At 54.3% G+C, this 57,135-nt stretch carries 59 protein-coding genes and 4 pseudogenes (1 of these 63 only partly in view); 25 read left to right on the top strand and 38 right to left on the bottom strand.

Annotated features, from left to right (window positions below; all coding sequences use genetic code 11):
* Nucleotides 1-317: 317 nt before the first annotated feature.
* Complete coding sequence (locus SD70_RS12810; RefSeq protein ID WP_052487368.1) at nt 318-893, top strand: hypothetical protein; 576 nt, start codon at nt 318-320, stop codon at nt 891-893.
* Between the two features lie 489 nt (nt 894-1,382).
* Here SD70_RS12810 and SD70_RS39230 read toward each other — a convergent pair whose 3' ends face one another.
* The 5 genes from SD70_RS39230 to erm all read right to left on the bottom strand — a co-directional run bounded on the left by SD70_RS39230 (nt 1,383) and on the right by erm (nt 4,511).
* Complete coding sequence (locus tag SD70_RS39230; protein ID WP_269432462.1) at nt 1,383-1,631, bottom strand: CpsB/CapC family capsule biosynthesis tyrosine phosphatase; 249 nt, start codon at nt 1,629-1,631, stop codon at nt 1,383-1,385.
* Entirely contained in the window at nt 1,535-2,080 is a 546-nt protein-coding gene (locus SD70_RS12815; RefSeq protein ID WP_052487369.1) for a CpsB/CapC family capsule biosynthesis tyrosine phosphatase, read from the bottom strand. The genes SD70_RS39230 and SD70_RS12815 overlap by 97 nt, the downstream gene beginning before the upstream one ends.
* A 69-nt stretch (nt 2,081-2,149) precedes the next feature.
* Nucleotides 2,150-2,401, bottom strand: coding sequence for a YqzE family protein (locus tag SD70_RS12820; protein ID WP_052487370.1), 252 nt, complete (start codon nt 2,399-2,401; stop codon nt 2,150-2,152).
* A 181-nt stretch (nt 2,402-2,582) separates the two neighbouring features.
* Nucleotides 2,583-3,236: a Bax inhibitor-1/YccA family protein gene (locus tag SD70_RS12825; protein ID WP_041047967.1), complete on the bottom strand. Its 654-nt coding sequence runs from the start codon at nt 3,234-3,236 to the stop codon at nt 2,583-2,585.
* A gap of 453 nt (nt 3,237-3,689) precedes the next feature.
* Nucleotides 3,690-4,511, bottom strand: a complete 822-nt coding sequence (gene erm / locus SD70_RS12830; RefSeq protein WP_041047968.1) for a 23S ribosomal RNA methyltransferase Erm — start codon at nt 4,509-4,511, stop codon at nt 3,690-3,692.
* A gap of 442 nt (nt 4,512-4,953) precedes the next feature.
* Here erm and SD70_RS36905 point away from each other — a divergent pair, with 442 nt between their 5' ends.
* The gene (locus tag SD70_RS36905) at nt 4,954-5,424 is read left to right on the top strand and encodes a MarR family winged helix-turn-helix transcriptional regulator (RefSeq protein WP_052487371.1); all 471 of its coding nucleotides are present in this window, start codon (nt 4,954-4,956) and stop codon (nt 5,422-5,424) included.
* Nucleotides 5,425-5,487: 63 nt separating this feature from the next.
* On the opposite strand, the gene SD70_RS12840 is transcribed toward SD70_RS36905, so the two are convergent.
* On the bottom strand, nt 5,488-6,351 hold the full coding sequence (locus tag SD70_RS12840; RefSeq protein WP_041047969.1) for an SDR family oxidoreductase: 864 nt from the start codon (nt 6,349-6,351) through the stop codon (nt 5,488-5,490).
* 330 nt (nt 6,352-6,681) lie between these two features.
* On the opposite strand from SD70_RS12840, the gene SD70_RS12845 reads away from it, so the two are divergent.
* Complete coding sequence (locus tag SD70_RS12845) at nt 6,682-7,155, top strand: hypothetical protein (RefSeq protein ID WP_052487372.1); 474 nt, start codon at nt 6,682-6,684, stop codon at nt 7,153-7,155.
* Here the strand turns inward: SD70_RS12845 and SD70_RS12850 are convergent.
* From SD70_RS12850 to SD70_RS12870, 6 genes are read right to left on the bottom strand one after another with little or no spacing between them, the layout of a single operon-like run.
* Nucleotides 7,130-7,990 (bottom strand): amidohydrolase family protein, encoded by an 861-nt coding sequence (locus SD70_RS12850; protein WP_041047970.1) that lies wholly within the window; start codon nt 7,988-7,990, stop codon nt 7,130-7,132. The genes SD70_RS12845 and SD70_RS12850 overlap by 26 nt on opposite strands.
* Nucleotides 7,987-8,415, bottom strand: coding sequence for an L-fucose mutarotase (gene fucU / locus SD70_RS12855; protein ID WP_041047971.1), 429 nt, complete (start codon nt 8,413-8,415; stop codon nt 7,987-7,989). The genes SD70_RS12850 and fucU overlap by 4 nt, the downstream gene beginning before the upstream one ends.
* 6 nt (nt 8,416-8,421) lie before the next feature.
* Nucleotides 8,422-9,432: a Gfo/Idh/MocA family protein gene (locus SD70_RS12860; RefSeq protein ID WP_231571190.1), complete on the bottom strand. Its 1,011-nt coding sequence runs from the start codon at nt 9,430-9,432 to the stop codon at nt 8,422-8,424.
* Nucleotides 9,405-9,545, bottom strand: a complete 141-nt coding sequence (locus tag SD70_RS37980) for a hypothetical protein (protein WP_231571191.1) — start codon at nt 9,543-9,545, stop codon at nt 9,405-9,407. Before SD70_RS37980 ends, SD70_RS12860 begins: the two co-directional genes overlap by 28 nt.
* A 34-nt stretch (nt 9,546-9,579) precedes the next feature.
* Nucleotides 9,580-10,761, bottom strand: a complete 1,182-nt coding sequence (locus tag SD70_RS12865) for a UxaA family hydrolase (RefSeq protein WP_041047972.1) — start codon at nt 10,759-10,761, stop codon at nt 9,580-9,582.
* Nucleotides 10,758-11,093: a UxaA family hydrolase gene (locus SD70_RS12870; protein ID WP_041048028.1), complete on the bottom strand. Its 336-nt coding sequence runs from the start codon at nt 11,091-11,093 to the stop codon at nt 10,758-10,760. Before SD70_RS12870 ends, SD70_RS12865 begins: the two co-directional genes overlap by 4 nt.
* 141 nt (nt 11,094-11,234) lie before the next feature.
* Here SD70_RS12870 and SD70_RS39775 point away from each other — a divergent pair, with 141 nt between their 5' ends.
* Nucleotides 11,235-11,783, top strand: a complete 549-nt coding sequence (locus SD70_RS39775; protein ID WP_331436773.1) for a LacI family DNA-binding transcriptional regulator — start codon at nt 11,235-11,237, stop codon at nt 11,781-11,783.
* Nucleotides 11,780-12,244, top strand: coding sequence for a substrate-binding domain-containing protein (locus tag SD70_RS39780; protein ID WP_331436774.1), 465 nt, complete (start codon nt 11,780-11,782; stop codon nt 12,242-12,244). The genes SD70_RS39775 and SD70_RS39780 overlap by 4 nt, the downstream gene beginning before the upstream one ends.
* A gap of 210 nt (nt 12,245-12,454) precedes the next feature.
* On the opposite strand, the gene SD70_RS12880 is transcribed toward SD70_RS39780, so the two are convergent.
* Nucleotides 12,455-13,699: a S1C family serine protease gene (locus SD70_RS12880; RefSeq protein WP_231571192.1), complete on the bottom strand. Its 1,245-nt coding sequence runs from the start codon at nt 13,697-13,699 to the stop codon at nt 12,455-12,457.
* A gap of 233 nt (nt 13,700-13,932) precedes the next feature.
* Between SD70_RS12880 and SD70_RS12885 the strand changes: the two genes are divergently transcribed.
* The 3 genes from SD70_RS12885 to SD70_RS12895 are packed head-to-tail and all read left to right on the top strand — an operon-like array spanning nt 13,933 to nt 17,420.
* Nucleotides 13,933-14,319: a hypothetical protein gene (locus SD70_RS12885; RefSeq protein ID WP_156158003.1), complete on the top strand. Its 387-nt coding sequence runs from the start codon at nt 13,933-13,935 to the stop codon at nt 14,317-14,319.
* A gap of 19 nt (nt 14,320-14,338) precedes the next feature.
* A complete protein-coding gene (locus SD70_RS34840) occupies nt 14,339-15,865 on the top strand; it encodes a sensor histidine kinase (protein ID WP_156158004.1) in 1,527 nt (508 codons plus the stop codon).
* Entirely contained in the window at nt 15,858-17,420 is a 1,563-nt protein-coding gene (locus SD70_RS12895; RefSeq protein ID WP_041047974.1) for a DUF3369 domain-containing protein, read from the top strand. Before SD70_RS34840 ends, SD70_RS12895 begins: the two co-directional genes overlap by 8 nt.
* Nucleotides 17,421-17,524: 104 nt before the next feature.
* Here the strand turns inward: SD70_RS12895 and SD70_RS12900 are convergent, their stop codons facing one another.
* A complete protein-coding gene (locus SD70_RS12900; protein WP_041047975.1) occupies nt 17,525-17,995 on the bottom strand; it encodes a hypothetical protein in 471 nt (156 codons plus the stop codon).
* The gene (locus SD70_RS12905; RefSeq protein ID WP_041047976.1) at nt 17,992-19,245 is read right to left on the bottom strand and encodes a DNA polymerase IV; all 1,254 of its coding nucleotides are present in this window, start codon (nt 19,243-19,245) and stop codon (nt 17,992-17,994) included. Before SD70_RS12905 ends, SD70_RS12900 begins: the two co-directional genes overlap by 4 nt.
* Before the next feature lie 204 nt (nt 19,246-19,449).
* Here SD70_RS12905 and SD70_RS36005 point away from each other — a divergent pair, with 204 nt between their 5' ends.
* From SD70_RS36005 to SD70_RS12920, 4 genes and pseudogenes are all read left to right on the top strand, one after another.
* Nucleotides 19,450-19,740 carry a hypothetical protein gene (locus SD70_RS36005; protein WP_156158005.1) on the top strand — a complete coding sequence of 97 codons (291 nt, stop codon included), beginning with the start codon at nt 19,450-19,452 and terminating at the stop codon, nt 19,738-19,740.
* Between the two features lie 327 nt (nt 19,741-20,067).
* Nucleotides 20,068-21,368, top strand: a pseudogene (locus SD70_RS12910) (spore germination protein).
* Between the two features lie 32 nt (nt 21,369-21,400).
* Nucleotides 21,401-22,456: a GerAB/ArcD/ProY family transporter gene (locus SD70_RS12915; RefSeq protein ID WP_269432463.1), complete on the top strand. Its 1,056-nt coding sequence runs from the start codon at nt 21,401-21,403 to the stop codon at nt 22,454-22,456.
* Nucleotides 22,453-23,547 (top strand): Ger(x)C family spore germination protein, encoded by a 1,095-nt coding sequence (locus tag SD70_RS12920; RefSeq protein ID WP_041047978.1) that lies wholly within the window; start codon nt 22,453-22,455, stop codon nt 23,545-23,547. Before SD70_RS12915 ends, SD70_RS12920 begins: the two co-directional genes overlap by 4 nt.
* A 305-nt stretch (nt 23,548-23,852) precedes the next feature.
* On the opposite strand, the gene SD70_RS39235 is transcribed toward SD70_RS12920, so the two are convergent.
* The 8 genes and pseudogenes from SD70_RS39235 to SD70_RS37990 all read right to left on the bottom strand — a co-directional run bounded on the left by SD70_RS39235 (nt 23,853) and on the right by SD70_RS37990 (nt 29,347).
* Nucleotides 23,853-24,401 (bottom strand): CBS domain-containing protein, encoded by a 549-nt coding sequence (locus SD70_RS39235; RefSeq protein ID WP_394297963.1) that lies wholly within the window; start codon nt 24,399-24,401, stop codon nt 23,853-23,855.
* Nucleotides 24,384-24,718: pseudogene (locus SD70_RS40340) on the bottom strand (chloride channel protein); the annotation flags it as partial. The pseudogene SD70_RS40340 and the gene SD70_RS39235, both read right to left, overlap by 18 nt.
* Nucleotides 24,619-25,560 carry a chloride channel protein gene (locus SD70_RS33285; RefSeq protein ID WP_052487377.1) on the bottom strand — a complete coding sequence of 314 codons (942 nt, stop codon included), beginning with the start codon at nt 25,558-25,560 and terminating at the stop codon, nt 24,619-24,621. The gene SD70_RS33285 and the pseudogene SD70_RS40340, both read right to left, overlap by 100 nt.
* Before the next feature lie 258 nt (nt 25,561-25,818).
* Nucleotides 25,819-26,712 (bottom strand): glycine betaine ABC transporter substrate-binding protein, encoded by an 894-nt coding sequence (locus SD70_RS12930; RefSeq protein WP_041047979.1) that lies wholly within the window; start codon nt 26,710-26,712, stop codon nt 25,819-25,821.
* A 27-nt stretch (nt 26,713-26,739) separates the two neighbouring features.
* Complete coding sequence (locus tag SD70_RS12935; RefSeq protein WP_041047980.1) at nt 26,740-27,393, bottom strand: ABC transporter permease; 654 nt, start codon at nt 27,391-27,393, stop codon at nt 26,740-26,742.
* Nucleotides 27,393-28,520, bottom strand: coding sequence for a betaine/proline/choline family ABC transporter ATP-binding protein (locus SD70_RS12940; protein WP_041047981.1), 1,128 nt, complete (start codon nt 28,518-28,520; stop codon nt 27,393-27,395). Before SD70_RS12940 ends, SD70_RS12935 begins: the two co-directional genes overlap by 1 nt.
* A gap of 211 nt (nt 28,521-28,731) precedes the next feature.
* On the bottom strand, nt 28,732-28,962 hold the full coding sequence (locus SD70_RS37985) for a cation:proton antiporter regulatory subunit (protein WP_231571193.1): 231 nt from the start codon (nt 28,960-28,962) through the stop codon (nt 28,732-28,734).
* A 22-nt stretch (nt 28,963-28,984) separates the two neighbouring features.
* Nucleotides 28,985-29,347, bottom strand: a complete 363-nt coding sequence (locus SD70_RS37990) for a GntR family transcriptional regulator (protein WP_231571203.1) — start codon at nt 29,345-29,347, stop codon at nt 28,985-28,987.
* Between the two features lie 314 nt (nt 29,348-29,661).
* On the opposite strand from SD70_RS37990, the gene SD70_RS12950 reads away from it, so the two are divergent.
* From SD70_RS12950 to SD70_RS12970, 5 genes and pseudogenes are all read left to right on the top strand, one after another.
* Nucleotides 29,662-29,850, top strand: a complete 189-nt coding sequence (locus SD70_RS12950; RefSeq protein ID WP_041047982.1) for a hypothetical protein — start codon at nt 29,662-29,664, stop codon at nt 29,848-29,850.
* A 205-nt stretch (nt 29,851-30,055) separates the two neighbouring features.
* Nucleotides 30,056-30,730 (top strand): SOS response-associated peptidase, encoded by a 675-nt coding sequence (locus tag SD70_RS12955; RefSeq protein WP_041048031.1) that lies wholly within the window; start codon nt 30,056-30,058, stop codon nt 30,728-30,730.
* 118 nt (nt 30,731-30,848) lie between these two features.
* Nucleotides 30,849-32,407 (top strand): annotated as a pseudogene (locus SD70_RS12960) (spore germination protein).
* Complete coding sequence (locus tag SD70_RS12965) at nt 32,404-33,504, top strand: GerAB/ArcD/ProY family transporter (RefSeq protein WP_041047983.1); 1,101 nt, start codon at nt 32,404-32,406, stop codon at nt 33,502-33,504. Before SD70_RS12960 ends, SD70_RS12965 begins: the two are co-directional and overlap by 4 nt.
* 103 nt (nt 33,505-33,607) lie before the next feature.
* The gene (locus SD70_RS12970) at nt 33,608-34,612 is read left to right on the top strand and encodes a Ger(x)C family spore germination protein (protein ID WP_231571194.1); all 1,005 of its coding nucleotides are present in this window, start codon (nt 33,608-33,610) and stop codon (nt 34,610-34,612) included.
* A 61-nt stretch (nt 34,613-34,673) separates the two neighbouring features.
* Here the strand turns inward: SD70_RS12970 and SD70_RS12975 are convergent, their stop codons facing one another.
* The 5 genes from SD70_RS12975 to SD70_RS12995 all read right to left on the bottom strand — a co-directional run bounded on the left by SD70_RS12975 (nt 34,674) and on the right by SD70_RS12995 (nt 40,487).
* Complete coding sequence (locus SD70_RS12975) at nt 34,674-37,265, bottom strand: GH116 family glycosyl-hydrolase (protein ID WP_052487378.1); 2,592 nt, start codon at nt 37,263-37,265, stop codon at nt 34,674-34,676.
* Between the two features lie 56 nt (nt 37,266-37,321).
* A complete protein-coding gene (locus SD70_RS12980) occupies nt 37,322-38,194 on the bottom strand; it encodes a carbohydrate ABC transporter permease (protein ID WP_052487379.1) in 873 nt (290 codons plus the stop codon).
* A 20-nt stretch (nt 38,195-38,214) separates the two neighbouring features.
* A complete protein-coding gene (locus SD70_RS12985; protein WP_052487380.1) occupies nt 38,215-39,108 on the bottom strand; it encodes a carbohydrate ABC transporter permease in 894 nt (297 codons plus the stop codon).
* 72 nt (nt 39,109-39,180) lie between these two features.
* Nucleotides 39,181-39,726 carry an extracellular solute-binding protein gene (locus tag SD70_RS12990; protein WP_156158007.1) on the bottom strand — a complete coding sequence of 182 codons (546 nt, stop codon included), beginning with the start codon at nt 39,724-39,726 and terminating at the stop codon, nt 39,181-39,183.
* Entirely contained in the window at nt 39,711-40,487 is a 777-nt protein-coding gene (locus SD70_RS12995) for an extracellular solute-binding protein (RefSeq protein WP_041047985.1), read from the bottom strand. The genes SD70_RS12990 and SD70_RS12995 overlap by 16 nt, the downstream gene beginning before the upstream one ends.
* A 424-nt stretch (nt 40,488-40,911) precedes the next feature.
* Between SD70_RS12995 and SD70_RS13000 the strand changes: the two genes are divergently transcribed.
* The 4 genes from SD70_RS13000 to SD70_RS13015 all read left to right on the top strand — a co-directional run bounded on the left by SD70_RS13000 (nt 40,912) and on the right by SD70_RS13015 (nt 43,363).
* A complete protein-coding gene (locus SD70_RS13000) occupies nt 40,912-41,904 on the top strand; it encodes a LacI family DNA-binding transcriptional regulator (RefSeq protein ID WP_041047986.1) in 993 nt (330 codons plus the stop codon).
* Between the two features lie 174 nt (nt 41,905-42,078).
* Nucleotides 42,079-42,507, top strand: a complete 429-nt coding sequence (locus SD70_RS13005; protein WP_041048035.1) for an SRPBCC family protein — start codon at nt 42,079-42,081, stop codon at nt 42,505-42,507.
* Nucleotide 42,508: 1 nt separating this feature from the next.
* Entirely contained in the window at nt 42,509-42,862 is a 354-nt protein-coding gene (locus tag SD70_RS13010; protein WP_041047987.1) for an ArsR/SmtB family transcription factor, read from the top strand.
* A gap of 60 nt (nt 42,863-42,922) precedes the next feature.
* Nucleotides 42,923-43,363 (top strand): hypothetical protein, encoded by a 441-nt coding sequence (locus tag SD70_RS13015; protein ID WP_052487381.1) that lies wholly within the window; start codon nt 42,923-42,925, stop codon nt 43,361-43,363.
* Between the two features lie 471 nt (nt 43,364-43,834).
* Here the strand turns inward: SD70_RS13015 and SD70_RS13020 are convergent, their stop codons facing one another.
* The 9 genes and pseudogenes from SD70_RS13020 to SD70_RS13060 all read right to left on the bottom strand — a co-directional run bounded on the left by SD70_RS13020 (nt 43,835) and on the right by SD70_RS13060 (nt 53,062).
* Nucleotides 43,835-45,052: an MFS transporter gene (locus SD70_RS13020; protein WP_052487382.1), complete on the bottom strand. Its 1,218-nt coding sequence runs from the start codon at nt 45,050-45,052 to the stop codon at nt 43,835-43,837.
* A 77-nt stretch (nt 45,053-45,129) separates the two neighbouring features.
* Nucleotides 45,130-46,392, bottom strand: a complete 1,263-nt coding sequence (locus tag SD70_RS13025; RefSeq protein WP_041047988.1) for a Gfo/Idh/MocA family protein — start codon at nt 46,390-46,392, stop codon at nt 45,130-45,132.
* Nucleotides 46,393-46,425: 33 nt separating this feature from the next.
* Nucleotides 46,426-47,265, bottom strand: coding sequence for a carbohydrate ABC transporter permease (locus SD70_RS13030; RefSeq protein WP_041047989.1), 840 nt, complete (start codon nt 47,263-47,265; stop codon nt 46,426-46,428).
* A gap of 12 nt (nt 47,266-47,277) precedes the next feature.
* Nucleotides 47,278-48,191 (bottom strand): annotated as a pseudogene (locus SD70_RS13035) (carbohydrate ABC transporter permease).
* Nucleotides 48,192-48,255: 64 nt separating this feature from the next.
* Nucleotides 48,256-49,377: an ABC transporter substrate-binding protein gene (locus SD70_RS13040; protein WP_052487383.1), complete on the bottom strand. Its 1,122-nt coding sequence runs from the start codon at nt 49,375-49,377 to the stop codon at nt 48,256-48,258.
* A gap of 126 nt (nt 49,378-49,503) precedes the next feature.
* A complete protein-coding gene (locus SD70_RS13045) occupies nt 49,504-50,550 on the bottom strand; it encodes a LacI family DNA-binding transcriptional regulator (RefSeq protein ID WP_041047990.1) in 1,047 nt (348 codons plus the stop codon).
* A gap of 238 nt (nt 50,551-50,788) precedes the next feature.
* Entirely contained in the window at nt 50,789-51,268 is a 480-nt protein-coding gene (locus SD70_RS13050; protein ID WP_041047991.1) for a 2,4'-dihydroxyacetophenone dioxygenase family protein, read from the bottom strand.
* A 1-nt stretch (nt 51,269) separates the two neighbouring features.
* The gene (locus SD70_RS13055; RefSeq protein ID WP_052487391.1) at nt 51,270-52,091 is read right to left on the bottom strand and encodes an SDR family NAD(P)-dependent oxidoreductase; all 822 of its coding nucleotides are present in this window, start codon (nt 52,089-52,091) and stop codon (nt 51,270-51,272) included.
* An 11-nt stretch (nt 52,092-52,102) separates the two neighbouring features.
* Nucleotides 52,103-53,062: a sugar kinase gene (locus SD70_RS13060; protein WP_041047992.1), complete on the bottom strand. Its 960-nt coding sequence runs from the start codon at nt 53,060-53,062 to the stop codon at nt 52,103-52,105.
* A gap of 253 nt (nt 53,063-53,315) precedes the next feature.
* Here SD70_RS13060 and SD70_RS39785 point away from each other — a divergent pair, with 253 nt between their 5' ends.
* The 3 genes from SD70_RS39785 (at nt 53,316) to SD70_RS13070 (ending at nt 55,175) form a co-directional block, all read left to right on the top strand.
* Nucleotides 53,316-53,876 carry an RraA family protein gene (locus tag SD70_RS39785; RefSeq protein WP_331436775.1) on the top strand — a complete coding sequence of 187 codons (561 nt, stop codon included), beginning with the start codon at nt 53,316-53,318 and terminating at the stop codon, nt 53,874-53,876.
* Nucleotides 53,851-54,219, top strand: coding sequence for a hypothetical protein (locus SD70_RS39790; protein WP_331436776.1), 369 nt, complete (start codon nt 53,851-53,853; stop codon nt 54,217-54,219). The genes SD70_RS39785 and SD70_RS39790 overlap by 26 nt, the downstream gene beginning before the upstream one ends.
* Nucleotides 54,220-54,470: 251 nt before the next feature.
* Entirely contained in the window at nt 54,471-55,175 is a 705-nt protein-coding gene (locus SD70_RS13070; protein ID WP_041047993.1) for a DUF421 domain-containing protein, read from the top strand.
* A gap of 236 nt (nt 55,176-55,411) precedes the next feature.
* Here the strand turns inward: SD70_RS13070 and SD70_RS13075 are convergent, their stop codons facing one another.
* Nucleotides 55,412-56,257 (bottom strand): aldo/keto reductase, encoded by an 846-nt coding sequence (locus tag SD70_RS13075; RefSeq protein ID WP_041047994.1) that lies wholly within the window; start codon nt 56,255-56,257, stop codon nt 55,412-55,414.
* 245 nt (nt 56,258-56,502) lie between these two features.
* On the opposite strand from SD70_RS13075, the gene SD70_RS13080 reads away from it, so the two are divergent.
* Nucleotides 56,503-57,135: the 5' portion of an SDR family NAD(P)-dependent oxidoreductase gene (locus SD70_RS13080; protein WP_041047995.1), read on the top strand. Its footprint extends 159 nt past the window's final position; 633 of the gene's 792 nt are visible here — the first part of the coding sequence; its start codon is at nt 56,503-56,505; the stop codon falls past the right edge of the window.

The following is a 57,135-nucleotide window of genomic DNA, read 5'->3' on the forward strand; positions in this document are numbered from 1 at the left end:
GGCGCGGCCCTGCCGCCGCGCCGCTGTGCCCGGCGGCGGCACGGCCGCGCGCCGGCTTTGGCGCCGCCGCAGCTGAACGCGGCGGCTAAGCGGCGAGCTCGATGCGGCTATCGAGCGCTGGCGCCAGATTCTCGCCCGCGAGAGCGGCTTCGAGGCGTGGCGCGGCGCGAGCTGGACGAGCTATCCGCTCGGGCCGGGGCTCCACGGCTACGTCGTGCTGCTTACCCGGGACGGCAAAGAAGTCGGCTATATGATAGTCACGGCCGGCCCCCGACGGCACGTTCAAACTGACCGAATACGGCACCGGCCCGCATCCTTTGTTCAGCCTTGCCACCCTGTACCGCTCAGCGGTACAGCAGGAACTTATTCCCTCTTCCTTATCTTTCGCGGATTTTATAAACGAGCATGCCGGCCGCGCGGAACGGCTGTATGCCGGGCCGCTGCACGCGCTATGGAAGCTGAACACCGGCGCTGCGACGGCATATCTCGACGCCAAAACCGGCGAGGCTCTGCCGCTAAGCGAGCTTCTGCTGAAGCAGGAGCATAGCGGGGCCGATTCCGCCCAGTCCGCCGCCTCTAACGGCTCCGAAGCGCCGGCTGTCGCTGCCAAGCTGCAGCTCCCCGCCTTCGATCCGTACGAGCGCATCTCGTGGGTAACGGGCAAGCCGCTGCAGTTGGCCGCGTTCGACGAAGTGAGTCAGGCGCTGACAGGCGGCAAACAACGGCTCGTCTACGTTGCCGAACTGTACGGCGGCAAAGTGACCGTACCGCTTGCCGTGACCGGCTACCACGTTTGGAGCGGCCCGGCCGAATCGTATTTGGCTGTCGACCAGGACGGACCGCGCTACATCCGTTACGCCGAACTGAAAGGCGCCGGACGATTTTACCCCTAAGTTTGTTCTCCTCTTCCTCATAGATTGGAAAAGCTTCCGGCGTATGCCCGCCGTCGGCGAGCGTACGCTCGGAAGCTTTTCCGCTTTTTTATGGGGGGGCTAACAATAATTGCGTATCCTTGATTGGGGATTCTCGCGGCGCCGCTTTTCTCGTTGGCCTTAAAGGAACGGTGTTCCGCTATTCCGCGGATAGAGGGGCACCGGCCCAATCTTAAAGGAACGCAGTTCAGTTATACGTACCGAAAAAGAAAGATTGTCGCATAAAATAGGCAAATAACGCTCTCTCGTTCCGCTAAATTTGGTAAATACTCGGGAAATAGAGCAATAACGGAACATATTTCCGCTAACCGTTTATAGCGCTTTATCGAAGCTTTATCGATGCTTTATCGTCCAACCCCAATATCGCGTTCCGTAGCTCCCCGTCCGCTTTCGCTGTATTTTTGGCGGCGAGATCACCGTAATGCTCTGCGCAGTGCGCTAAAATTCGCTTCAAATCTCCGCCATCCGCCCCGCAATCGCGTCCGCCCGCGCCGCTCCGGCGTGCTCGCGAACGAAGCGAAAGCCTTCCGCCAAATTCGGCTTGCGCCGCACGTTATGGGCGTCGGTGGCCAGCGTATGCAGCCGGTCGTCCTGCAGCAGCTTCAGAGCGAACGCTCGCGCCTCTTCCCCGTTTTTGCCCAGCAGGCTGTCGACCGATACTTGCGTCCAGGCGCCGAGGTCGGTAAGCGCCGCAAGCAGCGACGGATCGTCGCGGAAAAGGCATGCCGCTCCGGATGTGCGATAATCGGCGTCGTGCCGCGCCCCTTGAACCACTTAACCAGCTTCGATGACGCCGGCTCGTACTCTACCCAGCGCTGTTCGAGCAGCACGAATCGTTTTCCCTCGTCCAAATAGCCGAATTGCTCCCGCTCGGCATGGCGGGTGACGAAATCTTCGCTCTCGAGCCGCACCTCGTTGCCTGCCCGGACCGTCACGGCAATGCCGGCTTCGTCAAGCGCCCGCTGCAGCTCCCGCACTTTCCGCTCAACGACGTCCCGCACATTGAGCCAATCGTTCGTAAAATGAGGCGTCGCCACAATACAGCGCACTCCGTCCGCATAAGCGATGCGCGCCATCTCCAGCGCTTCGGCCATATCGGCCGCGCCGTCGTCCAATCCCCATAAAATGTGGCAGTGTATATCGATCATGTCGGCAGCTCCTCTCCCGTGTCAAAGCCGATATGATCATACTACCAGATTGTGGTGCAAGCGAACATCCTATCGGATAGATTCGTCGTCGTGTCCGCCGCTGCCTGCGGCACGAAGACGGCGCAGGCTGCGCCATATGCCGCGCAAGCCGCGCAGCCACATCGCCGCCGCCAGCGGCAGCATGCCGAACCAGCGCACGTCCCAGCGGCCGCGCCGCACTTTGACGCTCTCCCTGGTGCGGCGCCGCTCGTCGGGCGGCGTGTCCATATACGTGACGACGCGCTGCGTAATGTATTTGATCAGTTCATCGCTTTTGGCCATGCCGCGGGCCCCCTTCCCTCCCCCATTGTTGCCGCCCGAACATGGTTTTAAACGCAACCGTTCCGTTGCCGGCCTCCGTCCTGCTTGAGCTGCAACACCGCAAAAACGCACGCCAAAGTGCCCTTCAGCAAAATGACCCCGGCGCCAATGTGCGCCGGGGTCATTTTGCCGTATTCCGCGCTTAGTTGCGGTTCGCTCCGAGAATCGAAGCGATGAAGCGCAAAATGTACAGGAACAGGTTGATGAAATCGAGGTAAATGTTCAGCGCCGCAAGCGGCACGTCGGCCGGATCGACGCCGTCGCGGTATTGAGCGACGTCGTACAATACCCAGCCGCTGAAGACGAGAACGCCAACCGCCGACCAGACGAACGAAACCGCCGAGCCGAAATGCAGGAACAAATTGAGCAGCCCCATCAGCAAAAGGCCGAGCGTCGCGGCGACGAGAAAACCGCCGAGGAAGCTGAAGTCGCGCTGCGAGCGGTGGGCGTAAAAGGCCAGCCCGCCGAAAATGACGGCGGTCGCCAGAAACGCGCCGGAGACGACGTTCGCCCCCAATTGGCTGCCGTACGCCATAATGACGGGATACAGCGTCACGCCGGAAACCGCCGTGAACGCGTACAGGAACGTGTACCCGATGCTTCGGCCGCGCAGCCGGATGACGACCGCCGCGATCAGCATCACCACTTCGGCGACGATGAACAGCGGCACGAGCGAAGCCGGCACGATCATGGCCCCGACCAGCATGCCGAGGAACGAGACGAGCAGCGACAGCGCGAACGTCTGCAGCACGTGTGCGAACGTGCCCGCCCCCGAAACCGTAATCGTTCTTTGCATAATCACTTTCACTCCTTATGCCATAGTAGGGTCTGTATGTGATGATTTTTTTTGCTTCTTGCTTATCCTCATTGTACCCCATTCTCTGCAACGCTTTCAACGATAGCTTATCGGAAACGGCGAAACTCCCTCCCGCTATCGTAATAAATGCGGAGCGAAGGGCGGAAATGAACCGGAAGACGCAGGCTGCCTTAGAAAGTATGGATGCACTGCGGATTGGAAATGCGGGTCTCCGGCATCGCCCACACTGGTGTTCCAATGAACTCGAATGTGGGGTTGAAACACGATTTCAAAGGCGGCGCTACGCTCTGACCCACATTTCCACCCTCCGCTCCGCCTTTCTTGGGCAACCGGAAAGGCTGCTTTTCATGCCGCGCTCCATCCGCCTGGGATGATGAAAGGAACGCGGCTTTAACGGAGGCCGGAGGTTCATTTCCAACCCGTTGCGCAGCCCTATTTTCCGGATGCGGGCCAGCGGTGCGGTTCTACGTACCGGATCATCGTATGAAACACGTCCGCCCATTGGCGTTCCTGCAAAGTGCCGATAGGCGTCAGCCGATCAACGCCCAGATTTCTGGCCAAATGTTTGATTTGCGGAGGGGTGAAAACGGCTCTTAACGCTTCGGCCATCGGCCGTACCGGATACTGCAAGCCGAACTCAGCCAACGCTCTAAACCTGTAATAATCCGCATTCCGAATTGCGGGGCTTGCTTTCCTCCTGATGCGAACCAGAGCCGAGTCTACGCGGGGCGGCGTGGCGAAATGATTTCTGGACACGCCGGCTACGAACTCCAGCTCGTGCCACATCTTCCAGGCCAAAATGCGCGGATCGGCTGTTGGACGAGCCGTAAATCGTTTAGCCGCGCCTTTTTCGATCATCAGCACCCCTTTTTGAAAACCGTTCGCTACCGGGCAAAGCAGCTTTTCCAAAATGGGCGTGGTGATAGCGTACGGGATGTTGGCTACGACGCAAAACGGTTCTCTCGGCATACGGGTTTGTAGAAAGTCTTTTTGAATAATGACGACGTTCGGATAACAATCCGACTTCGCTCTAAGCACATCCGCAAATTGCCGGTCGTTCTCGATGGCCACAACTTTGCCGGCAATTTCCGCCAGAGGCATGGTGATCGCCCCTTTGCCGGCTCCGATATCGAGAACCGTGTCCGCGCCAGTTACCTCGGCGATGGCAATCATGTCTCTGATGATTCGTTTATTGTGCAGCAAATGCTGGCCGGAAAAAGGCGCCTTCTCCGCCCGCTGATGCCGTCTTTGCATAGGAATCCCTCCGTTGCTTGGCAAATAAAAAAACACAGGCCGCAGCCTGTGTTGCCAGCAATCGGTAGGGATGAATGCCCATGGCTACATAGGGTTATCGCCAAATGGGCAAACCGCTCCCGATTGCCTTGCACACAGGCAGCGCAACTCAGCGCTAACCATGTTGTGGCGCAAGCGTACAAATCGGGTATTGCGATTTACTACACCCATACGTAACCCTCCGTTCCTATCATTCACAGGGGATTTTTCCCATTACTGTAAACATGTTTATTTTACTGCTTGCGGCAGCTTTTTACAATCAAAGCATAGACACGGGCGACGCTGCGGCAGCCCCTCTTCGTTGACACTGCCGGCGACGGTGGCTATACTCATGATGAACATATCGCGCACGATAGCGAGCGCGCGACCATCCATGACTACCTTTAAAGCGAGGCGACTTCGAATGGCTTCTTTCGGCGACCATCGCGATCACGTCGGAACCGTCCGCGAATTCATTATATTGATGACCAAACGAATGAAGCAGTGCGCCGACACGAACCGGCTGCGCTGCTCCGAACAGCTTGACGCGGGCAAAATGTCGGCGCAAGATTTCGCGCTCGTGCTTGCCTTGGCGGAGCACGGCACGATGCCGGTAAAGGACATCGCCGCGCGCTTGCCGGGCATTTCGCTCAGCACGCTGACGCGCGTGCTCGACAAGCTCGAGGAGCACGGCTTCATAACGCGCACGCTCGACGCGGGCGACCGGCGCAGCTTTCTGATCTCCGCTACGGACAAGTCGCTGGAAGCGGCAACGAATTATTTTCGGCAAGTGGACGGCGTCGCGGAATCGATGCTCGGCGTCTTGACCGATTCCGAGCGGCAAACGCTTGCGGAGCTGCTTGGCAAAGTGCGCCACCGTTTGAAAGAGGAATAACCGCAACCGGATGAGCAAAATGGCTCCGGCCGCTTACTAGCTGCGGCCGGAGCCATTTTTGCGCTATTTCAGCAGTTTGCTGACGGCCAGCTCGATCCAGCTCCACGGCAGCAGCGCTTTCAGCGCCATATTGCGCCGCACGCCGCGGCCGACCGGATAGCGCAGCTTTGGCGGTTTTTTCGACGTGGCGATCCGTACGATCCGCTGCACCACTTCGTCCGGATCGCCGGCAGTGTCGGCCGTCCGCCTCATTTCCCGCAGCATCGCCTGCGCTTGCCGCCCGTAAGGCGAATCCGGCGGCATCGAGAAGCTGCCGGTGTTCCAAATGTTCGTCTTGTACGCCCCCGGCTCGATCAGCGATACGTATACGCCGAACGGCAGCAGTTCCAGCCGCAGCGATTCGCTGAAGCCTTCGAGCGCAAATTTGGAAGCGGCATACGGCCCCATCGCCGGGAAGCCGAACCGGCCGCTAACGCTGCCGATGTTGATGATGCGCCCGCTTCTCCTTGCGCGCATAGCCGGGAGCACCGCCTTCGTCATGGCGACCGCGCCGAACAAATTCGTCTCGAACTGCCGCCGCCATGCGTCCATGCCGATGTCCTCGACGAACCCGGCGACGGCGAAGCCCGCGTTGTTGAGCAGCACATCGATGCGCCCGTAGCCCTCGGCAGCTTGCGCCGCGAGACTGGTGGCGCGCGCTTCGTTCGTCACGTCCAGCTCGCAGCACACGACCCTTTCGGCGATGCCGAGCCGCTCGGACTGCTCGAGCAGCGGCCCCTTTTTCCCCGTATCGCGCATCGTGGCGATTACGAGATACCCGTGCCGCGCCAAAGCGATGCTGGCGCCTAGGCCGAAGCCGCTTGACGCGCCGGTCACGATCGCGACGGGCCGCTCAGTAGCCATCGCGGATGCTATCCCCTGCTGCATGCGACTCATGTCCACCTTTCTCCACTCGCCCACGAAATGCGGCGACGTGAGCTTTGCTTGTTTCATTATACAGTTTTGCAGCGCCGGAGAGACAGGCCTGCAGGCAAATCGTTGCCGCCGCAAGCTTAGGCATGATGGACACCGCTTTCGGGAAATAGGCAAAAAGACCTATATCAACCTGCTGCCTTCAGCTGAACTGGCACCCTAATTTTTCTTAAAACAGGTGCTAAACACTTTCTTATCGGTTCGCCGCATAGTACAATAGGACTAATAAGGTGGTCGGACGTTCATCGTAGAACCCGATCGAGCGGACAAAGGCGGGGGATTACGATGATGCCAGGCTTGACAGTGGACAATTGCCCGAGATGCGGGGCGATTTTCAATAAAAATTTGCGGAATTTGTGCCCGAACTGCATGAAACAGATGGACGACATGCTGGAGGTGTGCGAAAGCTACTTGCTGAGGCATGACAAGGCGACGACCGAACAGCTGCAGCAAGCGACGGGCGTGCCGATGGACGTAATTATGAAGTTTATCAAGGAAGAGCGCAAGCTGTCGACGAAGTTCTATCCGAACTTGACTTATCCGTGCGAAAAATGCGGGCGCGGCATTCGCGAAGCGCGCATTTGCGCCAAGTGCGGCACCGAGCTGCTGGAAGCGTTCCGCCCGGCGAGGCCGGCGGAGCCGATCCCGCAGCCGAGCGCGGATTCCGTATCCGGGATCGTTTTCACGAATAACGGTGACTGCCCCCTGCAAAGAGGCAGCTTTTCATGCCGAATCAGGAGGCAACTTCAGGAAGTTTAGAGTTGCCAATCCGGTAAAAGGCAGCCGCATTCGCGCCGAATACGGCCGCCCTATCCGCCTCTGTCCACTCCGGCGGCAGCGACGCCTCGAGCGCTGCCGCCACTTCGTCGTACGAGGCGGCGAGCAGGCAGACGGGCCAATCGCTGCCGAACATGACGCGCTGCGGCCCGAACAGCCGGCATACTTCGCGGATATAAGGCTCGAGATGCTCGCGCCGCCACGCGCGGTGATCGGCTTCCGTCACCATTCCGGACAGCTTGCAATACACGTTCGGATAAGCGGCGACGGCGGCCAGGTCCGAGCGCCACGGCTCGGTTATGCCGGCGGCGATATCGGGCTTGGCGATATGGTCGACGACGGCGCGCAGGCCGGGCACCGCGGCGAGCATCGCGGCCGCATGCGGAAGCTGGCGCGGGCGGACGAGCAGATCGAGCGCCAAGTCGTGGCGGACGAGCGTGCGCAGCGATTCGAGCACTTTCGGACGCACGATATAGGCGTCGTCTTCGAGATCTTGCAGCATCGGCCGGATGCCGAGAAAATACGGCGACCGCTTCAAGCGGACAAGCGTCGCCTCGAAGTCGTCCGCTTCCGGATCGACCCAGCCGACGACGCCGGCGAGCGTAGGCTCGCCGGCGCAAAGCGTCAGCAAGTATTCGGTCTCCGCAACCGTCGGCGCCGCCTGCACGGCGACCGTAGCGCCGATGCCGCGGCTGCGCAAATGCGGCGCGAGGTCGGACGGGCCGTAATCGCGGTACAATATGCCGGCGTCCGGCGTCAGCCAGCCGTAATCGCCGCGGTCGAGCCGCCAATAATGCTGGTGGGCGTCGATCCTCACTTGATAACTCCTTTCGTGAGGATAACGTTGGCGTACGTTGCCGTCTCGCCTGTAGCCACGACCGCATAGGCTCGTTTCGCCCGCTCGTAGAACTCGAATCGCTCGATCATTTCGATGCCCGCGCCCTCTCCTTCGTGGCGCGCGATGACGGCTCTGTACTCGTCCCAGATCGTCGGCACCGTCGGATCGCCCGGCACGACTTGCATGAGGCCCACGGGCTCGGCGACATAGGTGTCAAGCGGAAACAGCTCCAGAATGGCGTCCAGCAAAGCCGTGACACCATGACCGTCAGCGCGGACGAGCCGCCGCGCGCACGAGGCAGCCGGGAAGTTGCCGTCGGCGAGCACGATCGTATCGCCGTGGCCCATCTCCATCAACGTTTTTAGCAGCTCGGGGGAAATGATCGTCGGAATCCCTTTTAACATCGTACGTTATGCTCCTTTCACAGCGACGGCTCCGGACGCGATTTCCTGCAACGCGACCGGACGATTTTCGCTCATCGACAAGTAGGCTCCGAACACGATTTGCAGCGTCTTCAGGTTGTCGGCGACGCTGTTCTCCGGCTCCCGCTCCTCCTCGATCGCCCGCAGCAGCTCGCCCATCGTGCCCATGAAAGCGTGCGGAAACCATTTGCCGTGCAATCGCGGCGTAAACCAGTAATCGGGATCGATCCGTTTCGAGTAATAGCTGAGCGTATCTTCGCGCCCGGTCGGATAGTTGTACAGCGAGCCGTTCGTCCCTTTGACGATGCCCTCGGTCCCTTCGAACCGGAACGTCGCGTACCAGTCGTCCTCGCCGGCGATATGGTTATGGTTGTCGTGGATGAGCCCGCGCGCTTCGCCGGGAAACCTCATATGCAGCAGCGTCCGCGTTTCGCCGACGCACTGCTGGCCGGGGAAGCGCGCCCCGTCGGCGTATATGTATTCCGGATCGCCGAACAGGAAGCGGATCGCGTCGATGTAATGAATGCTGTGGTACATGAACTCGAGCGTCGGCATGTCGCGCAGCCACGTCCAGTTCGCAAATTCCTGCTTCACGTTCACGGCAATCGTCGCCTGCAGCAGCTCGCCGAGCCAGCCGCGCCGGATGATCGTATGGCTGGCGCGAATGCCCGGCGACCAGCGCATCTGCTGGTTGACGGCGGCTTTCACGCCCGCCTCCGCGCACGCCTCCGCGATCCGGACCGCATCCTCATAATGTTCGGCCAGCGGCTTCTGGCACAGCATGTGCTTGCCCGCCGCGGCCGCCTGGACCGCCAGCTGCGGCTGCACTTTCGCCGGCACGGCGAAATCGGCGACGCGCACGGCTGGATCGGCAAGCAGCTCGTCAAACGAGCCGTACACTTTGCCGATGCCGAATTTGGCGGCGAGCGCCGCCGCCTTCTCTCGGTTCACGTCATAAATGCCGACGACGTTCAGGCCGCCCATCCGGTACGCCGGCAAGTGGCACGCCTCGACGATTTCGCCGGCGCGACGATGCCGATGCCGATCGTCCGGTCTTGCGGCAGCGCCGGCCGGTAGTCGAGGTCGAGCCAGTTCGCTCCGTTATGCTCCATGGTGCTGCTCCCCTCCTTCTCGGTTTTCGTCCGGTTACAGGCTCGGTCCGATGCGGTTGATGCTGAATTCCTGATGGCCGAGAAACTCCGCCTTCGTCAGCTTGCCTTCCGCCACCTCGCGAATTTCTTGCCAGATGCGGTCCCCCGCTTCCTCGAGACTAAGCGTTCCGGTCAGCATGTCGCTGACGTCGACGTCCATATTGTCTTCCATGTTCGTGTACGTGCGTTTGTTGGCCGTGATCTTAATAACCGGGATGACGGCCGAACCGGTCGGCGTTCCCCGCCCCGTCGTGAAGCAGACGATGTGCGCGCCGCCCGCCGCCATGCCGGAGACGCACTCGATATCGTTGCCCGGGGAATCCATAAAATAGAGCCCGCCTTCCGGAATCGGCTCGGCGTATTCGATGACGCCGCGAATCGGCGCGGTGCCGCACTTGCTAATGCAGCCGAGCGACTTTTCCTCGATCGTCGACAGGCCGCCGGCGATGTTGCCCGGGCTCGGATTGCCGCCGCGCATATCGGCGCCCATCCGTTCGACTTCTTTCTCGAAGCGGTCGACGATGTGGTACAGCTGCGCCTTCGTTTCCGGCGTCACGCACCGCTCGGCCAGCACGTGCTCGGCGCCGATAATTTCCGTCGTCTCGCCGATGACGATGCCGCCGCCTGCGCCGATGAGAGCGTCGGCCGCCGCGCCGAGCGCCGGGTTCGAGGCGAGCCCGCTCGTTGCGTCCGAGCCGCCGCATTTGACGCCGACTTTCAGCTTGCTGAGCGGGACCGGCACTTTCGGCTCGCGCTCCAGCTCGGCCTGCATCTTTTTTGCCAGCTCCACGCCGTGCTGGATCGCCTTCACGGAGCCGCCGACGCTCTGAATGTCGAAAGCGACGACAGGTTTACCGGTAACCTTGATCGCTTCCGCGAGCGCCGCCGGATCGACGACCTCGCAGCCGAGCGAAACGATAATGACGCCGCCGACGTTCGGATTGCGGCCGGTGCCGGCCAGCACATCGAACGTGCGGTCTTTGTCGGCGCCGATCTGGGAGCAGCCGTGCTGGTGCGGAATCGGCACCGTGCCCGGCACGAGCTGGGCGATGCGGGAGACGACCTGATTGGCGCAAATGACGGTAGGAATAAGCAGCAAATGATTGCGGATGCCGATATCGCCGTTAGGCCGTTGATAGCCGAGGAACGTAGTTCCGGTTGCGGTAGCTGTGGTCATGCGGATGCACCTTCCTTTTTCGTTTGCGCCATGTCGCCGCGGCCGCGGATGCCTTCGATGTTGTGCACATGCACGTGCCGTCCGCGCTCGATAGCGGCGGTCGAGCGGCCGATCACTTCGCCGTATTTGCGGACTTCGGAGCCGGCGTCGATCGCCGCGATAGAGACCTTGTGCCCGAACGGAACCGGGTCCAGAAGTGTAACCGTTTCCAACGATCCGCCGCGCAAGTAGCGGATCGTTTCGCCGGCGGCGATGTCGCGCAGCGCCGTCGCCACGTGGTCGCGCGCGTCCATGACGAGCGCGTCGGCCCCCGCCTCGAATTGATGTGCCATAACGTTCAAAAGCTCCCTTCCTGAATCGAACTGAGTAAAATTGTGTTATCGGTAACCTTACCTTATCAAGGAAGCCACTTGCTGTCAATCGGTTTGTTTCCTACAATAGACATAACGATTTTCGGGAAAAGGTGACAGCCGTTGATCACGATCTACGACATTGCGAAAAGGGCGAACGTGTCCGCCATGACCGTCTCCAGGGTTATCAATAACACGGGCAAAATCAGCGAGGCGACGCGCAAGCGCGTGAAGCAGGTGATGGCCGAGCTGCACTATGTTCCCAATTCGACGGCGCGCAGTCTCGTGCTGCAGAAGACGATGACGCTGTCGCTGCTCATTACCGACATCACGAACCCGTTCTACACGACGCTCGCCCGCGGCGCGGAAGACACCGCCCACAAGTACGGCTACAAAATGCTGCTGGGCAACAGCGATGAAGATTACGACAAGGAAAACGACTACGTCGAGACGATCGTCGCGACGCGCGTCGACGGCGTGCTGTTCGCCCCCGCGGGCGACGGCTCGCTTGCGCATTTGCAGCGGCTGCGCCAGCACCGCATTCCGTTCGTCGCGCTCGACCGCGAGGTGCCGGGCATCGAATCCGATCTCGTCCTCGGCGACAGCAGGAAGGGGCGCGCCGCCTCGTCGATCACCTGCTCGCGCTCGGACACCGCCGCATCGCGCTCGTGAACGGCTCGCCGGACGTCTCCACGGCGCGGCTGCGCCAGCAAGGCTACAGCGAAGCGCTCAGGCTGGCCGGCGTGCCGGTCGACGAAGAGCTTATGCTTCACGTCAATTATCGCGACTTTCATGACGACGAAGCGCTTGACCGCTTGCTGCACCTGGACTCGCCGCCGACAGCCGTGTTCGCCGCCAACAACTTTCTCGCCGTCGGCATCATCCGCACCCTCAGGCGCCGCGGTTTGCGCGTGCCGGACGACATATCCGTCGTCTGCTTCGACGACCTCGGGCTCGCCTCGGAGCTCGATCCGTTCCTTACCGTCGCCGCCCAGCCGGCTTACCAGTTCGGGGCGCTCGGCGTGCAGCTGCTCGTCGAACGGATCGCAGCCGGCCCGGATGCGGAGCGGCGCACGGTCATTTTGCCGTCCGAGCTCATCGTGCGCAGCTCGGCGAAGGCTCTTGTGCGGTAGCGGCTTCGGCTTTGCCGCGGAACGCACCGCGACCTCCGCCCCCGCTGCCTTGCCTCGCGCCCGATCCGCTCGCTTCGCCGCCAAGGGCAACTGGCTGCCGTGCTGCGAAGTCACCGGCATCTAAGGCGTTCCCGCAAGCGGCACGTTGACGCAGACGAGGCCCCCTTCGCAAATCGGAAGGGGGCCTCGTTTTTGCCTCGTATCATGTTGTCAGTTCGATGCTGCGTTCTTATCCCCGACCTTGACGCTGACATTTTGCGTCTGGCCGCCCCGCGAAATCGTAATCGTCAGCTCGTCTCCGACTTTGGCCGCCTGAATTTGTTTCGTCAGCTCGTCCGCGCTTGCGACCTGCTTGCCGTTCACGGCGGTAATGACGTCATATTGGCGGATGCCTGCCGCAAAAGCGGGCGTTTGCCGCTGCACGGCGGCGACGAGGGCGCCGTCCGTGCTTTTCAGCTGCAAATCGCCAAGCATATCGGAGGTAACGTCTTGTACGCTTACGCCGATATACGGCGCCGGTTCCTTCGGAATCGTCTTGCCCGTTTTCAAATTGTCCAGAACGGAGCTGATCGTGCTCGTCGGAATCGCGAAGCCGATACCCTGCGCTTCCGCGTTGACGGCCGTATTAATGCCGATCACTTCGCCGTTCATGTTCAGCAGCGGACCTCCGGAGTTGCCCGGGTTGATCGCCGTATCGGTTTGGAGCAAATGCTTGTAGTTGCGGGTGCCCTCAGTGTCGTCGATGCTGATCGGGCGGTCTTTGGCGCTCAGCACGCCGGCCGTCACCGTATAATCGAAATCGTACGGATTGCCGATCGCCACGACCCAGTCGCCGACCTGGGCGTCGTCCGAATTGCCGATCGCCAGAGACGGGAACGCCTTGTCCCCTTCGATTTTGAGTACGGCAAGGTCCAGATCGTAGCTGCTGCCGAGCAGCTTGGCCTGGAACGGCTTGTCGTAGCCTTGCACGTACACGTCGATTTCGTCCGCGCCATCGATAACGTGCTCGTTAGTCAAAATGTACCCGGACGAGTCGAAAATAAACCCGGAGCCGAGGCCGCTTTCCTGCAAGCCGCCGCTGCCGTCCTGCTGCGGCTGGCCGCTCCCGCCATCGCCCATAAACTGCCGGAAGAACGGGCTGTTGTACAGCGAATTGCTGCCGCTGCCCGAAGCCTTCGTTTTCGTTTCGATTTTGACGACAGCCGGGCTGGCCGCCTTGGCGATTTCGGATATGGTGCCCGGTCCGGAAGCGCTGTAGGAAGCGGTCTGCACTCCCCCGTTCGCGCTCGTGCCGGCTGCCGCGGCAGTGCCTGCGACAAGCGGCTGAACTCCGCCGGTAAATAAATTGAGTTTATCGGAAGCGAACATCAAGCTTCCCACAATAAGCGCCCCGGACATGAACGCCGCAAACGCCGTTCTGAACGATTGCCCTTGAAGCTTGAACGGTTGTTTCATCGCAATCTCCACCTTTCCGTTGTTCGTTACAATTGCAATATAGCCCCTTAACATTAAGCTGGCCTTAGGCTCACCTGACGGGAACATAAAAACAAACTGAAAGTTCGCTGAAGGCTTGTAAAAAATGTTAATATGACAGCACATTTCGACATTGCAAGAAGGAATCCCGGATTCGTTGTAGAATTATTTTCCTATCTGCTCGTGCGAAATTCCTAATCACCCGAGGTGAAGCTATGAAACGAATGTCCTTGTTATTGCTGGGCTGCTTGCTCTTAACCGCGTGCGGCAGCGCAAATCCGGCCGTTTCCCCTGCCGGTTCCGGGCAGGAGCACCATCACAAGCCGAGTCTTGACGTGAAGCTGGACATCTCGGGCCGTCAGGTCACGGTGAGAGTGACGACCGACATGACCATTTCTGCGAAACATTACGGGGAAGCGCGCAAAGACGGAGAGGGACATATCCATATGTACTTGGACAACGGGGAAAAAATCGGAGTGACGCAGGAGGAGCAAGTGTTCAAGGACCTCGTTCCGGGCCCCCACGTTTTGAAAGTATCGCTCCATAACAACGACCATACGCCGTACGATGTGAACAAGACGATCAATTTCGACATCAAATAACGTTTACAGGAGACCGGCCGTGCCTCGTACTTTAAGCTTGCAAAACAGAATCGTCATCCTTGTCACGGTGGTTACCGTCCTGATGATGGCGGCCCTCGTTTCGTTCGACTCCTACAGCTTGCGCAGGTCGGTGGAAGAAGCGTACGTCAGCCAGCTCGACGGCATTACGACCGCCATCAACGGCAGATACGAAGAATCCCACGCCATTCAAGACGTGCAGCAAATTTTTGATTACATTCAATATAAGAACGAAAATGTGCTGCAGCTTACGCTCTACGGCAAGCAGCACATTTTGGCGTCGACCGACCGCAGCCTTATCGGCAAGCCGACACCGCCGGAGCTCTCGCCGACGCTGCAAAACGATCTGAAGCTTGTCTCCCACAGCGTAAGCGGCAAGGACGACATTCCCAAAGTCCGGCTGACCGCCCCCCTCAAAGAGGACGGGGCTACGGTCGGGGCTATCGAATTGACCGTCAACACGTCCGCCAATACGGAGCTGATCCAGAAACGAACCCAATTGATCATCGCCGCCGGGCTTGCGATCACCTTGCTCCTGGTCATTACGCTGTGGCTCATTATCCGCAAGCTGCTCATCCGCCCGCTCATGAAAATCCGGGAAGCGGCCATCTCCGTCAAGCAAGGGCTGAGATACAGAGATATCCGGCTGACCGGCAGCCAGGAAATCATCGAGGTAGCGGCGGCGTTCAACGACATGGTGCACAACCTGGACGGGCGCTACAACGAATTGCAGCAAGCGGTCAAAACGATTCAGCAAACGCAGAAGCAGCTCGTGGAATCGGAAAAAATGGTCGCGCTCGGCAATTTGGTAGCCGGCGTCTCCCATGAAATCAACACCCCTCTCGGCATCGGCGTCACCGCCGCGTCGTTCCTGGACGAGAAATCGAAGGAATTCGCCGCCTTGTACCAAGAAAACCGCATGAAGCGGTCCGATCTGGACGACTATTTGAAAACCGTCCGCGAGACGACGGGCATGATTCAGACGAATCTGATGCGGGCATCGGAGCTGGTCAAAAGCTTCAAGCAAGTCGCCGTCGACCGGTCGGTCGAAACGAAGCGCATGTTTAACATCAAGGAGTATATTCAGGAAGTGCTGATCAGCCTGCAGCCGAACCTGAAAAAGACGAAGCATCAGGTCACGGTTCGCGGCGGAAGCGGCATCGACATATTCAGCGACCCGGGCGCGGTGTCGCAAATCGTGACCAATTTCATTATGAATTCGCTGATTCACGCCTATGACGAAGGCGACGAAGGTCATATTTCAATCGACATTGCGCAGCACGAAAGCGAGCTGACGATCACTTACGCCGATGACGGCAAAGGCATGCCGCCGGAAGTCGTGAAGCATATTTTCGACCCGTTCTTCACGACGAATCGCGGCGGCGGCGGAACAGGCCTCGGCATGCATATCGTCTACAATCTCGTCACGCAGTCGCTGGGCGGAACGATTCGCTGCGAAAGCGAGGTCGGCGCAGGCACGGCGTTTATTATTCAAATTCCTATTCGTGAAGGAGCACAGCATGGTTAACGACGGTCAAGAGGATCTGCTTACATTTGCCGCTGAAGATCAAGGCAGCGTAGACGAGAACCGGCAAGAGACGGAAAAATGGAAAGTGATCATCGTGGACGATGAACAGGAAGTTCATCACTTGACCAAGATGGTGTTAAACGATTTCGAATTTGATGGCAAGCGGCTGGAGTTTGTGAGCGCTTATTCGGAGCAGGAAGCGTACCGCTTGATTGCCGACCATCCGGACACGGCCATCGTCTTGCTGGACGTCGTCATGGACCGCGACGATTCCGGTTTGAAAATCGTGAAATACATACGCGAGCAGCTAAAATACAACGCAGTCCGCATCATTTTGCGCACCGGACAGCCGGGACAAGCGCCGGAGCGGCTTGTGATCTCGAATTACGACATTAACGATTACAAAGAGAAGACGGAGCTGACGACGCAGAAGCTGTTTACGACCATGATGGCCGCTTTGCGCTCGTACCGCGACATTATCGTCATCGAGAACAACAAGATCGGGCTGGAGCGCATTATCAAATCGTCGGCGGCGCTGTTCGAGCTGCAATCGATGAAAAAGTTCGCTTCCGGCGTCCTGACGCAGCTGACTTCGATTTTGAACCTGCACAAAAACGCGCTCCATTGCAACAGCTTTGCCGTAGCTAAAGGGCAGGAAGAAATCTACGTGCTCGCCGCGACGGGCGACTATTCGGTGGGCGGGAACGAAAAAATCCAGGACATCGTGCCCCCGCACGTGCTGAGAACGATCGAAGAAGCGTTCCGGGAAAAGAAAAGCAACTTCTTCGACAACCATTTCGTGTGCTATTTCCAGAGCAAGACCGGCATGGAGAACGTCATTTATTTCGAAGGCGGAAGCAAGCTGAACGAATGGAACCGGTACTTGATCGAAATTTACTGCTCCAACGTATCCGTCGCGTTCGAAAACATTTATTTGAACGAAGAAGTCGAGCATACGCAAAAAGAAATTATTTTCACCTTGGGCGAAATTGTCGAAACCCGGTCGAAGGAAACGGGCTACCACGTCAAGCGGGTCGCGGAATATTCCAAGCTGCTCGCGCTGAAGTACGGGCTGCCCGAAGAAGAGGCGGAGCTGATCCGGCTCGCCTCCTCGATGCACGATGTCGGCAAGGTGGCCATCCCCGACGCGATCTTGACCAAGCCCGGCCAATTGACGGCCGAAGAGTTCGACATTATCCGGACCCATACGAATATCGGCTATGCCATGCTGAACCATTCCGACCGCAAAATCATTAAGGCGGCGGCCATTATCGCCCACCAGCATCACGAGAAATATAACGGGCAGGGCTACCCGAAAGGGTTGGCCGGCGGGCAAATCCATATTTACGGCCGCATTGCGGCGCTGGCGGACGTATTCGACGCGCTCGGCAGCGACAGAGTGTACAAAAAAGCTTGGCCGCTCGAAGAGATCGTGGACTTTATTAAAAAAGAGAGCGGACAACACTTCGACCCTGATCTGGTCGACATTTTTCTGCGAAACTTGCCGGAGTTTTTGAGCATCCGGGAACGGTATTCGGACGCGAAAACGTTCTAGCCGAAGTCCTTCCGCCGATCTCCTCCCGCTTGCGCGGGCGGGGTATCGGCTTTTCGCGCTTCTCCGGCTCGATCAGCAAGAAGTTGGCGCTGCCCAGCGCCTCTTTAACGATAACTCTTCATCAGTTTGGACAGTTCTTCCAAATATTGCGTTAGGCGCACGCTTATCTCCGCCCTCGCTACTTCTCGGACAATGGCGAATCGTTCCTTATAGCCGCGGCAGCTGTAATTATAGTAAACGACCAGATCAATCTGCTCATCGTTGAGGACTTTTATATTCCGCCTGCTTAACTCGCGTTTGAGGTCGTACATGTCTTGGCTGATTTTATTCATCAGCACTTGAGCAGCTGTCATATAAAGTCTGTTCAGAAGGTTAGGCGTGTTCCGAATATCGTCTATGCTTTTCTGGATCATCGTCAGCATGTGGGGCAGCAAAACGTAATCTCTAACCATCGTAAGTTCCTCGGGCGTTGGGTGCCCTTGCTTTTTGGGGTTATTTCGCGCTTCGTACTGCTCTTGATGTTCGGTAAGCAGCATTTTCGACTTCCACCTTTCATTTCCATCGAGTTTGCTCACTTGTAGTGTCCCCCTATCTGCGTTGCCCTTTCTCGTGCCACCCCGGAGTCCAACAAAGAGGATGCCCGCATGATCGCGGCATCTCCATACACATCCTTGATCTTATCTACGGTCCGTTCGAGCGCATACGTTTTTGGCCGGTCCTCAAAAAGTGTAAGTTGATATGCGCTATCCTCCGATAGCTGTGTCAAAGATATAAAGAGACGGCTCAACGGATATCCGCGCCAATGCGCAACAAAAAGCTTGTGTGCAGCCGCTTCGACTTCGCGGGTAAGCGAAGTCGGTTGCGGGAGCGTCATCTGCCGGCCGAACCAGAACGTCCTCTCCCCGTCGGTTTCCGCAGCGCCGACTGAAACGACTCGCCCCTGTTGTCCAAGCCGCCGGGCCCGGCGGCACACCTCGATGACGAGTTCAAGCAAAACTACTTTGATGTCCTCCAATTTACGGTATAGACTCGCTCGGAGCGCTTTGCCGTGGCTGATCGACTTGAGCGCCCCTCTTATCGACGGGACAACGGGACTCGGATCGATGCCGCGCGCGGTCTGCCAGTAGTACTCCGCCTGGATGTCGCTTTGCTTTCCCATCCGGTGCCGCATCCGCCGCTTGAAATCGGCCAGGTCGAGGCGGGCAATGTCTCCGATCGTGCGTAATCCCATGCTCATGAAGTGATAAGTCATCCGATTCCCGACCATGAACATTTGATGAATCGGCAAAGTCCACAAAGTGGACTCGATGTTTTGAAAAGTCAGCTCGTAGATCCCATCGGATCTCTTTTTGGCGAAATTATCGGTAGCCATCTTCGCGAGCGTTTTCGTCGGTCCGATCCCAACCCGGGACCATACGCCTGTCGACAGCTTTATTTTCGTCTGGATTTCGCGCGCGATCTCCTCCGGCGAGCCATGATCATGAATGGAGCCGGTTACGTCGAGAAATTGTTCGTCAACACTATATGGTTCGACCTGGTCTGTTATGGACTCAAATATTTCGGTAAGCAAAAGGGATACGGAAATGTACGTTTGCATCCGCGGACGAATCACGTTCAGGTCCGGGCATTTTGCGAGAGCTTCCCCCACCCGTTCCGCCGTAGTGACGCCGCGCTTCTTGGCGATCGGACAGGCTGCAAGAATGATGCCCGATTTTCTGTCGGGATCGCCGACTGCAACGGGCTTATCACGTAATTCCGGGTGCGCTGCTTTTTCAATCGATGCATAAAATGACTGTCCGTCAACAAGCAAAATCACGCGATCCACAAAATCCACCCCACAAACGCGAATATTTGTTCGCACATCAGTATATCAAGAATACCGAACAAATATTCGCGTTTCAAGTGGGTAAATTTATGGTAATTTTAACTTTTAAAAAAATGTTTGCGTCGAGGTTGATTTGCCCCGTACGTTTTTCTCAATAAATGCATTTCTAGTACAAGACGGGTTCATTATTTTAGGGAGGCAATCATGTTATTACACAATCCGGTTGAAGAAACTCAATTAAAGCACTTGATCGGGGAACCAGTGTATGCGGCTTTGAATGACGGCTCCATCTATTATGGTATTGTCGATTCTGTAAAAGGCGGACAACTATTCCTGCGTCCATTGACAGTGCAACAGTGTCCCGATTCACGGGACGGCCATGTACGAATATCCGGTTTAGGGTTAGGGCTTGGGTTTATGGGAGGCGCATTGGGGCTTGGGTTGGGATTATTGTCATTTGTGGTTACCCTGAATCGCTTTAGGTATTTTATTTAGGCACAGGGACCATTGAAGAAATGACGGAGCCTTGCCCAGACAGACTCAGCATGGGCACATACAAATGTAAAAAAAGAGAGCGGGGTGATCCCAGTCATTACATAGTATTGGGCACACTTCCTTATTTTTCGTACATATTACACTTTTCCAATCTGGGGTAAACAGCACCAATACTTCAATCGAGATTTTTTACATGGCCCGAAACTTCGGGTCTTTTTTGATTTTTCGTCATGTTAAAAAATGAAATTAATGGGAAAGGTAATGGACAGGGAGTGTACCGGAAAGGAGGAGGCATTCTTCGTGGATATCCATGCATTCATAAATCAAATGCAACCATCCAAGGAAATTACATCACAGACGATTCAAACACTCAACATTTATTATTATAAAACGATTTGCGACGAGGAAAAAATTCAAAAAGCTTTAATTACACCCCTATTCTCCTTCGATGATCAGGAAACTTACCTTCAATCCGTTTGCCAGAGTCAAGCCATCCATACCATCGAAGAACTGCAATCGCAATTCATTAAGGGAAACGTCCTGATCACAACCCAACAAAATTATTACTTTTTCAATGCAAATAAAAGCTTAAACACTAAGCCAGGAGAGGCGAAATCGGAAACGACGATTCAGGGGCCTCAGGCATCTTTGACTGAGGACATTCAATCGAATCTCAATTTAATACGACACCGTTATCCGGCAAAAGGTTTTCAAATGGAACCATATGAACTTGGCTCGGTTTCAAAAACAGCTGCATTTATTATATACGATTCGGATTACGTGGATTACGAGGTACTGTCGGAGCTTAAACGACGCTTGTCCATGCTTGATGAGGAAATGATCCAATCAACCGGTCAGCTAGATAAATTGTTGAACGAGAAGAAGAGAAGCTTGTTTCCTACCTTCGTATTAACCGAGCGACCGGACCGGATTGCGCTTAATTTATCTCAAGGAAAAATTGTTATTGTTCTGGATGGGACACCGTTTACTTTAATATTACCAGCTGTTTTTTTTGATTTCATATCTTCAATGGACGATTTATATTTTCCGTATATTGTGGCAAGGGGGCTAGTCTTACTCCGGTATATCGGATTATTTTTAGCCATCGTTCTCCCATCCGTCTATATTTCAGTGGTCTCGTTTAACCCTGAATTTCTGCGCGTTCAACTAACATTTTCCATTGCGGGGACCGCGCGGCAGTCCCCTATCCGTCTTATTGGGAGGTGCTCTTTATGCTTTTTATGACTGAGGCTTTAACTGAGGCGAGTATCCGTTTGCCTAAATACATCGGCTCGACGGCAACTACCGTCGGCGGCCTTATTTTGGGCCAGGCGGCCCAACAAGCCGGTCTCGTAAGCAGCAATATGATTATCATCACTTCTGCAGTCACGATTTCGAATTTTGTTATACCGATCAATACGATGATATTTTCCATACGGGCACTAAGATACCCGCTGATTGTTTTATCCTGCTTCTTCGGTCTGATCGGCGTCATTGCCGGTTTATTTTGGGTTTCGTGTTACTTAGCGAATTTGAGAAGCTTTGGCCAACCTTATTTTAAATTATTTTTTAATGAACGTTCGAAAAGCATCCATACAGATCAACAAAAGGGAGAATCTACTGTTTGAACAGGTATTTTTATTACTCGATACTTATGTGTATGTTGGTGAACACCATCATCTATGTACCCAATATCCTGTTCGCACACCGGCATAACAGTGCGTTGACGGGAATGTTATTAAGTGTTGTCATTGGTTCTTGCCTGGCTGTTATATTTTCCAAAGCAATGATGAACAAGCAAGGCCAAGGATTGCCGGAATTATTGACACAGCATCTTCCTTTATGGATTAAAGGGGTTGTTCTCATCTATTTGGGTTTCATGTGGTTTGCTGCAGGAAGTATCGTTTTGATCGTTTATTCCATCATTTTGAAGCGTTTTATCATCGAGGACATCAACTTGGAGGTATTAATCATTTTATTGATGAGCGTCGTTGTCTGGAGTGCCTCGAAACCGACAAAAACGATATTATATTTACTCGAAATCGTTATGGTGATCAATGTGCCTTTGGTATCGATCATATTGTTTAAAGCATTGTCCAGTAAGTACATGAACTGGTACGGAATTTGGAATATTGCAAGCGATAATGTTATGAAGCTCCCTAATCTCGATGTTGTGGCAGCTGCGACTTATTTATTTACCGGGTACATCAACCAGGCGATATTTAATCGAGAATTTGACGGTCGCTTTTGCCCAAAACATTTATGGGCAATTCCCTTTTTAGGCTTGACTATATTGTCTACAACATTTTTTATCCCTATAGGTTTTCACGGTACCGAGGGGGTAGGACATTTCGTTTACCCATGGGTGTCGACTGCAGATTCATTACGTATGGAGTTCGGTTTTGTCGAACGCGTTGTTTACCTATTTCTATTGCTCTATTTAAGCCTTACTTTGATTTTTGTTACGGTCACTTGGCATGTAGGGTACCGATTAATCGAAAGTATCAGTCAAAAACAATTTCCGATACGATCGTGGAGTTTGAAGCCGATTGTTGTCTTTGGCTCGTTTATGCTAATTACGATATTCTTAGCTTATTTCTTGAATGAGAAACAACACTTAATACTCGGAACTTACTGGTTGCGACTCCGTTTTTGGAGCGAGCTCGGTTTAGTTTTGTACGTATATTACTTATCCAGAAAAGGAAAAACCACATGAGAACGGCATCCATTATCTTATGCTTCTGTCTTTTGGTAACCTCGGGTTGTACGACAAAAGCATTTAAAGATATAGATCGGCGATTTTTTGTTTTAGCATTGGGAGTTGATAAATCCAAAGAAGACAGCAATAAATACCGGGTCACTTTGAAATTGGGCATACCTTCTCCCAAAATAGAGCCCGGTAAAGCCAAGTCACAGATCATCAGCCAAGAATCTGAGTCCGTTTCCGACGCCATTCGATTATTAAAATCCAAAGTCGATAAAGAGCTCGACTTTGGACATACCAAAATGCTTGTTATTGGCGAAGCATTGGCAAAAGAAGATGTAACTAGCGCGATTGATTTCTTTATCCGTAGAAGGGACATTCAAAATATTGCTTTTATGGCGGTAGGTTCTCCAGACGCGGAGGCAGTATTGAAAATAACCCCCAAATCCGAGCGATTGCCTGCTAATGCCCTATTTCTAAGCTTCGATGAATTAGGCACTGAATCGTCGTTTATTATTACAGAGTACTTGTTTGATTTTTATCGGAGGATGACCGAAAAAGGGTTAGATCCCTATCTGCCCGTTGTTCAGGCCGATAGCGAGACTTATATCATCAATCGCATAGGTGTTTTTGACAAAACCAGAATGAAGCTGATGCTTTCCCCTAAAGAAAGTGCGATCTTAAACGAGCTTGCTCGCAACATTCAAAAATTCCATATCCTTACGCGAACTAAAGATACGGATTTCTCATTGTCAGTGGAGAAGTTCAACCGCAAATTTGTCTTCGACCCTCAAGATGCAACCAAATTACATGTCAAATCGGAAATCGAGGGGACTATAGAACAATCAACGCAGCCTATATTTGACGAAGACTGGAAGAAATATGAACAACAAACCGAACAAGTCGCCGTCAAACGTTATATGGATGTGCTAAGAAAATTACAGAAAAACAATGTGGATCCGATCGGACTTGGATTAATCTATAGAGCACGCCATTACAACAACGATAGTAAAGACTGGGAGACGTGGCAAAAAATTTATCCGAATCTAAGTTTCGATGTGAAGGTTGATGTGAAAATAGAAGGGACTGGTGTCATTAAGTAGCCCCCCGCTTGTTACCGACAACTGCACACCCTCTTTGCTCACTCCCGGAATGTCGATCAAAACGATAAATTCTCCGTTTCCCCGCAAAATATCTGGACAGTCGTCTGTTCCTCCCCGGAAAACTCGTTCATGAACTGTTTCGCAAAATCCTTATCGAACACGCCTGTCTAAAAATTTTTCCCGTGAAATTTTTGCGCCATCTCGAACCACTGCCGCAGCTTATCGAAATCCCATTGCCGATCTCCCTTTCTCCCACGCTGGTACTAGAGCAAAGTGAAGCTGGAATCAAAGTTTCGATAAAATACTCATGACTCTCCGAGATTGTAGGCCTTTACAATATCGGAATAACCGATAATTCCGACGGGCTTTAGCCTGCGATCCATGACCATCAAATAATTTGCCTGTAATGAGTTCATTTTACGGCTCGCTTCGCCTATGGTGTTGTTGGTACTTATATATCCCGGCGGCGAGGGAACCAAATTGCCGATTTGGCGCTCCCCTCGGCCTCGACTGATTTCATCCAATACTGCGGTTTTAGAAATACTTCCGATGAGGCCTCCCGCATCATCTCTGACATAAGCGAACCATTCCCTGGATTGTTCAAACCGGCTCATTGCTTCTCGAACCGTAACGTCCACACTCAAACATAGCGGGTTCGTTGGGAGCACTTCCGCGACGAGAATCGACGAGAGACGGTCGGATGCACGTTTTCGAATTATATCGAATCCGCGCTTTGCCAATTTCATCGTGTAAATGCTCTCCCGATACAACTTGGTGCTTATCGTTGTCGATCCTACGGCTGCCAGCATTAACGGTAAGATTAAATAGTAGTTATTCGTCATTTCAAATAACATAATTATGGCCGTGATCGGGGCATGAGCTGTGCCGGCAAAAACGGCTGCCATTCCCGCTACCGCAAACACCCCATCACTAACTGGCAAGTTCGGAAATAACGATTGACATACCAACCGAATGCTCCTCCCAGCATGGCCCCCATGAACAGTCCCGGCGCAAATACTCCGCCTGAACCTCCAGATGCGATTGTCGTACAAGTCACGAGCAGCTTAAGGATTAGCAGCGCGAGCAGAAGACCGAGATCGAGTTGATGGCAAGAGCTCTTTCCACTGACGGATACCCGACCCCAAGAATTTGCGGGTACCAGTAGCCGCATATCCCTACAATAAGTCCTCCGAGTGCCGGCTTAAGCCACTCCGGCAGAGCTTTTAAGCGATCCCACTGCATTTCGAAAAATAACAATGTTTTCATATACAACAGAGAGAAGAAGCCCCCGAGAAGACCAAGGACAAGGAATATTAGAAGCACGGCGATACCGTTCACTTCGTAATGCGGAATCGGGAATGAAGGAACGTTGCCGAGATATAGCCTGCCTATAGCTGCGGATAAAACCGAAGCAATGACGATGGCGCTAAGATTCGTTATCGTAAAGCTGCCGAGAATGATTTCCGACGCGAAAAGCGCACCTCCGATTGGGGCGTTAAACGTTCCCGCCACTCCTGCCGCGGCGCCGCATGCGACCAGAATCTTGAGATTCGTCTCTCCGATTCCGAACAGTTGGCCAAACGTAGAGCCCCAAGCAGAACCGATCTGAACAATAGGCCCTTCGCGACCGACTGATCCACCTGAACCGATGGAAATAGCGGATGCAGCAGCCTTTGCAACAACAATTCTAGGCCGTATCACACCTTTTTTCTCGGTTACCGCAAACATCACTTCCGGAACTCCATGCCCCTTCGCCTCACGGGCGAAGAAATAAACAAGCAAACCGACTAGCAGTCCCCCAACGGCCGGCATGAAAAGCGTACGGATGCCGAGAACATAAGCTGATAGTTCCGTTTGACTGCGTCCGTAGAACACGTATGTTACCCCATCGATGAGCTTGCGAAACCCTACCGCCCCGTAACCTCCGCCTAATCCGATGATTGCTGCGTAGATCATAACTGCTGCCTGTTCCGTGATGAGACGGCTTATTCTTAGATGCAAGTTTGCCAACATGACGATAGCCTCCTGAAAAAAGGCTCTGCCTCGATCTAAGAGGCAAGAGCCATGTTACAAATCTACGAATTAATGCTGTAGGGAAACATTTTCTTAGCAGAGTCCGAAATTTTAAACGCGAATGAAGTTCGAGAAAAGCCGTTAGTAGTACCTATTCATATTCCTCCGCAGTTAGCGTTATTCTGATTTTGCCGTGAAACTGATTTTCTCGTGTATTACGTCTTCAATCGGGGGCATATTAAAAAACTTCCCCTTCCTTCATTTCTTGATGATACCTTGCTTAATCAAGAAATTTCGGGCGACATCCTCTGCCTTCATGCCGTCCATATCAACCTGAGCATTCAAATCCTGCATGACGCTTTCATTCAGTTTGTTCTCGAGCGAATTGAGCGCCTTGCCTACATCCGGGTATTTATTCAATACATCTTCACGAACCAAGGGGCCGGCATGGTACGGCGGGAAGAAGTTTTTATCGTCTTGTAAAACGGTTAAATGGTTCACTTTAATCTGCCCATCCGTTGAATACGCGTCAATAACATCCACATTTTTCTCGGTAAGAGAACGGTACATGATGCCATGGTCCATCCCTTTGACCTCTTTGAATTTCATTCCGTATTGCTTATCCAAACCCGGGTAACCATCCGGACGGTCCTTGAACTCAAACTCGCAGCCCAGCAAGAGCCCGCCGGATACTTTGGCCAGATCGCTGAATGTTTTTAGATTGTATTTTTGAGCCGTTTCTTGTGTAACGGCCAGTGTGTACGTGTTATTGAAGCCGAATTTGTTTGTGAATACCAGCTTATCTTTTTTTAGCAAATCCCTCGCTTTCTGCAGCGTTTCATCGGCAGTCCCGGTCTTTTCCTGATAATAGTTCGCGACTATGGTCCCAGTATATTCAGGATATAATTGGATATCGTTATTTAAAAGTGCTTTCCAAGCCACATTGGAACCGCCCAAATTGACTTTTCTCACGACGTTGAGGTTCGTTTTGTCCTCAATCACATCCGCCATCAAATGCGCCAATATGATATTTTCCGTAAAGTTCTTTGAACCGATAGTTATGGATTCCTTATTACTGCTGGCATTTGAGCTGCACCCGGTTAAGGCTGCTATTGCAAGAGAAAGCAGAATGCCCGCAAAGCGTTTTTTCATTTTCTTGAACTCCTCCAATCTCTACAACTATATTTTCAATCCTCGAGGCGTCGTAACGCGCTCCAGAAAACCAAGCAGATAATCTAATAGAAGGGCCAATAAAGCAGCTGGAAGCGCACCAAGCAAGATCAGTGCATCGATGTTTCGTGTAATCCCCAGGAAAATGAAATCACCTAAGCCACCGGCGCCGATAAAAGCCGCGATCGTTGCCGTACCTACATTGATAACGGTAGCCGTTCGTATGCCAGCCATTATAACCGATAGCGCCAACGGGAGTTGAATGCGGAACAAAATTTGCGTGCCGGTCATCCCCATCCCTTTGGCGGCTTCAATGGTCGATTTATCCACATCCTGAATTCCCGTGTAAGTGTTGCGGATGATCGGCAGCAGCGAATACAGGAACAAAGCGGCAATGGCCGTATTCATCCCGATGCCGAACATAGGAATCATAAACCCTAACAAGGCAAGACTGGGGATTGTTTGTAATATCCCTGCACCGCCGAGTACCCAATTGGTCAAAATCTTTTTGCGCGTTATGAGAATTCCTAACGGCAAACCAATGAGGATGGCGATTAGCATGGAGAAAGAGACGAGTCCTAAGTGCTTTGCACTTGCTACGATAAGATCCTCCCATCTCATTCCAAGCTGTTTAACGAGTTGTTCCCAAAGCGATCCCCTCATCAAGTAACCTCCTTTCCGGCCCAATGCTCGGCAAAAGCTGTTAGCAAGGAAGATCTCGTTATCACTCCGACGACGCGTTTCTTATCGTCAACAACGGGGAGTATGCCGAATTTTGTGGTTGTAATAGCGATAAGGGCATCTTTGGCAGTTGCGGACTGGTGCAAAATAGGCTCATTCGGTTGGCTAATTTCTTGTATGGTTCGAATTTGTTCCAGCTTGGACTGCAAGTCATAGGCAGAAACGATTCCACAAAATGTTCCCCTGTCATCAACAAGAATCAGGGTATCCGTTCTTCTCTGTCTCATCATGGACATCGCTTTTGCGGGAGATAAGATTTCGGTAGCGGTAGCCGGGTTATCTCTCATGATGTCGGTTACCGAGATATACTCGGGATTTTGGTAAATCCGGTTCTTGCCGATAAAAGTTTCGACGAAGCCGTGGACCGGTTCTTTCATCAGCTTCTCCGGCGTATCGAACTGCAGAATGGCACCGTCCTTCATTACCGCAATCCGGTCTCCCATTTTCAGCGCTTCATCCATATCATGGGTTACAAAAATGATAGTTTTCTTCATCGTTCTTTGCAGCTGGATCAACTCATTCTGCAGCTGCTCTCTTGTAATAGGATCCAGCGCTCCAAATGGTTCGTCCATAAGCACAATTTCCGGATCTGCCGCCAGAGCTCTTGCTACTCCAACCCGCTGTTGTTGTCCTCCAGAGAGCTCGCGAGGATACCGCTTGGCGAATCGGTCCGGTTCCAGACCTACCATTTGCAGCAGTTCAGCCGCGCGTTGCTTCCTCTTCGCTTCTTTCCATCCAAGTAAACTGAGCACAACGGCGATATTGTCTTCAATCGTATAATGCGGAAAAAGCCCGACTTGTTGGATGACATAACCGATATTTCGGCGCAGATCTACAGGATTTTCCTTGGTTATATTTTTGCCGTTAATGGAAATGGTGCCGCCTGTATGAGGCACTAGCCGATTGATCATTTTCATGGTCGTGGATTTACCGCAGCCGCTCGGGCCAATAAAAACAATAAACTCGCCGGCATCGATCCGAAAGTTCAAATCCTTCACGGCTTGAAATCCATTCGGATACGTTTTGCTAACTTGCTCGAATAGTATCATGGCCTCCTCCTGTTCATTCTTAAACAGGACCTAACCTGTTTTTTTGTATACTATAACAAAATCAACCCTAACTGACAACCCATAAAATAATTCGGAGTTGTTTGTAACGTTATGGAATTATTGATTTATAATAGAAAAACCAACGCAAAAAAAAAGCAGTGTATGGATACACTGCTTACACATAAACCGGCACCGTTTATAAAAATAAAATTTATGTTTCCGCTGCTTGATTGATAAACAAGTCCGTCCGCCGCTGCACCTGTTCGTCACCAACGACAACGAGGATATCATCTTCTCTTAAAATGACATGCGGCCCCGGCGAGATTGAAATCTCCGTACCTCTTCGCAATGCAATAATGGTGGCTCCCGTCTGCTGCCATAACTGCAGGTTGGCGATCGTTTTACCGCGCGCATGTGACGACTCGCCGACTTTGATCTCCACTGGATTGTATGTTTTTAAGCCGTTAAGCCGATCTGAAAGCTGAATGATTTCTTTCAGTATTCCGTTCAAATTTGTAGTCCATTTCTTGCTTTTCCTTTAACAGAATCTCCAGCTCTTGTCTCAAAGAGTAGACAGATTTTAAATACTGATTTTTAATGATATAATCCTCCGCCAGCCGTTTGGATAACACCGTAATTTCCTTGCCTTGAGAGACGGAGACAATGTTCTCGTCCTTAAGTAGCCCAATAGACTTCCTGATCGTTTCCGGGGAAACATGATATTTGCTGGCCAATAACGTACGTCCGGAGATTTTGCTGTTAACAGGCAGTTCGCCGTTAACAATCCTTTGGGCAATGTCAAGCGATATCGATTTATAGCCGGGCATCTCTTGCACGCATATTTCCTCCTGAATTTGCAATTGGGGCTTAACATTCACGTTCTTCATTCGCCTTCCCGCTCTAAATATCCTTTATTCCAACAAGTTCCATACATCCTGCGTGGCGAATCAGCTGCGGTGTTACCGCCCAACGAGTTCTTTATTCCGCATCGTGAACAGCCGGATAGCCTATGGTGCTTCATGTTGCATTAGTAATTATAATTATCGATCCGCATCACGTATCATTAGCCGTTTCAAGCGGTTAAATTTATGGTAATTTTGTTACAGAAATTGTTGTATGATGATCAATGGGAGGTGTCTCCATGATCGAGAAATACGGTTTGCTTAAGGAACCGGACAAGACGATGTTCGTGTTCGAGAAAAACGGAAAGTATTATGGCCACATCGTTAAAAACAAGACCGCCGGTGCGCCGGCAAAATTGATTTTTGAAACTCCAAAATTCGACAACATAGCCGATTTAAAGGCGGAATATCCGGATGCTGAAGAGTAAGGCGGCGTTTAGCGGTTATGCCTAGCTGCAGTCGCGTACCGCCAAAAAGGCGCCAGACAGCCAAAAACGGCTCGTCTGGCGCTTTTCATTCCCAAGTCCGAATAGCGAGCTAACGGCAAGAACTTGCATCGGCCGGAGCCTTTGCATTACGATGAGGAAAAACCGGTATTGTCGCATCGAAAACGAAAGGAAGGATTCGGCAGCTATGTGCGGTCGCTATACGATTATCGTGTCGATGGAAGAGCTGATGCTGCGCTATTTGGCGGATTGGCCGGCGGGCCCGCACCAGCCGCGCTACAACGTCGCCCCGATGCAGGACGTGCTGGCCGTCATTCACGACGGCGAGAAGAACCGTCTCGGACCGCTGCGCTGGGGGCTCGTTCCGGCGTGGGCGGACGATGACAAGATCGGCAGCCGCATGATTAACGCCCGTGCGGAAACGCTGCTGCAGAAGCCGGCGTTCAAACCATTGATCGCTCGCAAGCGCGCGCTCATTCCGGCGGACGGCTTTTACGAATGGAAGACGGTCGGCGGCCGCAAGCAGCCGATGCGGATTACGATGAAGGACGGCGGTGTGTTTTCGTTTGCCGCGCTGTACGATACGTGGACGAGCCCGGAAGGCAAGAAGATCCATACGTGCACCATTATTACGACAACGCCGAACAGCCTTGTGGCGGGCATCCACGACCGGATGCCGGTCATTCTGCGCCGCGAGGACGAGTCCGTGTGGCTCAGTCGCAGCAATCGCGACGCGGAGCGGCTGATGTCGCTGCTGCAGCCGTATCCGGCCGAAGCGATGCGGGCGTACCCCGTCTCGCCGCAGGTCGGGAACGTAAAGAACGATACGGAGTCGTGCATCGAAGAAATCGGCGTACGATGACCTCCCTGCTCCCTTCACTTCGCGGCCGCGAACTTCCCGCGGCCGCCCCCGCATAAGTTTTCATTTTTATCCATCCTAACAAAAATAAAGCGCTAATACGCGTTTGGGATGGATGGCCATGTTGTTCTTTACCCTTTTCCTGAAGAAAAAAAAGTATTCGCGAACGAAACCGCCGGCGACGACGGAGCCGCCGCAAAGCCGCAATGCGGACCAGCACCCGCTCCAGCCCGATTTGTCCCAAAATATCGCAGAGCTCAAACGCTTGTTTCCCGCCTCGCCCGACCTCGTCGTTTACCGGTTTGCCACGGGCCGGCAAGGTCTCCAGGCAGCTTTGGTCTACCTGGACGGATTGACGGATAAAAATTCGATCAACAACGACGTTTTGCGGCCGATGATGTACGGCACGCCGGAAACGCCGGACGCGTCCAGATCCCGGTAATCAGCGGCGTTCGGACCGCTTCGGATTGGTCCGCCGTAGAAACCGCCATTCATTACGGCGAAAGCGTATTGTTCATCGATGGGCAGCAAGAGGCCTCGATTTACGACACCAAAGGCTGGCCTCAGCGTTCCATTGAAGACCCGCAGCTGGAAAGCTCGCTTAAAGGCGCGCACCAAGGCTTTGTCGAAACCGGATTGCAAAATCTCGCGCTCCTTCGCAGATATATTCCGAACCGGGAACTCCGCATCGAGGGGCATACGATTGGCCGCCGCACCAAAACGCAGCTCTGGGTCGTATACCTCGAAGACGTCGCCCACCCGGAAGTGCTGCTGGAGCTGCAAACGCGAATCGGGCAGATCGATATCGACGCGATCATTAATACCGGCGAATTGGCGGAGCTGATCGAGGACAACAGCTTTTCGCCGTTTCCGCAATTTATTGTGACGGAACGCCCCGATTCGGCCGCGTCCCACTTGCTGCAAGGCAGATTTATCGTTGTCGTCGACCGTTCGCCCAGCGTCCTGGTCGCTCCCGCTACAATAACTTCCTTTTTTCAAAGCGTGGACGATTACAGTTTGCGCTGGCTGATCGCGTCGTTCATTCGCCTTCTTCGTTTCACGGCTTTTATAGTCGCGATGTTTTTGCCGGCCACCTATATTGCGTTCATCGCCTTCAATTACGAAGTCATTCCGATGCAGCTGTTCCTGTCGATCGCGGAATCGAGGGAACGCGTTCCGTTCCCGCCGCTCCTGGAAGCGCTGCTGATGGAAATTACGCTGGAAATGATCCGGGAAGCCGGAATCCGGCTGCCCGCTCCTGTCGGGCAGTCGATCAGCATGGTAGGAGGCATTATTGTCGGACAGGCGGCGGTACAGGCCCATATCGTCAGCAATATCATGGTGATTGTTGTCGCCTCCACCGCCATCGCTTCTTTCATTATCCCTAGCTACGATATGGGAACTGCCGTCCGTCTGCTGCGGTTCCCGATGATGCTGCTCGCTTCCCTCTTCGGCATTGTCGGGCTTACCGTAGGCCTGATGATGCTGATCGCCCATTTGGTCGCGCTGGAATCGCTCGGCACTCCTTACGGGAGTCCTCTAGCCCCGTTCCGCTGGGCCGATATGAAAGATACGTTCCTCCGATTGCCGCTATGGACCATGAACAAGCGGCCTAAGAGCGCCAGGCCGATTCAATCGAATCGCGTCGGACATAAGGAGCCGGAAGGGGACGCTCCATGAAAAAGTACGCATTTAACGAAATCACGCCGATGCAGTATACGCTGATCCTGTTCGGGACGCAAGTAGGCACCGGCGTTCTTGCGTTGCCCAGGGTGCTGGCGGAGAAGAGCGGCACCGACGGTTGGATATCGATCATTTTGGCATGGGCCCTCAACTCCGTAGCGGGCCTCCTCATTTTGTCGCTGTTCAAACGTTATCCGGACGACACGATGCCGGACTTGCTCGTCCGGTTATTCGGCAAATGGCTCGGTAAGCTCATCCTGCTGCCGCTCCTCGCCTATTTCGCTTTTTTCAGCTGGACCAGCCTTGTACGGGGACTGCTGTATGTCAAGGCGTGGTTTTTGCCGAAGACACCGGATTATATCGTCATGCTGCTGCTCACCGTTCCTGTCTTTATGGTTGTCCGGAACGGACTCCGCGTGCAGGCCCGATACAGCGAAATCGTGTTTTACATGACGATGTGGATGCCGTTCTTCCTCCTGTTTCTGCTGTCGAGAGGGCACTGGATTCATATGCTGCCCCTCTTCAAGGAAGGGTGGTGGCCGATCGTCAAGGCATTGCCGACGACGCTGCTTTCGTTCCTGGGGATTGAAGTGCTGTATGTCCTGCATCCGTTCTTGCAAAAAAAGCAATACGCCGTGCACGGGTTCATGATCGCCAACGGGATGACCGGACTCCTTTACTTGCTGGTGGTCATCGTTTGCTACGTCTATTTTTCCCCCGACGCGATCACCCTTTATAACCAGCCGGTGCTGTCTTTGCTCAAAGAGATCGAATTCCGGTTTTTGGAACGGTTCGACATGGTGTTTTTAGCGCTATATTTGCTCGTCATTTCAAGATCATGGGTGCCGTACATTTTCAGTACAGTATTCTGCGCGAGCCAGCTGCTTGGCAAGCAGGACCATGCGGTCCCGGCGGTTTGCTATATGATCGCCACCATCGTTCTCGTCTTTCTTATTCATCCGACATGGAACGAATCGGACATGTGGGTGCAGTATCAACTGTATGCCGCCCCGTTCCTTGTCTATTTGCTTCCTCTCATCCTGTACCTATACGTTCGGGGGCTGGAAGCTTTCCGGGGGAGGCAAACGCCATGAAACGCGGCTTGCTGATCTTGCTTGCCATGGGCGCGCTTTTGTCGGGCTGCTTCGACAAGAACAATATTGAAGACGTTTCCCTCGTGCTTTTGGTAGGCTCGATTTGGACGAGGACAACAATTTGCTCGTTTCGGCGTCCAGTCCCGTCTTTAGCAGGGAAGCCGAAATCAAGGAAGAATCTTTTCAAGTGCAGACGCTGACGCTGCGCCAATCCCGCGATGAATTCGACAAGCTTTTTACGGCGTTCCCGTCCGCCGGGAAAGTGCAATTCATCCTGATCGGCAAGCGCGTGCTGGAGCATCCCGACTGGTTCCCGCTGTTGGACGTATTTTTCCGGGACCCCCGCAATTCCGTCAAAGCGAGAGTTGCCATGGTGGACGGATCGGCGTACGACGTTGTCCGCTTTTTGCCGAGCAACAAACCGCGTCTTCCTCTCTACTTGACGAAGCTGTTCGATACCGCTTACCGCCGCAATTTGACTGTGAAAACATCGCTCCGGGAATTGCAGAGGCAAATATTCGAAAGAGGAATGACTCCCAGCATCTCCAAGCTGCGCAAAGACGACAATCTGATCGTAACGGGGACGGCGCTGCTCGATAAAAAAGGCAAGTACGCGCTGTCGATCGGTTCCGAGGAAACCAAGCTGCTGCGCGTTCTGCAGGACGAAACGCAAGGGGAATTTTCGTTCACGATGACTTACCCCGATAAAGCGCAAGGCGGGCTGTTTCATCTGGGGTCTTTCTCCTTCTCGGCACCCGCCATATCAGTCAAGACGAAAGCCGGCTATGCCGATAACAAGTTCAAGTTCGATGTCAAGATCCACATGCGGGCGGTGTTGACGGAGCGCCACTTCTACGATATCGATATACGGCGCGAAGGGGCCAAGCTGGAACGGGTAATCGAGCAGCAGATGAAAGCTCGCTTCGAAAAGCTGATCGGCAAAGTGCAAGCGGCCAAAATCGATCCGTTCGGCTACGGCCTATACGCGCGAGCTTATGCTTACAAGCCGTGGAAGACGGTTCAGGATCGGTGGGGCGAAGCTTTTTCCGAGGCGAGCGTGAACGTAAACGTTAAAGTAACGATAGGTGCAATGGGGGCGATCCAGTAAGCCCGTGATGATAGGAAAAGCCGGCCGTCATCATGCGGGCCGGCTTTTCCGATTCAGTATGCTAGAACTGTATGACAAGGGCAGTTTGCGGTACAAGAACCGCTTTGGCCCGGAACGCCAGCCTTCCCTCGGACCGCTCGAAAGAGACGCTATTGCCGCCAATCGTCACGTCCTTGACGTCGCGGCCGAGCAGCAGTCCGCTGCCAAAGCTGGACAGCCTCAACTCGCCCCTCATAACTTCCAGCTCGATCTTTCCGCCGCTGCAGCGAACTTCGCCCCATCCTTCGTTCAAGCTCCAAAAACATCGAAAATCGCTTTCCGGCCATCTCGGGTTAAAACCGATATGGCCATTCACCATGTCGTATTCGAAACCGCTCAGAGCAAGAAGCAGCCCATAAGACGCCATGGAACGCGCATAGTTGCTGCCGCATTCGAACTCATTCCACGGATTGCGCCGCTGCCCGTCATACCGGTCGCGGATGGACTTCACAACGCGAAGCCCTTCCTCCACAAGCCCTTCATGAATCATATGGCAAGCGGCCTGATATTCGAACCCGTTCATGCATTCATCGGCATAAGGAACCGGTACGGTCGGGCCGTTTCCGTCCGGCCAAGTGCAGATCACAAGGCCTGCTTCGTCGTTCAGTCCATAAATGCGGCAAGCGTTCGGGTAATCGCGCAAATTTTCTATGTAGTTATGTTCGTAAATCGATTGCACCGCCCGCTTCACTTTGACGGGATCAAGAACGTATCCCAAGCCGACGAGGTGAGCGAACCACTGGCCGAGAACCTGATCGATGCCGCAGCCTTCGCCGATCTGGTATTTATGCTCTTCGGCCTCGTCATTCCAGTACACTTCTTCCGCTCCGAATTGTTCAAGAACAGACCGGTCCTTGAGATCGACCAGCTGGTGGAAGTACCGTCCGTTGAACAAATGCTCGTTCGTCCAAGCCGCTCCTTTCGCCCAAAGCGCCTCATATTCCGCCGCTTTCTCCGGCTCGCCGAGAGCGCCCGCCATCTCTGCCGCCGCCTTCAGCGCAGTCAAGTACATGCTCGTCAGCCACGAATTGGGGCCGAACAGCTCCATGTCCAGCGTATGATGCTGGCGCCCTTCCATGACACCGTCCTTGTCGGCATCCCATCGGTCTTCGTTCGCAGGGTCCCAGGCATATTCGAGCGCTTGGCGGACACGGGGCCAAATCGAGCGCAGCCACTCCGTATCTCCGGAAATTTTCCATTCCCGGTACGTTTTAATGATGCCTCCCATTTGGCCGTCAGCCGCGGCTCTGAACTTGTTGTCGCGAGTCGTCCGCTCGGGCGGGAGCATAAGGCGAAACGCCATTTTTCCGTTCTCGAATTGGGCGTAGGCGTAATCGATGTTGCGCATGGAGCGGGCTAGCGCCGGGAACAGAAAAGCTGTAGCCTGCTCGTAGTTCCATACGTGCGTGCAGGAACCTTCGCACGAGCCTTCGTTCGTATGAACGCCCTCGAAGCCGTACAGCGTCCCGTCCGTCAACCGCAGCACAGTAGGCGATTTCAGGATGGAAATGTTGCTGCTGACGGCGTCAAGCACCGCGGCGGGAAGCGTCGAGCGGAACAGCGTCTCTTGAAACAGCCGGGTTTCGGTATATAACCGGTCATATTGTTCCATAACGTAATTCGCCGCATCGGTAGAATCCCGGAACAGCGTCGAATAGTAATTTTTCCAGCTCGGCAGGTTGTCGCCGCTGCCCGGATTCCAGAAGTTGACGCAATTCGGAAAGCTCCACGCCAGCACGAACCGGAACGTTGCCGTTTCGCCCGGCGCCACTCTGCGATGGCCGCTCAGCAGGCCGACGTCCTGATGCTTTTCATGCAGTCTTTTGGCATCGAGCTCGCGCGGGCCTTCGTACCTTCTCTCCTGAAAGCGGCCCGGCCGGCTGAAGTCTTTCCAGAACACGGTCAAGTTATCGAACCATCCACCGCGATACCAATACGACTGGTAGCTGACTTCCTCGCTCTCGATCATCAGCGTCAAATCGCCGAATTCCGCATCGTCCGCTTCGTAATGGACGGAGGACATCCGGATCGCCCGCCTCCCGCCGACTTCTAGCGCTTCGTTGACGGCCCCTTTCCGAAACGGATTCGACACGTTGCCGACCAGGCTGATTTCCAACGTTTCTTCCGACCGGTTGTACACCTCGTATTCGAAGATGGCGCAAGGAATGGACGAATCTTTATCGTTCAGCGGAATGAACGGGTTGAACGCCGTCAGCTTGACGGAGACAGGGTCCTCCGCGTCGTCGAACATCATTTCCGCAACCGGGAATTTGCCGCGGAACGACGTGCCCGCGAAGTGCGGAAAGCCGGCCATGTTTTCCCGCCTGGGGCCGTAGCCGTAGCCTTCGAACTTCCCCTTTCCTTCCCCGGTATACGGCGCTTGCAGATCCCCGTTCAGCACCTTGGCCAGCTTCACCTCGCCGCCGCACTCCGCTTTAACGGCAAAGAAGGAGAACCCGTTAAAGCTCAGCTTGCTCGGCCTGTTGAAAATTTCCCAATCGATCAGCCGGCCGTTGCCGGCCAGGCCGATGCTGCCTGTTCCGATGCCGCCAAGCGGAAACGAGATTTGGCTCGTTCGCGCCCCCGTATACGTAAAGTCCATGTCGCTGTTCATAGCAATACCTCCCCATGCTCCCCATGATAAGTAAATGTATGTGCTTCGCCGCAACTTTACAATTTCAGTCCGCCTGCCGTAATGCCGTCGAGCAAATACTTCTGTCCGAAAATGTACAGCAATAGCGGCACGACGAGAGACAGCGTGACCCCGGCGAGAATGGCCGACAAGTTCCCCGTTCCGAACGCACCGGTCAATGCCGTCATGCCGATCGGCAGCGTCATTTTTTCGAACGAATTCAGAAAAATAAGCGGACGGAAAAAATCGTTCCAATGCGCGATGAAACTGATCACCGACGTGACGACAACCGCCGGGAACGCCATCGGGAGGATGATTTTCCAGAATACCCATACCCGGCTGGCCCCGTCCATATAAGCGGCCTCATCGTACGTATACGAGATCGTCATCATCGTCTGCCGGATCATGAAGATCCCGAACGGGTTAATAAGCCCCGGCAAAATGAGCGCCAAGTGCGTATCGACCAGCCCCAGCTTCGACATCATGATGAACTGGGGGATGATCGTGACTTGCCCCGGAATCATGAGCCCGGACAAAAAGACGAGAAACAGAACGTTGCGTCCCGCAAATGCGATACGGGAAAACGCGAATGCGGCCATGCTCGAGATGAAGACGTGCCCGATCACGATGATCAGGCATATTTTCAAACTGTTGAAAATAAAGTCGAAAAACGGCACTTTGGCGAACACTTCCGCGTAATTGCCGATATGCCACGCTGTCGGAAAAATGGCCGGCGGCAGCGAGAACGAATCTTGCGGCAGACGCAGCGAAGTGGATACGATCCAGAGGAAAGGAGCTATCATGAAAAAAGAAAGCGCGAGCAAAGCTCCCTCCAGCACGACTCCCCCCAACCCGATTGGCAGCACCGTTCTTCTGGCCGTCCCTGCAATCCATCCTTTGGAAACCTCCACCTGTATTGGCGCCTCCTCTCTTACTCCCGGTCGTAATTTACCCACTTATGGCTGATGGAAAATTGGAACATCGTCACGCACAAAATGATCAGGAACAAACTGAGCGAGAGCGCGGATGCATACCCCATCTCGTGATGCTGGAACGCCACTTCGTAAATATACATGTTCACCGAGCGCGAAGCGTCTCCTGGTCCGCCGGCGGTGATCAGGTACGGTTCGTCAAATATTTGCGTCGCGCCGATCAGCGTTGTAACGAGCACGAAAAAAATGGTAGGAGACAGCATCGGCAGCGTGACGGAGAAGAAGATTTGGATTTTGCCGGCGCCGTCGATTTTGGCCGCATCGTAGAGCGGTTCCGGAATGCTTTGCAAGCCGATCATATAATAAAGAAACGCATTGCCGATAAATTTCCAGAAGCTGTAGATGGCTACGGCCAAATACACCCACCGGGGGGATTGCATCCACGGAATAGGACCGGCTCCGAATTTGCCAAGCACGTAATTCAGAACCCCGAAATCGGTGTTCAGAATGAATTGCCACGCGACGGCAACCGCGGCGGAAGTCGCCAGGACCGGAAAATAGAAGATCGTGCGGTATACATATTTCCACCCTTTGGCAATATTTCTGTTGACGGCGAGAGCAATCAGAAGCCCGAGAATGGCGTGCATCGGCGTTAAAATGGCAATATATTTGAACGTATTGCCGTATGTAAGCCATAGCCTGCCGTCGGCGAACAGGTGCTTGATGTTGTCGAAACCGATCCATTTGGCCGGCGTGATGACGTTGTATTTGGTAAAACTGAGATAAATGGCCGCTGCGACCGGCTCGCCGATAAACCAAATGAAAAATAGCAAAGCTGGTGCCAGAAACAAGAGCCCGACAATGGCGTTGGACATTTTATGACCGGCTATCACGCTGGATCCCTCCCGTCAATCGGAGCGCCGGGCGATCTGCGCGGACCGCCCCCGGTACGCCGCGATGCTGCGTCATTTTTTCAGGATGGCGTCGATTTCTTGCTTGGCTTTCTTCATCGCCGTCGCCGCATCGGACTGGTTGGACAAAATCTCCGACACATGCCTGTCGAACACCCCTTGAATTTCGCCGTACTGCATCGGAGCTTCCACCGCTTTGGCGACATCGGCGCTCTCGGCGTACACTTTCCAATTCGAGGCCGGCGTCTTGGGCAATACTTCGTTCATGACAGAGATGCGCGTCGGGATTGACGTGTTGGAAAGCGTCGTTTTCTGGGAATAGACGCCGCTCAGGAAAGCGGAAAGTTGATAGGCGGCTTCCGGGTACTTGGTCGATTTGAGCACAGGGAACGCCCCCGAGCCGAAAATCACTTTACTCGTTTTGAACGTCGGCAAAAACTGCACGTCAATGTTCGCAAAATGATTTTTGTCGTAAGTTCCGAACGGCCATTTCCCTGCCGCAATCATGGCCACCTGGCCGTTCATGAGCATCTGGATCTGGTTGTCTTTCGGGCTTGGGACCGGCGCGACTTTGTACTTGTAGATCAGATCCTGGAAAATTGCATCATCTCGACGGCGTTCGGATCGTCAAGCTTGCTCGCAGTCATATTGTCGTTCAAAATGCTCGCGTCATTGTTAAACAGCCATGCGGACGCTCCGAAATAGTAATTCGGAATCGCAAAACCGAACGTTTTTTTGCCTCCCTTTTCCGTCGTCAGCTTTTGCGCATACTGGAGAAAAACGTCCTTCGTCCAGTTCTTGTTCGGGACGGGCAGCCCGGCTTGCTTGAGCAGCTCCGTATTGAAGTGCATGACTACGTTATTCCAATCCCAAACGAAGCCGTACGTTTTATTGTCGATGACGAAGGGCGACTGAAGCTTCGGATGCAAATCGTTGTAGTTGTCCAATGCGCCCGGATCGGATTTCATGTACGGATCGAGCGGGAGCAGCAGGTCCTGTTTGGCAAACATCTGGATGCCTTCGATCGCTACGCGGATAACGTCAGGCGAGTTCCCCCCGGCGATCATCGTCTGAATTTTGTTGAAATAATCGGCCCAACCGTTGCTGACCACTTCGACCCGTTTCACTTTGATATCCGGATTTTTCTTGTTGAACTCGGCCAAAATCGTCGACAGCTGCTCGTCGGATGCTTCGTTTTTGCTCCACACCAGCGTAAGCTCGGCTTTGCCGGGTTTGGCGGTGCTCGGCTTATCTCCGGGGGCGCTTGACGCGGGGGCGGAGCCTCCTCCCGCTCCCGCACCGCATGCGGCCAGCGACCAAACCAGAGCAATGATCGATACGAAGACCCAAGCCCTTTTCATGCTCAACACCATCCTTAACAGATTGTGATGCCGCACTCCCGGGACAACGGGCCCGGTGCGGCAAGATGTGTGTCCAAGCTGCCAATTTGTTGTTTCGAGGTGAATAACTTGCTCCGTGCACGTGCACGGAAACGGCCAAAAAAAATTGGCGACGAAAACGGTACTGACTCGAGAGGCGTCCCCCTCGTCTTGCCGCAACAAGGCGGCAGCTGGTTGCCGGAGCTCCAAAACGTTAATCGTGCACGTGAACGTTCCCATCTTATCAAATGCCCGGAAGTTTGTAAACGCTTTTATTCGAATATGGTTCGTCTTGCCTAATCTTCGGCTGCCCATTATCGTTCACGAGCACGAAGATGTTGACCATGACGTTTCGTTAGGCTACGATTAGACCCAGAAGCCATTTTCCACGGAGGCCACAACTGTCATGAACGTTACGAGTAAGCAAATCGCCGAGCTGTGCGGAGTAACGCGGGGAACGGTGGATCGGGCGCTCAACAACCGCCCCGGCATCAATCCGGAAACGCGCGCGAAAATATTGCGGGTCGCCGAGGAGCTCGGCTACCGCCCCCATTTTTTGGCGCAGAGCCTTGTAAAAGGGCACACGAAAACGTTAGGCATCGTCTTGTTCGACATCCATAACCGCATTTTTTCCCAGCTGTTCCACGCATTTGAGGCTGAAGCCCGCAAACGGGGCTACATCGTCTACCTTGTCCTTTCCAATCGCAACAAAGAGCTGGAGCTGGAGTACATCAACAATTTGCTGGATCGCCGAGTCGACGGGATCGCGCTGCTGCCGGCCAACTTCAACAAAAAGTTCGAATCTTTCCTGCTTCGTTCGCGCACGCCTATCGTAACGTTCGGCAATCGCTTAGCCGGTCCGTTCCCCTATATTTGGATCGACGACAAGCAAGCCATTCGCGACTCCGTCGCCTTTCTCGCGAGCCGCGGCTATCGGCACTTGTTTTATGTCAGCCCGCCGCTGAGGCGCAAGGGGAAAGAAAACATTTACGTTCCCGAACAGCGCTATAACGGATTCGTAGAGGCGTGCGAAGCGATCCCGGACATGCGGTTTAACGTCATCGCGCAGAAATATTATTTAGACGAGTTGAACGATTTGATCGAGAAAACGGACGGCAAACGGGCGATCCTATGCTCCAGCGACGTGTATGCCCTCGAGGTGCTGAAATGGCTGAAATCCCGGAAAATCCGGGTGCCCGAACAAATCGGCCTGATGGGCTTCGACAATATCGACGTCTTGAATTATGTGAACCCGGCTCTCACAACCGTTGACTACAACGTGAATGCGATCGGCACCGGACTTGCCGATTTGCTGATCAGCCGCATTAACGAGGAGGAAGTTCCCGCGGAGACGCTCATCGCCCATCAGGTCGTGCCGGGAGAATCCGTCTCTCCGTAGCTGCCGTCTTGCTCTTTACATGATTTTTCCCGTTGTTGTACAAACTAACAGTCCATGGACGGAGACAATCTTGTTGACACGAAACCATTTGGTGTCGTAAAATAAAGCGAAACCAAATGGGTTCGAATTTTGGCGGACCCGGGCAATTATAACCTGAAAAGCGAGGTACTTACGATGGAACAAAACAACACTCAAAATGCGCTGCCTGAAATTCGCCAAACGTCGGTGTTCAATGCCCCAATCGGCAAAGTGTGGGACGCGGTCGCCACGTCGGAGGGGATCGCGGCATGGTTCATGCCCAACGATTTTGAGCCTGTGGTCGGCCATGAGTTTCACTTGAATGCCGGCCCTTACGGCATGGCTTGGTGCAAAGTGACGGAGTTCGACCCGCCCCGCCGCCTTTCGTTCCTATGGACCAAGGACTGGACGATTACATTCGAATTAGCCGATCTCGGCGACAAAACGGAGTTTACGCTCATCCACGCCGGTTGGGACGCCGACAAAGTTACCGAATTCGGTCAGCCGCACACTGCTGTGCGCGAAAACATGGCCGGCGGCTGGGTAGGGCTGGCGAAAAAACTGGCCGCTTACGTCGAGCAGTAATATGGCAGCCGCACCGAAGCACGATGTGTTTCAAGCGATCGCCGATCCAACCCGCCGGCAGCTGTTGAAGCTGCTCGGCGAGCAGGAAATGCCCGTCACCGTTATCAGCGGGCATTTTCCGATGAGCCGGACGGCCGTTTCCAAACATTTGCGCGTTTTGGCGGAGGCCGGGCTCGTCAAAGAAAGGAAGGTCGGCCGGGAGACGCGGTACCAGCTGGAGGCGCGGCCTCTGCAGCAATTGAAAGAGTGGCTCGGTTACTACGAGCGGTTCTGGGAAAACAAAGTGTCCATGCTCAAGCATTACGTCGAATCGGACGGCACCGATACGAAGCAAGGGCTTCGCCCCGAAGGGTGAAGCCCTTGTTTTTTATGCAGGCGTGCGTACAGCTGCATGCTTACAAAAGGAGATGAATATATGCTCCAGCATCTTCATCGGCCATTCGCCACGCACGTTCGAGACATGGACCGGCAAAAGTACTGCAACGAGTTGAACCGCGAAACGTTCCTCCACGCGATGGGGTATAACGTCATTTCCTTCGCTTACGACGACGTCGAACAGTGCCCCGATCTGTGCATCACGTTGCTGCGTACCGTGCTGAGCCGATATCAGCCCAGCCAGACACCGATTTCCCGCTCTCAGCTTGCCGAAAAAGAAATTGTGCGACTTGCGATTCAACTGGCTAGGCCGGTCCGACCGAAAGATATAGCATGTCATTTTGATATCGATCACAAGACAGCTGTGCTGATGCTGAAAAAGCTGTGCGCAAAAGGCTCGTTGTCCCCGTCGTTTCGCGGCAACGGAGAAAGGGTCGTCCGGTATGAGCTGGCCCGCGGCAATCTGGATTACTTTGATTAAAAGGAAAACATCCCGATAATTGCTCTGGTTGCTTGCCCATCTTTCATATAACCGGAAAACCTGGCGTTAATTCAATCCATTTCGGCCGATTATCAACCTAATCGCATATTTAGAGGGAGGGCTTCCATTAAATTTCCTCTCAAACGTTATTGCAGTCAAATTTAGATGGAGGATTTCCGGTTGCCCGGGAAAGGCGGAGCGGATGATGGGAATGTAGGCCTTGGAGCGAAGCGTGCGACTTTGAACTCGTGTTCCGACCATGTTTTCGTATTCTCGGGAACAAGAGTTCAAGGAAGCCGGAGACCCACATTCTTAGGTCCGCAGCGCAGCCATACTTTCTCGGGTGGCCCGAGGATTTCCCTTTAAGCTCACGCAGCGATGTATGTTGATCTTGCATGGTATTCACAGAGGCCATAACAGCGCAAAAAGAGCCTCCCCGACCCGATGGCCGGGGGGCCCCAATTGCACCCGCTAGCTTACGCGCGGCGCGCTCCTGTCCTTGGGCAGAAACACGGCCAAAATGCCCAGCAGCGGCAAATACGCGCAAAGCTTCATGATGTAAGCGATGCTGGTCGCGTCCGCAATCCAGCCCAAGACGGCCGAACCGAGGCCGCCGATCCCGAACGCGAGCCCGAAAAACAGGCCGGAAACGAGCCCCACTTTGCCGGGCAGCAGCTCTTGCGCGAACACGACGATAATGGAAAACGCCGACGACAGCACGAACCCCGCGCAAACGCACAGCACACCGCTCCAGAACAAATTGGCGTAAGGCAGCAAAATCGAAAACGGCGCGGTGCCCAGAATGGAGAACCAAATAATGTTGCGCCGGCCGTATCGGTCCGCAAGCGGGCCGCCGCAAAACGTTCCCGCCGCCGACGCGGCCAAAAACGCGAACAAAAACCATTGCGCATGGCTGACGGACACGCCGTAATCGTCGATCAAGAAAAACGAATAATAGCTGCTGATGCTGGACATGTAAATGTGCTTGGTGAAGACGAGAAATACGAGAATGACGATCGCCCAGCCGATTTGCGCCGCCGTCAGGCCGGTCTTCTGCCCTTCCGCCGGTTTCGGCTTGGCCGGGCGGCGCGGCTGGGCGCTTTGCCGGCTGTACCACCCGGCCACGTAATACTGAATCACGATGGCCGCGATAGCCGCAAACGAAAACCAGATCACCCCGAATTGCCCGATATTGACGAACAGCACCGCGGTCATGATCGGTCCGAGCGAGCTGCCGATATTGCCGCCGACTTGGAAAATGGACTGCGCCAGCCCCCTTCTCCCGCCGGCCGACAAATACGCGACACGCGACGACTCGGGATGAAAGATCGCCGATCCTACGCCCATGGCGACGACGGCAAGCAAAATGACGGCATAATGCGGCGCAAGCGCCAAGGCGACGACTCCCGCCAGCGTAAAGCAGACGCCGATTGGCAAAATATAAGGCCTTGGCCGCAAGTCGGAAAGATAGCCGACGACCGGCTGCATCAAAGAAGCCGTCATGTTCATGGCGAAGGCGATGAGCCCGACCTGCTTGTAGCTCAGCTGCAGCGAATCGCGCAAAATCGGAAACAATGCCGTTACGGTCGACTGCATCGTATCGTTCAACAAGTGAACGATGCTGATTGCAAACAAAACGGGGAATACCGTCGCCGAAACCGCGATCTCTTTGGTCAATATTTTGGACACGTTGAAGCTCCTCCCCCTCCTCGCACATATAAACCATTTTTACTACGAAAAGGGGAAACCTCAACCAAAATTTGTTTTTACACGCTATGGATGATCGACTCGGCGAATTCGCTCAGGTCGATGGATTTGCCGTTATTCAATCTCGAATGCTCCGCGGCGAACGCCATCATATGGCTTTGCACGGATGCTGACGCCGAAGTCAGGCTGCTGCCGCCCCGGTTTTGGCGCACTTCCCGCAAAAAGCTGCGGACGATGCCCGCATCACCGCCGCCGTGTCCGCTTTCCGGCACGTGCACGGCGATTTCGTTCACTTCTTTCGTGACAAAATCGTACAGCGTAATTTTGCCCTCGTGCCCGCTGATTTGCCCTTTCGTTCCCATAATTTGCACGATCCGTTCCTGCTTCATCGTAAAGCCGCACATGCTGAACGTCGCCGTCGCGCCGTTCGCGAACTCCATATTGACGACCTGGTGGTCGACGACGTTGTTGTCGCTTTTGTACACGCACCTGCCGTAAGGCGAAGTTTTGAGCCCGCTTACGATCGCCTCCTTGGACAAGTCCTGCGTGAAATGCCACGCCCATCTTCGGCCTTCCTCGCTCAAATAAAACCGCTGCGCCGAATACGGGCATTCATGCTCCACGGCACAGCCGTCCACGCAGCGGTCCGTCGACCCTTCGGGCGCGTTGCCGGAATGAAAATGCATTAACGACCCGTAGGAGCTGACGCGGACGCAGGGCTGATCCATGAGCCATGACAAAACGTCCATATCGTGGCACGACTTGGCCAAAATCATCGGGCTTGACTTGTCCGAATTGCTCCAGTTGCCGCGAACGAAGCTATGGGCGATGTGCCAATAACCGACGTTCTCGTTCAGCTGGATGGAAACGACGTCGCCGATGCGGCCTTCTTCGATGAGCTGCTTGATTTTCGACCAGAACGGCGTATAGCGCAGCACGTGGCAAATCGTCAGCAGCCGGCCGTTCTCCTTGGCGGCCCGCTCCATGTCGAGGCACTCTTTCGGACTCGGAGACATCGGCTTTTCCAGCAGCACGTGGTACTTTGCGCGCAGCGCGAGCATCGTCGGCTCGTAATGCATTTTGTCCTGCGTGCACACGACCGCGATGTCGGCCAGCTGCGGCTGCCGGAACAGGTCCTCCCAGCTGCCGAAGCAACGCTCCGGCGCAATCCCGTGCTCCTCGGCAAAACGGTTTCTTCTCGCTTCGTCCGGCTCGGCGACGGCGACGAACTTCAGCTCGTGCGGATAATCGAGAGCGTAAGGCGCATAGCTTCGCGCCCCTCTAGCGCCGGCGCCGACCAGTACAGCAGTAATTGGTTCCATATCTCTTGCTCCTCCCATGTATACAATCGTCTATTATTTAGAGCCGGTAAACGCAATGCCTTCGATAAAATGGCGCTGGAACAATATATAAATGACAATCAGCGGCCAAATCGCCAGCAAGGAACCGGCCATCAAAATCGGATAATTGGTCGTATGCTCCCCTTGCAGCGACGCGAGCCCGACGGAAAGCGGCATTTTATCGGGCGAGTTGATGACGATCATCGGCCACATGAGGTCGTTCCACGACCACAAAATGACGAAAATGCCGAGAGCGATGAGGCCTGATCGCGCCTGGGGCAGCATTATTTTCCAAAATACGCCGAACGGGTTGCAGCCGTCCATCTTGGCCGCTTCCTCGAGCTCCTTCGGCAGCGTCATGAAAAACTGGCGCAGCAGGAACGTTCCGAACGCGCTGAACAAGCCCGGGACGATGAGCGCCAGCAAGCTGTTCAGCCATCCCAGATGCTTCATGATCATGTACTGCGGAATGAGAAACACTTGCCCCGGCACCATTAAGACGGAGAGCGCCACAATAAACAGAAAATGGCGTCCCGGAAAGCGAAACCGGGCGAAGGCGTACGCCGCCATTGAGCAAAGCAGCAGCTGCCCCGCCGTCTTGGCGGCGGTGGTCACAATCGTATTCCAGTAAAATTTCAAAAAGGGCAGAGCCGCGATCACTTCCGCATAATTGCTCCAGTTCCATTTGCGCGGAATGATGACCGGCGGCACTTGCGTCGAATCGCCGAGCGTTTTGAGCGACGTGAGCACCATCCATACGAAAGGAACGACCATGACGAGAGCCCCGGCGATCAGAACGAGGTGAATGAATAGTGACGCCGTCCGGCGCCTGGCGCCATAAGTGCGAGCAGCCATCCCACGAGCCTCCTATTCGTAGTGAACCCATTTTTTTGCAGCTTCATTTGCACGTACGTCACCGCCAAAATGATGACAAACAGCACCATGGCGACGGTCGCCGCGTACCCTTTGTTGTTCAGCATGAAGGCGTACCGGTAGAACAAATATACGACCGTCTGCGTCGTATCGATGGCTGGCGTTGTCGCCGTTCCGGCGCTGCTTCCGACTACCATCATGAAAATGAGGTCGAACACCTGGAACCCGCCGATCAAGGAAACGACCGCCACAAAAAACACGGTAGGCGTGAGCAGCGGCAGCGTAATCATCCAAAACTTGCGAAGCGGGCTCGCGCCGTCAATCGATGCGGCTTCGTAATACGTCGACGAAATCCCTTGCAGCCCCGACAAAAAGATGATCATATTGCTTCCGATCGAGCTCCAAATCGCGACGACGATGACGGAATACATCGCGATGCGCGGATCGGTCAGCCATTGCGGACCGCGGATATGGACCAGGCTGAGCAAATAGTTGATCAAGCCGTAATCGGCGTTGTAGAGCCATTTCCATACCATCGCTATCGCGGCCGGCATCGTGACGACCGGCAAATAATAAATCGTCCGGTACACGGACAAGCCTCTGACCTTTTGGTTCAGCAGCACCGCGACCACAATGGAGAGAAAGATGCTGATCGGCACCGACAGCGCTATGAAAAGAAACGTATTGCGGAACGCCTTGAGCAGGTTCTGATCCGTAAGCAAATGCTTGTAGTTGTCAAAGCCGGTCAACTGGTAATTGTTGAACGCTCCCCACTTCGTAAACGTATAGAAAAACGTCTGAAGAACGGGCCAGACGTAAAACAGGGCAAGCCCCAGCATGGTCGGAGCGATCATCAAGTAAGCCCAAAAAAGCTCGTTCTTGTCGTAACGGTAACGGCGCTTATCCATTCCTGATCTCCTCCGCGTAATGGATGAACCGCGGCCCTACTTGCAGGCAGGGCCGCTGGACGAGTTATTGTTCCTGCGCCAGGAAGCCGTTCATCTGTTTAGCGACTTCTTTCGCCGCATCTTCGATTTTTATTTGCCCGGACCATGCTTTCGTAAACTGCTCTGTCTCCACCGTCGTCCACTTGGACGTATCTTTCGAAACCGGATACGGTACGGAATAAGCGACCATGTCGATGAACGCCTTCAGGTTGAAATTCGGCATCGAGTTTACCCAAGCGCTTTCCGTGCCTTTGTAGGCGGGAATGACCGTGCCCGTTTTGGCCTGAATGTCGGCCGCTTCTTTGCTGCCGAGGAACTTGACGAATTCCCACGCTTCCTTCGGATGCTTCGTCTTCGCGGCAATGACGTTGGCGAGGCCGTGGATGACCGCGGCGCGCTTTTTCCCTTGCGGCCATACGGCGACGTTGACCTTGTCTTTCGTGTACTCGTTTTTCGAATATTCGATCGCGTCCCAGGAGCCGTCGAAATACATCGCCACTTTGCCGGAGGTGAACAGCTGCATCGGCTCGGTATCGGTCATTTGCGCTTGCGTCGGGGATACTTTGTACACGGTAATGAGGTCCGTCCAGAACTTGAGCGCCTCGATCGCTTCCGGCTTATCGTACCCGGACGTTTTCTTGTCGTCGGAAATGACGTAGCCGCCATTTTGCGGAATCATATTGTAGTAGACGCCTTGGCTGTCCAGCGCCGCCGCGATCCCCCATACGCCTTTGGCGGGATTCGTCAGCTTCTTGGCCGCGTCAAGCAGGGCGTTCCAGTCCCAGCTCTCGTCCGGATATTTGACGCCGGCTTCGTCGAACATTTTTTTGTTGTACCACAGTCCGATGGTGTCATAATCTTTGGGGATGCCGTAGTTTTTGCCGTTAACCGTATAGAGCTTCACGAGCGCCTCGGGATAGTTGCTCATATCCACTTTATCGGCCTTGATTTGATCGCTGATCGGCAGCAGCTGGCCGTTTGCGGCAAATTTCACGATGCGCGGCCCGTTCATCCAAAATACGTCCGGCAGCTGGTCTCCCGCCGCGGCCGTCTCCATCTTGGACCAGTATTGCTTGTTGGGCGTCAGCTCGACCTTCACATCGATATTCGGATGCGTTTCTTTGAATTTGCTTACGATTTGCTCCATAGCCGGAACCTGGTTTTTATCCCATACCGCGTATGTTAGCGTAACCTGGTCTTTCGATGCTTGCTTCGGCTCGGCGCCGGCTTGTTGCCCGCAAATATGTTGGAATCGTTTTGTTGCTTCGTCCGGTCAGGTTCGCGTATAATCCGAAGATTGCCGGACAATGAGCCGGTGAGGAACTTGAATGTTGAGCGGCATCTGTTGCCGTCCCTGGATGTAATCAAGCAGCATGTTTACGGCAATCGTCCCGATCTCGAATTTCGGAATATGGATAGAGGACAAAGGGGGAGACGTATATTCGGCAATTTCGATATCGTCTATGCCGACAAACGCAATATCTTCGGGAATCCGCAGCCCTTTCTCGGCAGCGGCCCGCATGGCGGCAATAGCCATCATGTCGCTCGCTGCCAGCATGGCCGTAGGCAGGTTTTCCGGCTGGCTCTCGAGCATGGCCAGCATCTCGCCGTAGCTTCGGTCGACTTTCCATTCCGTCTCCACGATCCAGTCCGGATTCAGCGGCAAGCCCGCTTCCATGAGCGCGTACTTGTAACCGGTAAATCTCGGTTCTTCCGGAGTGCCGTCCTGGCCGGTCTCTCCGCCGACGAACCCGATTCGGCGATGGCCCCGGGAGATCAGATGCTGTACGGCGGTTTTCCCGACGGCGATCCGGTTGTAGTCCACGATCGGGTAATCCGTCCCGGCGGAAGTGATATCGATCCCGACTACGGGCACATGCCTGCGGATATAGTCCAGAATCGGAGGATCGATTTCCCCGACGACAATGACGCCGTCGACCGGAGTTTCCAGCAGCAGCTTGCCCGGTATCGGCTGGCTGCGCACTTCCTCCAGCGAGTGAATATAGGCCATCGTGTAGCCGGAATCGAGCAATTGTTTGTTAACTCCGGACAAAATGGGCGAAAAATACGGATGGTGCTGCCTCAGCTGCGGGGCGAACACGATGCATCCGACCTGCATGGAAGCTTTCGGCTTCTCCCGCTTTTGTTGGACGAGGCTTCGCGCCGATTGGTTCGGCTCGTAGCCGAGCTCCTGTACCGCTTGCCATATTTTTTTCCGCGTCTCCGGATTGACGTGCCTGCTCGTATCCTCGTTGATAACCCGCGACACTGTAGATACGGAAACCCCGACGTACTTGGCAATATCTTTTAGCGTTGACACTGTACGGCCGCTCCTTGCTCCCTCTTCGTGAAGTGCAATGCATGTGCGTAGCATTTCGTTTGCGCCAAACGTTTTCCACATTCATCATAATGCGACATGCAAACGCTGTCAATGCCTTTTTTGGGCGACAGCCTTGCCGATGGCAAGTCGGTTGGCCATCGAGCTAAACGTGATTTGACCTGCCCTACATCGCAGCCTGGAAAAACCAAAAGCTGCCAGTTCGGCAGCTTTGTCATTGTCAATATTTCAAATCGATCACCGGAATTTGGTTCGCTTCGCAATATTCGACGTACCGTTTCAGCTTGGTGAATACATCGTCCTGATAAATGAGGCGATCGTCGTCATCCAAATATTGAACGGTACCTTCCAGCAGGAACAAGGTGATCATCTCTTCTTCCCCGTCGACGACAAGCGTATGAATATCGCCCGGCGGCTCGTACACAAACGTCCCCGGTTTCGCCACCCAGTCTCTCTCCAAATACCTCCAGCTCCCCTGCACCGTAAACGCAAGCACTTGTCCGCCGCTATGGCGATGCCTGTTGACGACCCCGCCCGGCTTTACTTTCAGCACGTTGACCCAGCTTCCCCGGGCCAGATCAAACCGAAGCGGCTTAAACCACACCCGGTCTGTTTGCGGTACCCATGGGATGCTGTCGAAATCGATCGCCCGGTCGCTTACCTGCACCATTTTGGCAAAATCGTATAAAGCATCTGTCACTCTAGTCCTCTCCCTTCATCATTCTTGGCGGCGCCGGCGGGAACAAGGACGGGTCCCCGGCGAGGAGCCCTCCATCGACCGGCAGCACAACCCCCGTAATGAAACTTGCCCCGGATGAACATAGAAAACCGACCGCAGCCGCAACCTCCTCCGGCTTCCCAAAGCGGCGGAAAGGCGTTCTGGACAAAATCCGCTCGCGGAAAACCGGATCCCGGGTTGCCCCGGAAGATAGCGGCGTCTCAATGTATCCCGGACTGACGGCATTGACGCGAATGTTGTATTTCGCCCATTCTACGGCCAAACATTTCGTAACTTGCACGATTCCGCCTTTCGATGCCGCATAGGAAAGCAAATTCTCGCTGCCGTAATGCGCCAGCATCGAACCGAAATTGACGATAGCCCCGCCGCCTGCGCGAGCCATATGCGGTTGAACGGCCTGGCACATGTACACCGTACCGAGCAAGTTGACGTCAAGCACCGTCCGGAGCTCATCTTCCGGCACGTCCGCTGCCGGCGAACGGCGAATGATCCCGGCGGCATTGACCAAAATATCGATCCGCCCCCATTTCTCGACCACCTGCCGGGCGACCCGGTACGTACTGACTTTGTCCGTTACGTCTGCGCGAATATAAAGCCGCGATCCGGACTGTTCCGGTTCCCCCGCCGCCATGTCTTCCTTCTGCTCGGCAACATCGATGACAGCTACGCGATGCTCTGAGGCGAACAGTTTTTGTGCGACCGCCCGTCCAAGTCCGGACGCCCCGCCCGTAACGACAGCAACCTGGTTCAAGCTCACTTCGCCTTCCTTTCCCGGCAACATCATACGCTCAAAGCTCATCGCTCAATATGCGCGTCGTTATTCCAAATCGCCTGCACCCGCTCCCAGGTCGGCAGCCCTTCCCAGTCTCCTTCGGCCTGGACCGCGAGCGCCCCGATCAAATTCCCCAAGTGTACCGCTTCCGCATGGCTGTATCCTTTGAGCAAACCGGCGATAAAGCCGGCGCAAAACGCGTCCCCCGCCCCAACCGGATCGACCACCCGCTCGGCTTTCACGTACGGGATTGCCGTAACGCCGTCTTTGTCCACGAGCAGCGTCTCGTTGTTTCCGCCCTTCACGATGCTTACCGCTTGCAGCTCCTTAAGCCTGGACACAATCTCCGCTGCATCATCCGTTTCGTACAACAGCTTCAGCTCGTCAAGCCCCGGCAAAAAGTAATCCGCCTGCTCCGCCAAAGGCAGCAATACCTTCCTTGCTTCCCTCAGACTCCAAAGCTTCAACCGCAAGTTAGGGTCGAAGCTGATTTTCACCCCGTGCTTGCGCGCCGCCCGAACCGCTTCATAGACAGCGCCTCGGGCCGTTTCGCTGATCGCGCAGGTGATCCCCGTAATATGCAAAATGTGCGCTTGCTTAATATAAGCTTCGTCGATATGCTCCGGGCCCATTTGGCTCGCTGCCGAGCCGCGTCTGTAATAGTAGACGGAGGTCTGCCCGGCTACGGTCTCCCGCAGCATGAAACCCGTCGCGGCCTCGTCTGTCAGCTCCGCCTTCGCCACATCGACGCCTTCACCTCGGATCGCTTTCAAAATGGACCTGCCAAGCGGATCTTTGCCTAACCGCCCGAACCATCCCGACCGGTGTCCGAGCCGGGAAACCGCAATCGCGAAATTGCTCTCCGCCCCTCCGAACGACTTCGTGAATTCGCCGCTATATTCGATCCCTTTCGTGTTCACCGGGGTCATGAGCGCCATAGATTCGCCGAACGTAACGACTTCGACATGCTGTGTTCCGGACATCTTTTGCCACCTCTTCTCCAATGTTACGGCCGCCTCTATTGTTAAAATTACCGATTCGGGCCGTATAATCATAGGCGGCATTTTTACGATTTTGTTCGATTTTTTTGGGAGGTCATTCGGGTTTGAAAAAAATCAAACAATATCATAAATTTACGGCATCGCACCGGGCCGGGCACGGTTAGTATCATTAGGAATGAAAACACCGCCGTTAGAGGGCGGGAAGCTTTGATCATAACGAGAAAGAGGTGCCCGCATGAAATTTGATAACCCGGAAGACATGATCCAGTTGACGCCCCATTGGCAGGGCGAGCGGTTTCCGAACGGCCGTCCCAAAGTGCCGGAAGACATTCTTCGCCGCATTCGGAAAATTACGTTGGAGGAAGCATGGGGACCGCTTTACAGCAGAGGCTATACGTACCAGTTTGAAGGCGATTTCAAAATCATTCATCCGGACAAGGTGATGGTCGGCCGCGCCGTCACTGCCGTCATGGTGCCCAAACGCCCGGACTTGCACGAAACGCTGCTGAAATACGGGCATGAGCAAGAAGGCAGAAAAGGCTTCTTCAACCAATGGGTCATCGATTCTCTCGGTGAAGACGATGTCGTCGTCGTCGATATGTTCGACAAAATTTACCAAGGCACTTACGTCGGCGGCAACTTGTCGACCGCCATCTCCACCCGTACCAAACGAGGCGGCGCAGTTATCTGGGGCGGCATCCGCGACAATCAGCAAGTTGTGGAAATCGAGAACATCAACGTGTTTTACCGCGGAAGCGATCCGACAGCCATTGCCGACGTACGATGGTCGGGATGAACGTTCCGACGCGGATCGCAGAGCGGTCTGTCTGCCGGGTGACGTTGTTTACGCTTCGCCGGCCGGAGTCATTTTCATCCCTCCGCATTTGGCCGAGCTTACCGTCGTTCAGGCGGAGAAGTCTCAGGTGCGCGACGTATTCGGATTTATCCGGTTGAAAGAAGGCGTTTATACGACCGCCCAAATCGATGCATCGTGGACCATGCCGCTATGGCAAGATTTCCTGGATTGGTTTGGCAGCGCCGAAGAAGCGGCCGAGTACCGCCATCTGACGTGGGAGCACGAGCTCGAAGAAGCGCGCAAATTGGCGGGAAGCGGCCCGGCGAACGACGTTCGCATGTAAGAAGCGGAATGCAGAAAGGATGGCTGAATGGCCATCCTTTCTTGCCGTTTCTATTAAAAAACTTCGCAAGCGCTTCTTTAACTTGTTGTCTCGGTTCGAAAACGTCATGTCCCGCCCGATGCCCCCGTACTGCTCGTCGCTCAAATGGGACCCTTCCTCACTTCCTTTTTCAATTAAGATTACGGGTAATAATACCGATAATGGAAATAATAAACTTTGCACTACGATATGGCGAAGGGATCGGTCGGCACATGAATGTTTCGGAAATCCTCGTTCGTACGGTGGCAGCGTATGTTGCGCTTTTCTTTTGGTGCCGGGTGTTCGGCAAGAAGCAGATTTCGCAAATGACGTTTTTCGATTACGTGGCCGGCATCACGCTCGGCGCCATAACCAGCGCCGTTATATTCACGAAGGATGTTCCGCTTTGGTCGGGAGTGGCGGTGCTTTCGACATTCGCCTTGCTGAGCCTGCTGTCCGGCATCATCGTCATGAAGAGCCAAGCCGGCAAAAAACTGCTGGCCGGCGAGCCGTCCGTCATTATCCGCAGCGGCGACATTGTGGAAAGCGCCATGCGCCGCTGTCGTCTGACGAAGGATGATCTGTTGAAGCTGCTGCGCGGGAAAAACGTGTTTCATTTGGACGAGGTGGAGTATGCCGTGTTGGAAACCGACGGCTCCCTTTCCGTTCTGAAAAAGGCCGACGAATTGCCAGTTACGCGTAAAGACATGAACATTCGTTCCGCTTCGCGCGGATTGTCAAAAATTGTGGCCCTGGACGGCAAGCTGGCAGCCGCGGGCCCCTTATCGGAAAAGACAGACCCGGCTTGGCTCGCAGAGCGCCTTTCAGAGCAAGGAATCGGCAGTATTGAGGAAATATCGTTGGCCCAATTGGACGAAGAGGGCACTCTTTTTGTCGACGTCAAGCAAGATCAAGCGGAGGAACGGCTGCAGCAGTAGTGTGCCTCCGTACGCTGGTCTGCCGGCCGGACTGCATGGGCTGGGCAAGTCATCGCTGGTTTGTTCCGCTACCATCTTCGTTAATGAAGTCCTTGTAGCCTGGCATGGCCGTCCCCCCCATTGTTCAATCGGGACTTCACCGTTCAAAAAAAGAAACCCGCAGCGCTGAAATCCATTCAGCACTCCGGGCCTGTACCCATGCTTTAATCTTGAACCTCCTCAGTATATTCTTTTAATCAGTCCGCCGAGCTGATGATGTTAGGGCTGGAAAGGACGAGAAAACGGTAATCCCGGTTGAGCCCATTGATGCGGTTCATATCGTCATCCGACAGCTCGAAGTCGAATATGGCGGCATTCTCGACGATCCGCTGCTCGCGAACCGACTTCGGGATCGTCACCACTTCGTTTTGCAAATTCCAGCGCAGCACGATTTGCGCCGGCGTTTTCGCATACTTGCGGCCGAGCTCCTGCAGCAGCGGCACATCGAGATGGCCTTGCATGAGCGGGCTGTACGCTTCCAGCTGAATGCGGTGTTGTTTGCAGTAATTGTGCAGTTTGTTGCGGGTCAGCAGCGGATGGTATTCGACCTGGTTCACTGCCGGCACTTCGCCTGTCTGATCGATGATCCGCTCCAGATGATCGACCGTGAAGTTGCTTACGCCGATCGCCCGCACTCTTCCTTCCCGGTACAGCTTCACCAAGGCGCGCCAGGCATCGACGTATTTCCCTTCCAGCGGCCAGTGAACGAGATAAAGGTCGACGACGTCCAGCTGCAGTCGTTTCAGACTTTCCTCGAAAGCTCTCAGAACCGAATCGTACCCTTCATTCTGGCGTTGATTCGCAACCTTGGTCGTAATAAACAGCTCGCTTCTCGGTACGCCGCTTTCACGGATCGCTTTGCCGACGCCAGCCTCATTCTCGTACGCTTCGGCGGTGTCGATGCTGCGGTAGCCCGCGCGAATCGCCGCTTTGACTGCATTTTCCACCTCCTCGCCGTTATTGACTTGCCAGACGCCAAGCCCGAGCCAAGGCATCCGGACGCCGCCACGCAGCACGGAGCAGCTTGCGATGCTTGCAATCATTCCTCTCTCTCCTTTCTGTTTCCAACAACTTGTAATCTACCATATCAAAAGCCCCTATCCGTGTATAGGAGACAAATTTATTATGATAGGCGGTATTTTTACGATCGTCTTCCAGGTTTATCGAGGTGGCGACGGTTCGAAAAAAATCAAACAATATCGTAAATTTACGGCATCGCACCGCCACGTACCCGATTTGTAAGATTGGTGATGTCGGGAACACGTTCATAAACAAGGGAGGTGACGATATGAGATTGCACGACAAGGTAGTCTTTATTACGGACGCCGACAGCCCTTCGGGCAAGGCGATCATCGACCGGCTGAGCGGGGAAGGCGCCCATTTCGTCCTGAACAGCGTATCGGGCGGAGAAAACATCCGGGCGAATGTGGAGCGCTGCCAATCGGCGGGCTCCAAGGTGTTCGTCGTGAACATCGACTTATGCCAAAGCAGCGAAGTGGAGGACATGCTTGAAAGTGCGGCAGGGCAATTGGGCACTGTCGACATACTCGTCCACAATAACAATGTTGTACGGCCGATCAGCGTGGAAACAGGTGAAGAAGCGCTGTTTCTCGACATCATGAACGCCAACGCAAAGTCGGCCTTTATTTGCACGAAAGCGGTCGGCAAACAGATGGAAGCGAAGCAATCCGGAAAAGTCGTTTACGTCAGCTCGATCCACGCCGAGAAGCCGACGGGCTCTTCGTTCGCTTACAGCGCGTCGAAGGGCGCAGTCAAAATGCTTACCCGTGAAGCGTCCATCGTCCTGGGCCGACATGGAGTAAACGTCAATGCGATCGAGTTCGGTCCCGTCGAGGGGGACGACGCCGCATTTGAGAGCGACATCTCGACGCTCTACCATTCTTACCGGTATAAGGTCCCG

Origin of the sequence: Gordoniibacillus kamchatkensis (genome assembly GCF_000829455.1) — a bacterium.
In the GTDB taxonomy this organism is placed as follows: Bacteria; Bacillota; Bacilli; order Paenibacillales; family NBRC-103111; genus Gordoniibacillus; species Gordoniibacillus kamchatkensis.

Bases quoted from the DNA above. Each gene is read 5' to 3' on its own strand.
- SD70_RS12815 (WP_052487369.1), bottom strand. From the start codon at position 2,080: ATGATCGATATACACTGCCACATTTTATGGGGATTGGACGACGGCGCG.
- SD70_RS12820 (WP_052487370.1), bottom strand. From the start codon at position 2,401: ATGGCCAAAAGCGATGAACTGATCAAATACATTACGCAGCGCGTCGTC.
- SD70_RS12825 (WP_041047967.1), bottom strand. From the start codon at position 3,236: ATGCAAAGAACGATTACGGTTTCGGGGGCGGGCACGTTCGCACACGTG.
- erm (WP_041047968.1), bottom strand. From the start codon at position 4,511: ATGCAAAGACGGCATCAGCGGGCGGAGAAGGCGCCTTTTTCCGGCCAG.
- SD70_RS36905 (WP_052487371.1), top strand. From the start codon at position 4,954: ATGGCTTCTTTCGGCGACCATCGCGATCACGTCGGAACCGTCCGCGAA.
- SD70_RS12840 (WP_041047969.1), bottom strand. From the start codon at position 6,351: ATGCAGCAGGGGATAGCATCCGCGATGGCTACTGAGCGGCCCGTCGCG.
- SD70_RS12845 (WP_052487372.1), top strand. From the start codon at position 6,682: ATGATGCCAGGCTTGACAGTGGACAATTGCCCGAGATGCGGGGCGATT.
- fucU (WP_041047971.1), bottom strand. From the start codon at position 8,415: ATGTTAAAAGGGATTCCGACGATCATTTCCCCCGAGCTGCTAAAAACG.
- SD70_RS37980 (WP_231571191.1), bottom strand. From the start codon at position 9,545: ATGGAGCATAACGGAGCGAACTGGCTCGACCTCGACTACCGGCCGGCG.
- SD70_RS12865 (WP_041047972.1), bottom strand. From the start codon at position 10,761: ATGACCACAGCTACCGCAACCGGAACTACGTTCCTCGGCTATCAACGG.
- SD70_RS12870 (WP_041048028.1), bottom strand. From the start codon at position 11,093: ATGGCACATCAATTCGAGGCGGGGGCCGACGCGCTCGTCATGGACGCG.
- SD70_RS12880 (WP_231571192.1), bottom strand. From the start codon at position 13,699: ATGAAACAACCGTTCAAGCTTCAAGGGCAATCGTTCAGAACGGCGTTT.
- SD70_RS12885 (WP_156158003.1), top strand. From the start codon at position 13,933: ATGAAACGAATGTCCTTGTTATTGCTGGGCTGCTTGCTCTTAACCGCG.
- SD70_RS12895 (WP_041047974.1), top strand. From the start codon at position 15,858: ATGGTTAACGACGGTCAAGAGGATCTGCTTACATTTGCCGCTGAAGAT.
- SD70_RS36005 (WP_156158005.1), top strand. From the start codon at position 19,450: ATGTTATTACACAATCCGGTTGAAGAAACTCAATTAAAGCACTTGATC.
- SD70_RS12915 (WP_269432463.1), top strand. From the start codon at position 21,401: ATGTTGGTGAACACCATCATCTATGTACCCAATATCCTGTTCGCACAC.
- SD70_RS12920 (WP_041047978.1), top strand. From the start codon at position 22,453: ATGAGAACGGCATCCATTATCTTATGCTTCTGTCTTTTGGTAACCTCG.
- SD70_RS39235 (WP_394297963.1), bottom strand. From the start codon at position 24,401: ATGTTATTTGAAATGACGAATAACTACTATTTAATCTTACCGTTAATG.
- SD70_RS33285 (WP_052487377.1), bottom strand. From the start codon at position 25,560: ATGTTGGCAAACTTGCATCTAAGAATAAGCCGTCTCATCACGGAACAG.
- SD70_RS12930 (WP_041047979.1), bottom strand. From the start codon at position 26,712: ATGAAAAAACGCTTTGCGGGCATTCTGCTTTCTCTTGCAATAGCAGCC.
- SD70_RS12935 (WP_041047980.1), bottom strand. From the start codon at position 27,393: ATGAGGGGATCGCTTTGGGAACAACTCGTTAAACAGCTTGGAATGAGA.
- SD70_RS12940 (WP_041047981.1), bottom strand. From the start codon at position 28,520: ATGATACTATTCGAGCAAGTTAGCAAAACGTATCCGAATGGATTTCAA.
- SD70_RS37990 (WP_231571203.1), bottom strand. From the start codon at position 29,347: ATGCCCGGCTATAAATCGATATCGCTTGACATTGCCCAAAGGATTGTT.
- SD70_RS12950 (WP_041047982.1), top strand. From the start codon at position 29,662: ATGATCGAGAAATACGGTTTGCTTAAGGAACCGGACAAGACGATGTTC.
- SD70_RS12955 (WP_041048031.1), top strand. From the start codon at position 30,056: ATGTGCGGTCGCTATACGATTATCGTGTCGATGGAAGAGCTGATGCTG.
- SD70_RS12965 (WP_041047983.1), top strand. From the start codon at position 32,404: ATGAAAAAGTACGCATTTAACGAAATCACGCCGATGCAGTATACGCTG.
- SD70_RS12975 (WP_052487378.1), bottom strand. From the start codon at position 37,265: ATGAACAGCGACATGGACTTTACGTATACGGGGGCGCGAACGAGCCAA.
- SD70_RS12995 (WP_041047985.1), bottom strand. From the start codon at position 40,487: ATGAAAAGGGCTTGGGTCTTCGTATCGATCATTGCTCTGGTTTGGTCG.
- SD70_RS13000 (WP_041047986.1), top strand. From the start codon at position 40,912: ATGAACGTTACGAGTAAGCAAATCGCCGAGCTGTGCGGAGTAACGCGG.
- SD70_RS13005 (WP_041048035.1), top strand. From the start codon at position 42,079: ATGGAACAAAACAACACTCAAAATGCGCTGCCTGAAATTCGCCAAACG.
- SD70_RS13010 (WP_041047987.1), top strand. From the start codon at position 42,509: ATGGCAGCCGCACCGAAGCACGATGTGTTTCAAGCGATCGCCGATCCA.
- SD70_RS13015 (WP_052487381.1), top strand. From the start codon at position 42,923: ATGCTCCAGCATCTTCATCGGCCATTCGCCACGCACGTTCGAGACATG.
- SD70_RS13025 (WP_041047988.1), bottom strand. From the start codon at position 46,392: ATGGAACCAATTACTGCTGTACTGGTCGGCGCCGGCGCTAGAGGGGCG.
- SD70_RS13030 (WP_041047989.1), bottom strand. From the start codon at position 47,265: ATGGCTGCTCGCACTTATGGCGCCAGGCGCCGGACGGCGTCACTATTC.
- SD70_RS13040 (WP_052487383.1), bottom strand. From the start codon at position 49,377: ATGGAGCAAATCGTAAGCAAATTCAAAGAAACGCATCCGAATATCGAT.
- SD70_RS13055 (WP_052487391.1), bottom strand. From the start codon at position 52,091: ATGATGTTGCCGGGAAAGGAAGGCGAAGTGAGCTTGAACCAGGTTGCT.
- SD70_RS13060 (WP_041047992.1), bottom strand. From the start codon at position 53,062: ATGTCCGGAACACAGCATGTCGAAGTCGTTACGTTCGGCGAATCTATG.
- SD70_RS39785 (WP_331436775.1), top strand. From the start codon at position 53,316: ATGAAATTTGATAACCCGGAAGACATGATCCAGTTGACGCCCCATTGG.
- SD70_RS13070 (WP_041047993.1), top strand. From the start codon at position 54,471: ATGAATGTTTCGGAAATCCTCGTTCGTACGGTGGCAGCGTATGTTGCG.
- SD70_RS13075 (WP_041047994.1), bottom strand. From the start codon at position 56,257: ATGATTGCAAGCATCGCAAGCTGCTCCGTGCTGCGTGGCGGCGTCCGG.